This is a genomic window from Rhizobium sp. CB2179 (genome assembly GCF_057653455.1).
This window is the reverse complement of record NZ_CM172781.1, coordinates 4,637,672-4,693,686: the sequence shown is the minus strand read 5'-3', so window position 1 is coordinate 4,693,686 and position 56,015 is coordinate 4,637,672. Positions and strand designations below refer to the sequence as shown.

The 56,015-nt window shown below is 61.1% G+C and carries 55 protein-coding genes, 1 tRNA gene, 1 other RNA gene and 1 pseudogene (2 of these 58 running past the window's edge); 33 read left to right on the top strand and 25 right to left on the bottom strand.

The features are described from left to right. The 7 genes and pseudogenes from AC244Q_RS22950 to AC244Q_RS22920 form a co-directional block, all read left to right on the top strand. Positions 1 to 1,097: pseudogene (locus tag AC244Q_RS22950) on the top strand (M20/M25/M40 family metallo-hydrolase); it begins 284 nt to the left of the window's first position. Between the two features lie 388 nt (positions 1,098 to 1,485). Beyond that, positions 1,486 to 2,118, top strand: a complete 633-nt coding sequence (locus AC244Q_RS22945) for an SH3 domain-containing protein (RefSeq protein WP_113546602.1) — start codon at positions 1,486 to 1,488, stop codon at positions 2,116 to 2,118. A gap of 541 nt (positions 2,119 to 2,659) precedes the next feature. Beyond that, on the top strand, positions 2,660 to 2,881 hold the full coding sequence (locus tag AC244Q_RS22940; protein ID WP_113546603.1) for a hypothetical protein: 222 nt from the start codon (positions 2,660 to 2,662) through the stop codon (positions 2,879 to 2,881). A gap of 211 nt (positions 2,882 to 3,092) precedes the next feature. Beyond that, a complete protein-coding gene (locus AC244Q_RS22935) occupies positions 3,093 to 5,432 on the top strand; it encodes a transglycosylase domain-containing protein (protein ID WP_113546638.1) in 2,340 nt (779 codons plus the stop codon). A 384-nt stretch (positions 5,433 to 5,816) separates the two neighbouring features. Beyond that, positions 5,817 to 7,733 (top strand): molecular chaperone DnaK, encoded by a 1,917-nt coding sequence (dnaK, locus tag AC244Q_RS22930; protein ID WP_012759674.1) that lies wholly within the window; start codon positions 5,817 to 5,819, stop codon positions 7,731 to 7,733. 86 nt (positions 7,734 to 7,819) lie between these two features. Then, positions 7,820 to 8,947 (top strand): molecular chaperone DnaJ, encoded by a 1,128-nt coding sequence (dnaJ, locus tag AC244Q_RS22925; protein WP_012759673.1) that lies wholly within the window; start codon positions 7,820 to 7,822, stop codon positions 8,945 to 8,947. Between the two features lie 312 nt (positions 8,948 to 9,259). Continuing rightward, on the top strand, positions 9,260 to 9,460 hold the full coding sequence (locus tag AC244Q_RS22920; RefSeq protein ID WP_012759672.1) for a hypothetical protein: 201 nt from the start codon (positions 9,260 to 9,262) through the stop codon (positions 9,458 to 9,460). Positions 9,461 to 9,620: 160 nt separating this feature from the next. Here AC244Q_RS22920 and AC244Q_RS22915 read toward each other — a convergent pair whose 3' ends face one another. Further along, complete coding sequence (locus AC244Q_RS22915) at positions 9,621 to 9,986, bottom strand: helix-turn-helix domain-containing protein (protein ID WP_003544369.1); 366 nt, start codon at positions 9,984 to 9,986, stop codon at positions 9,621 to 9,623. A gap of 469 nt (positions 9,987 to 10,455) precedes the next feature. Here AC244Q_RS22915 and recF point away from each other — a divergent pair, with 469 nt between their 5' ends. From recF to AC244Q_RS22900, 3 genes are read left to right on the top strand one after another with little or no spacing between them, the layout of a single operon-like run. Then, positions 10,456 to 11,580, top strand: a complete 1,125-nt coding sequence (recF, locus tag AC244Q_RS22910) for a DNA replication/repair protein RecF (RefSeq protein ID WP_113546639.1) — start codon at positions 10,456 to 10,458, stop codon at positions 11,578 to 11,580. Continuing rightward, positions 11,577 to 12,401, top strand: a complete 825-nt coding sequence (locus tag AC244Q_RS22905; protein WP_012759670.1) for a molybdopterin-synthase adenylyltransferase MoeB — start codon at positions 11,577 to 11,579, stop codon at positions 12,399 to 12,401. The genes recF and AC244Q_RS22905 overlap by 4 nt, the downstream gene beginning before the upstream one ends. After that, positions 12,398 to 12,946: a GNAT family N-acetyltransferase gene (locus tag AC244Q_RS22900; protein ID WP_245460405.1), complete on the top strand. Its 549-nt coding sequence runs from the start codon at positions 12,398 to 12,400 to the stop codon at positions 12,944 to 12,946. Before AC244Q_RS22905 ends, AC244Q_RS22900 begins: the two co-directional genes overlap by 4 nt. On the opposite strand, the gene AC244Q_RS22895 is transcribed toward AC244Q_RS22900, so the two are convergent. Beyond that, on the bottom strand, positions 12,900 to 13,901 hold the full coding sequence (locus AC244Q_RS22895) for a 2-hydroxyacid dehydrogenase (protein WP_012759668.1): 1,002 nt from the start codon (positions 13,899 to 13,901) through the stop codon (positions 12,900 to 12,902). The two genes, AC244Q_RS22900 and AC244Q_RS22895, sit on opposite strands and share 47 nt — an antisense overlap. A gap of 184 nt (positions 13,902 to 14,085) precedes the next feature. On the opposite strand from AC244Q_RS22895, the gene AC244Q_RS22890 reads away from it, so the two are divergent. Continuing rightward, the gene (locus tag AC244Q_RS22890; RefSeq protein WP_113546604.1) at positions 14,086 to 14,625 is read left to right on the top strand and encodes an SH3 domain-containing protein; all 540 of its coding nucleotides are present in this window, start codon (positions 14,086 to 14,088) and stop codon (positions 14,623 to 14,625) included. Here AC244Q_RS22890 and AC244Q_RS22885 read toward each other — a convergent pair. Then, positions 14,618 to 15,610: an adenosine kinase gene (locus tag AC244Q_RS22885; protein WP_017995667.1), complete on the bottom strand. Its 993-nt coding sequence runs from the start codon at positions 15,608 to 15,610 to the stop codon at positions 14,618 to 14,620. The genes AC244Q_RS22890 and AC244Q_RS22885 overlap by 8 nt on opposite strands. A 519-nt stretch (positions 15,611 to 16,129) precedes the next feature. Here AC244Q_RS22885 and AC244Q_RS22880 point away from each other — a divergent pair. Then, positions 16,130 to 17,077 (top strand): AEC family transporter, encoded by a 948-nt coding sequence (locus tag AC244Q_RS22880; RefSeq protein WP_012759665.1) that lies wholly within the window; start codon positions 16,130 to 16,132, stop codon positions 17,075 to 17,077. A 120-nt stretch (positions 17,078 to 17,197) separates the two neighbouring features. Here AC244Q_RS22880 and AC244Q_RS22875 read toward each other — a convergent pair whose 3' ends face one another. Then, entirely contained in the window at positions 17,198 to 17,761 is a 564-nt protein-coding gene (locus AC244Q_RS22875; RefSeq protein ID WP_012759664.1) for a c-type cytochrome, read from the bottom strand. Between the two features lie 154 nt (positions 17,762 to 17,915). Between AC244Q_RS22875 and AC244Q_RS22870 the strand changes: the two genes are divergently transcribed. Further along, positions 17,916 to 18,671, top strand: a complete 756-nt coding sequence (locus AC244Q_RS22870) for a 3-deoxy-manno-octulosonate cytidylyltransferase (RefSeq protein WP_113546605.1) — start codon at positions 17,916 to 17,918, stop codon at positions 18,669 to 18,671. Positions 18,672 to 18,681: 10 nt separating this feature from the next. Beyond that, positions 18,682 to 19,536, top strand: coding sequence for a prephenate dehydratase (locus AC244Q_RS22865; RefSeq protein ID WP_003544355.1), 855 nt, complete (start codon positions 18,682 to 18,684; stop codon positions 19,534 to 19,536). 130 nt (positions 19,537 to 19,666) lie between these two features. Here AC244Q_RS22865 and AC244Q_RS22860 read toward each other — a convergent pair whose 3' ends face one another. The 5 genes from AC244Q_RS22860 to AC244Q_RS22840 all read right to left on the bottom strand — a co-directional run bounded on the left by AC244Q_RS22860 (position 19,667) and on the right by AC244Q_RS22840 (position 22,672). After that, a complete protein-coding gene (locus tag AC244Q_RS22860) occupies positions 19,667 to 20,035 on the bottom strand; it encodes a VOC family protein (protein ID WP_113546606.1) in 369 nt (122 codons plus the stop codon). 237 nt (positions 20,036 to 20,272) lie between these two features. Next, the gene (locus AC244Q_RS22855) at positions 20,273 to 20,533 is read right to left on the bottom strand and encodes a hypothetical protein (protein ID WP_113546607.1); all 261 of its coding nucleotides are present in this window, start codon (positions 20,531 to 20,533) and stop codon (positions 20,273 to 20,275) included. A gap of 72 nt (positions 20,534 to 20,605) precedes the next feature. After that, positions 20,606 to 21,301, bottom strand: coding sequence for a helix-turn-helix transcriptional regulator (locus AC244Q_RS22850; protein ID WP_012759661.1), 696 nt, complete (start codon positions 21,299 to 21,301; stop codon positions 20,606 to 20,608). A 4-nt stretch (positions 21,302 to 21,305) separates the two neighbouring features. Next, positions 21,306 to 22,265: an NAD(+) diphosphatase gene (gene nudC, locus AC244Q_RS22845; protein WP_113546608.1), complete on the bottom strand. Its 960-nt coding sequence runs from the start codon at positions 22,263 to 22,265 to the stop codon at positions 21,306 to 21,308. After that, positions 22,262 to 22,672 (bottom strand): HIT domain-containing protein, encoded by a 411-nt coding sequence (locus AC244Q_RS22840; protein WP_113546609.1) that lies wholly within the window; start codon positions 22,670 to 22,672, stop codon positions 22,262 to 22,264. The genes nudC and AC244Q_RS22840 overlap by 4 nt, the downstream gene beginning before the upstream one ends. 89 nt (positions 22,673 to 22,761) lie before the next feature. Here AC244Q_RS22840 and ffs point away from each other — a divergent pair. From ffs to AC244Q_RS22825, 3 genes are all read left to right on the top strand, one after another. Then, positions 22,762 to 22,858, top strand: an RNA gene (gene ffs, locus AC244Q_RS22835) — signal recognition particle sRNA small type. Between the two features lie 44 nt (positions 22,859 to 22,902). Continuing rightward, on the top strand, positions 22,903 to 24,780 hold the full coding sequence (locus tag AC244Q_RS22830) for a DNA polymerase III subunit gamma/tau (RefSeq protein WP_012759658.1): 1,878 nt from the start codon (positions 22,903 to 22,905) through the stop codon (positions 24,778 to 24,780). A gap of 20 nt (positions 24,781 to 24,800) precedes the next feature. Then, positions 24,801 to 25,124: a YbaB/EbfC family nucleoid-associated protein gene (locus AC244Q_RS22825; RefSeq protein WP_003555794.1), complete on the top strand. Its 324-nt coding sequence runs from the start codon at positions 24,801 to 24,803 to the stop codon at positions 25,122 to 25,124. A gap of 27 nt (positions 25,125 to 25,151) precedes the next feature. Here the strand turns inward: AC244Q_RS22825 and AC244Q_RS22820 are convergent, their stop codons facing one another. After that, positions 25,152 to 25,781: an MOSC domain-containing protein gene (locus AC244Q_RS22820; RefSeq protein WP_012759657.1), complete on the bottom strand. Its 630-nt coding sequence runs from the start codon at positions 25,779 to 25,781 to the stop codon at positions 25,152 to 25,154. Positions 25,782 to 25,838: 57 nt separating this feature from the next. Here AC244Q_RS22820 and recR point away from each other — a divergent pair, with 57 nt between their 5' ends. Both recR and AC244Q_RS22810 read left to right on the top strand, forming a co-directional pair. Then, the gene (gene recR, locus AC244Q_RS22815) at positions 25,839 to 26,444 is read left to right on the top strand and encodes a recombination mediator RecR (protein ID WP_003544338.1); all 606 of its coding nucleotides are present in this window, start codon (positions 25,839 to 25,841) and stop codon (positions 26,442 to 26,444) included. A gap of 174 nt (positions 26,445 to 26,618) precedes the next feature. Then, positions 26,619 to 27,890, top strand: a complete 1,272-nt coding sequence (locus tag AC244Q_RS22810) for a lytic murein transglycosylase (protein WP_113546610.1) — start codon at positions 26,619 to 26,621, stop codon at positions 27,888 to 27,890. A gap of 6 nt (positions 27,891 to 27,896) precedes the next feature. On the opposite strand, the gene AC244Q_RS22805 is transcribed toward AC244Q_RS22810, so the two are convergent. Next, complete coding sequence (locus AC244Q_RS22805) at positions 27,897 to 28,352, bottom strand: GNAT family N-acetyltransferase (protein WP_113546611.1); 456 nt, start codon at positions 28,350 to 28,352, stop codon at positions 27,897 to 27,899. Between the two features lie 22 nt (positions 28,353 to 28,374). After that, positions 28,375 to 30,054, bottom strand: a complete 1,680-nt coding sequence (locus AC244Q_RS22800) for an MFS transporter (RefSeq protein WP_206641030.1) — start codon at positions 30,052 to 30,054, stop codon at positions 28,375 to 28,377. Between the two features lie 198 nt (positions 30,055 to 30,252). On the opposite strand from AC244Q_RS22800, the gene rimP reads away from it, so the two are divergent. The 10 genes from rimP (at position 30,253) to AC244Q_RS22750 (ending at position 42,738) form a co-directional block, all read left to right on the top strand. Further along, on the top strand, positions 30,253 to 30,858 hold the full coding sequence (gene rimP, locus AC244Q_RS22795; RefSeq protein ID WP_003544329.1) for a ribosome maturation factor RimP: 606 nt from the start codon (positions 30,253 to 30,255) through the stop codon (positions 30,856 to 30,858). A 59-nt stretch (positions 30,859 to 30,917) separates the two neighbouring features. After that, positions 30,918 to 32,519 carry a transcription termination factor NusA gene (nusA, locus tag AC244Q_RS22790; RefSeq protein ID WP_003544328.1) on the top strand — a complete coding sequence of 534 codons (1,602 nt, stop codon included), beginning with the start codon at positions 30,918 to 30,920 and terminating at the stop codon, positions 32,517 to 32,519. Then, complete coding sequence (locus tag AC244Q_RS22785; RefSeq protein ID WP_003544325.1) at positions 32,516 to 33,208, top strand: RNA-binding protein; 693 nt, start codon at positions 32,516 to 32,518, stop codon at positions 33,206 to 33,208. The genes nusA and AC244Q_RS22785 overlap by 4 nt, the downstream gene beginning before the upstream one ends. A 101-nt stretch (positions 33,209 to 33,309) precedes the next feature. Then, positions 33,310 to 36,063: a translation initiation factor IF-2 gene (infB, locus tag AC244Q_RS22780; protein WP_012759652.1), complete on the top strand. Its 2,754-nt coding sequence runs from the start codon at positions 33,310 to 33,312 to the stop codon at positions 36,061 to 36,063. Between the two features lie 150 nt (positions 36,064 to 36,213). Continuing rightward, positions 36,214 to 36,618 carry a 30S ribosome-binding factor RbfA gene (rbfA, locus tag AC244Q_RS22775; protein WP_012759651.1) on the top strand — a complete coding sequence of 135 codons (405 nt, stop codon included), beginning with the start codon at positions 36,214 to 36,216 and terminating at the stop codon, positions 36,616 to 36,618. 13 nt (positions 36,619 to 36,631) lie between these two features. After that, on the top strand, positions 36,632 to 37,564 hold the full coding sequence (gene truB, locus AC244Q_RS22770; RefSeq protein ID WP_012759650.1) for a tRNA pseudouridine(55) synthase TruB: 933 nt from the start codon (positions 36,632 to 36,634) through the stop codon (positions 37,562 to 37,564). Between the two features lie 116 nt (positions 37,565 to 37,680). Next, positions 37,681 to 38,532 (top strand): alpha/beta fold hydrolase, encoded by an 852-nt coding sequence (locus tag AC244Q_RS22765; protein WP_012759649.1) that lies wholly within the window; start codon positions 37,681 to 37,683, stop codon positions 38,530 to 38,532. A 151-nt stretch (positions 38,533 to 38,683) separates the two neighbouring features. After that, positions 38,684 to 38,953, top strand: coding sequence for a 30S ribosomal protein S15 (gene rpsO / locus AC244Q_RS22760; protein ID WP_003544317.1), 270 nt, complete (start codon positions 38,684 to 38,686; stop codon positions 38,951 to 38,953). Positions 38,954 to 39,301: 348 nt separating this feature from the next. Further along, positions 39,302 to 41,440 (top strand): polyribonucleotide nucleotidyltransferase, encoded by a 2,139-nt coding sequence (gene pnp / locus AC244Q_RS22755; RefSeq protein ID WP_012759648.1) that lies wholly within the window; start codon positions 39,302 to 39,304, stop codon positions 41,438 to 41,440. A 281-nt stretch (positions 41,441 to 41,721) separates the two neighbouring features. Continuing rightward, complete coding sequence (locus tag AC244Q_RS22750; RefSeq protein WP_113546613.1) at positions 41,722 to 42,738, top strand: class I SAM-dependent methyltransferase; 1,017 nt, start codon at positions 41,722 to 41,724, stop codon at positions 42,736 to 42,738. A gap of 97 nt (positions 42,739 to 42,835) precedes the next feature. On the opposite strand, the gene fabI is transcribed toward AC244Q_RS22750, so the two are convergent. The 3 genes from fabI to fabA are packed head-to-tail and all read right to left on the bottom strand — an operon-like array spanning position 42,836 to position 45,440. Next, positions 42,836 to 43,642, bottom strand: a complete 807-nt coding sequence (gene fabI, locus AC244Q_RS22745; protein ID WP_113546614.1) for an enoyl-ACP reductase FabI — start codon at positions 43,640 to 43,642, stop codon at positions 42,836 to 42,838. Positions 43,643 to 43,646: 4 nt separating this feature from the next. Beyond that, positions 43,647 to 44,879: a beta-ketoacyl-ACP synthase I gene (fabB, locus tag AC244Q_RS22740; RefSeq protein ID WP_012759646.1), complete on the bottom strand. Its 1,233-nt coding sequence runs from the start codon at positions 44,877 to 44,879 to the stop codon at positions 43,647 to 43,649. 45 nt (positions 44,880 to 44,924) lie between these two features. Then, a complete protein-coding gene (gene fabA / locus AC244Q_RS22735; RefSeq protein WP_003555774.1) occupies positions 44,925 to 45,440 on the bottom strand; it encodes a 3-hydroxyacyl-[acyl-carrier-protein] dehydratase FabA in 516 nt (171 codons plus the stop codon). Between the two features lie 300 nt (positions 45,441 to 45,740). Between fabA and irrA the strand changes: the two genes are divergently transcribed. Next, positions 45,741 to 46,160 carry an iron response transcriptional regulator IrrA gene (gene irrA / locus AC244Q_RS22730; protein ID WP_012759643.1) on the top strand — a complete coding sequence of 140 codons (420 nt, stop codon included), beginning with the start codon at positions 45,741 to 45,743 and terminating at the stop codon, positions 46,158 to 46,160. Between the two features lie 54 nt (positions 46,161 to 46,214). On the opposite strand, the gene AC244Q_RS22725 is transcribed toward irrA, so the two are convergent. Beyond that, the gene (locus tag AC244Q_RS22725; protein ID WP_113546615.1) at positions 46,215 to 46,850 is read right to left on the bottom strand and encodes a trimeric intracellular cation channel family protein; all 636 of its coding nucleotides are present in this window, start codon (positions 46,848 to 46,850) and stop codon (positions 46,215 to 46,217) included. 179 nt (positions 46,851 to 47,029) lie between these two features. Between AC244Q_RS22725 and AC244Q_RS22720 the strand changes: the two genes are divergently transcribed. Further along, entirely contained in the window at positions 47,030 to 47,503 is a 474-nt protein-coding gene (locus tag AC244Q_RS22720; RefSeq protein ID WP_003544300.1) for a hypothetical protein, read from the top strand. Positions 47,504 to 47,506: 3 nt separating this feature from the next. Here the strand turns inward: AC244Q_RS22720 and AC244Q_RS22715 are convergent, their stop codons facing one another. Continuing rightward, on the bottom strand, positions 47,507 to 48,295 hold the full coding sequence (locus AC244Q_RS22715) for a YdcF family protein (protein WP_113546616.1): 789 nt from the start codon (positions 48,293 to 48,295) through the stop codon (positions 47,507 to 47,509). Between the two features lie 33 nt (positions 48,296 to 48,328). Beyond that, positions 48,329 to 49,084, bottom strand: coding sequence for a YoaK family protein (locus AC244Q_RS22710; RefSeq protein WP_113546640.1), 756 nt, complete (start codon positions 49,082 to 49,084; stop codon positions 48,329 to 48,331). Between the two features lie 238 nt (positions 49,085 to 49,322). Here AC244Q_RS22710 and AC244Q_RS22705 point away from each other — a divergent pair, with 238 nt between their 5' ends. After that, complete coding sequence (locus AC244Q_RS22705; RefSeq protein WP_012759639.1) at positions 49,323 to 49,559, top strand: DUF2798 domain-containing protein; 237 nt, start codon at positions 49,323 to 49,325, stop codon at positions 49,557 to 49,559. A gap of 113 nt (positions 49,560 to 49,672) precedes the next feature. On the opposite strand, the gene cysE is transcribed toward AC244Q_RS22705, so the two are convergent. The 7 genes from cysE to AC244Q_RS22670 form a co-directional block, all read right to left on the bottom strand. After that, positions 49,673 to 50,521, bottom strand: a complete 849-nt coding sequence (cysE, locus tag AC244Q_RS22700; protein ID WP_113546617.1) for a serine O-acetyltransferase — start codon at positions 50,519 to 50,521, stop codon at positions 49,673 to 49,675. Between the two features lie 66 nt (positions 50,522 to 50,587). Beyond that, the gene (locus AC244Q_RS22695) at positions 50,588 to 51,541 is read right to left on the bottom strand and encodes a sulfonate ABC transporter substrate-binding protein (protein WP_113546618.1); all 954 of its coding nucleotides are present in this window, start codon (positions 51,539 to 51,541) and stop codon (positions 50,588 to 50,590) included. A gap of 155 nt (positions 51,542 to 51,696) precedes the next feature. Continuing rightward, positions 51,697 to 52,731: an NADP-dependent oxidoreductase gene (locus AC244Q_RS22690; RefSeq protein WP_113546619.1), complete on the bottom strand. Its 1,035-nt coding sequence runs from the start codon at positions 52,729 to 52,731 to the stop codon at positions 51,697 to 51,699. A 245-nt stretch (positions 52,732 to 52,976) separates the two neighbouring features. Further along, a complete protein-coding gene (locus AC244Q_RS22685; protein ID WP_128405683.1) occupies positions 52,977 to 53,909 on the bottom strand; it encodes a TauD/TfdA dioxygenase family protein in 933 nt (310 codons plus the stop codon). Positions 53,910 to 54,224: 315 nt separating this feature from the next. Next, on the bottom strand, positions 54,225 to 54,509 hold the full coding sequence (locus AC244Q_RS22680) for a GIY-YIG nuclease family protein (RefSeq protein WP_113546621.1): 285 nt from the start codon (positions 54,507 to 54,509) through the stop codon (positions 54,225 to 54,227). 101 nt (positions 54,510 to 54,610) lie between these two features. After that, positions 54,611 to 54,686: transfer RNA gene (locus tag AC244Q_RS22675), tRNA-Ala, on the bottom strand. 149 nt (positions 54,687 to 54,835) lie between these two features. Beyond that, entirely contained in the window at positions 54,836 to 55,219 is a 384-nt protein-coding gene (locus AC244Q_RS22670; RefSeq protein ID WP_012759632.1) for a TIGR02300 family protein, read from the bottom strand. A gap of 276 nt (positions 55,220 to 55,495) precedes the next feature. Here AC244Q_RS22670 and aroA point away from each other — a divergent pair, with 276 nt between their 5' ends. After that, positions 55,496 to 56,015, top strand: the beginning of a protein-coding gene (aroA, locus tag AC244Q_RS22665; protein WP_128405682.1) for a 3-phosphoshikimate 1-carboxyvinyltransferase. Its footprint extends 839 nt past the window's final position; only the first 520 of its 1,359 coding nucleotides appear in the window; its start codon is at positions 55,496 to 55,498; the stop codon falls past the right edge of the window.

Genomic DNA, 56,015 nt, shown 5'->3' with positions numbered 1-56,015 from the left:
TCGAGCTCTGGGAAAACGACCCCTTCGAGCCATCGATCAAGGATGTCGGCGAGGGCCGCAAGATCCTGACCGGCCGCGGCACCTCCGACGACAAGGGCCAGTTGATGACCTTCGTCGAGGCTTGCCGGGCCTATAAGGAGATCAACGGCGCGCTTCCCTGCCGCGTCACCATCCTCTTCGAGGGCGAGGAGGAATCCGGCTCGCCGTCGCTGAAGCCCTTCCTCGAAGCCAATGCCGCCGAGCTCAAGGCCGATTATGCGCTGGTCTGCGATACCGGCATGTGGGACCGCGACACACCGGCCATCGCCGCAGCGCTGCGCGGCCTCGTCGGCGAGGAAGTGGTCGTGACGGCCGCCGACCGCGACCTGCATTCCGGTCTCTTCGGCGGCGCGGCCGCCAATCCGATCCATATTCTCGTCGAGGCTCTTGCCGGTCTGCATGACGAGACAGGCCGCATCACGCTTGACGGTTTCTATGACGGCGTCGAGGAAACGCCTGAAAACATCAAGGCGTCATGGGAGACGCTCGGTAAGACCGCGGAGAGCTTCCTCGGTGAAGTCGGCCTTTCCATTCCATCCGGCGAGAAGGGCCGTTCGGTGCTGGAACTCACCTGGGCCCGGCCGACCGCCGAAATCAACGGCATCTGGGGCGGATATACCGGCGAAGGCTTCAAGACGGTGATCGCCGCCAAGGCTTCGGCCAAGGTTTCGTTCCGACTTGTCGGCACGCAGGATCCGGCCGCCATCCGCGAAGCTTTCCGCAGCTATATCAGCTCGAAGATTCCCGCCGATTGCTCGGTGGAGTTCCATCCGCATGGCGGCTCGCCGGCAATTCATCTCTCCTATGATTCCCCTGTTCTGACAAAGGCGAAGAACGCGCTTTCCGACGAGTGGCCGAAACCCGCCATCGTCATCGGCATGGGTGGATCGATCCCGATCGTCGGAGATTTCCAGAAGATGCTCGGTATGGAATCGCTGCTCGTCGGCTTCGGCCTCAGCGACGATCGCATTCACTCGCCGAACGAGAAATACGAGCTCGTCTCCTACCACAAGGGCATCCGCTCCTGGGTGCGGATTCTTCAGTCGCTCGCCACCTGAAGGAATAGGCGCGGCTTCCATCAAGAAGCGCCAAGCAAAGTCGCAAGAAACAAAAAGGCCGGTTCGACCCGGCCTTTCGTCATCCGTTTACCTCAGTGCCAGTTCATCCGTGGTCAAAGAGCAAGCGGGTATTGCAATGAGATTGCCGCCGAAAGGTTAACGAACCGTTAACAAAGCCGGAAGCGGCACGCACGGCTCCAAGGCGCTGACAGACATTTCGCCGTTCAAGCTGCGTTCATCGCGAGCGACATATAAGTCATTGAAAGATAAGGTGAATGATAGCCCCTTGCACCTGCGGGCGATCGCTCTGTCTTTTGTTTCAATGGCATATGCCAAGGAAACGCGGCCAAGCGCTGCCTGAAAAACGTGCCAACAAGGACTGGGAAGCGTGAAAAATCTCTTTGTTAAAATCGCAGCCGCCGGCATGCTTATGCTGGCTCCCGCCATAGCGCAGGCTGCCGAGGGCTACTCGACTGCGAACGTCAACATGCGTGCCGGTCCGAGCACCCGTTATCCTGCCGTCGCGGTCATCCCGGCCGGTTCTTCCGTCGAGATCCGCGGATGCCTTTCCGACGTCAACTGGTGCGACGTCGAATTCTACGGCGGCCGCGGCTGGGTTTCCGGCCAGTACGTCCAGGCCCTCTACCAGCAGCGCCGCGTCTATGTCGGCCCGCAATATTACCGTCCGCTCGGCATTCCGATGATTCGCTTCAGCGTCGACAATTATTGGGACCGCTACTACCGCAACCGCGATTTCTATCGCGACCGTGACCGCTGGAGCCGCGGCCCGGACTATTATTATCGCGACCGCGACAATCGGGATCGCGATAGAGATAACCGGGATCGCGACCGGAACTGGCGCGAGCGGGATGGCGACCGAGATGGGCGCAACCGCGATCGTGACTGGCGCGACGACAATCAAAGGGACGATCGGCAAAGGGACGACCGGAGAGGCGATGATCGCAGGCCGGACCGCAGGGACTTTGATTGCCGCCCCGGCGATCCCTCCTGCGGCGAATGAAACAGAAAGGGGACGGCAGCGCCGTCCTCTTCCGAGGTTTGCCAAGGGCAAACACCCAAGAAAAAGCCCGGCGCTCCCTTGGGAGGGATGCACCGGGCCTGATGTCGATCGGCACGCGTTGAGGGGAGACGGCCGATCATTCGCGGGACGTGAGGGGTTGTCCCGCTTCTTCATAAACAATCGCGAAGCCTATTGGTTCCGCCTCTAGGATAATTCCTTGAAACGGAACCGATTTGAGGAAAAAATTATGCAGCAATTCAATTTGTTACAGCCTTCATGCGCCTCTTGAAAAGACGCGCGACGCTGTAAAATGCGTCGTATCGCGCGTGATTCACGTGACGCACTTCAGGTCTTTGTTTTCATCAGACGTGCCGCTTGGCCAGCGAGCGCAAGACAGGAGCCGTGGGGGAAATATCGATCCTCGGATGCGGTCACCGACAATTTCATGTGAAGCTATCGCGAGGCTCTTGTTTTGCGGAATTCTTTATTGCAGTTTTGTGAAGTTGCGGATTGATTTTAATCCGTTCGAGGCTGGACCCTGATGACGCAAGACTACCTGGCTTTCTTCGGGCTTTTCGCCCCTCGGGCAGCCGCCATAGATGTTACCGTTTGGCATAAACACAACCCACTCCTTCCTATACGCCTTTCCGATGGGGCGAACCTCAACCCTTCCGGCCAGATCTGGCGCCGCTTTCATCAGGGCGAGTGGGAATACAAGCAGGACCCGGAAACGCTCGACGAATACGAGGCCCGGCAGTTCTGAAGGCCAATGCTATCGCCCGGCGCGATCTGCTTTGCTTTCCATTATTAACACCCCGTTAAATCGCCGCATTTACAGTTCAGTCGGATGATCACGGCGGCACTCAAAGTGCTCCAGCGTCCTTTGCGCATCTGAAAAAATGCGCGGCGCTGCAGAAGAGCGCCGTTATGCGAAGTTGGCTTCGCGATCGAACATGGGGTGTGACCGGTCCGCGATGGCAGGCAGAGGCAGATCAGGCGACAGAATAGAACCGTCCTTCAGCGGCCGCCCGGCGCGCGACGATGACGAATTCTCGCTCGATGCCGATGATCGCATCGCCGGAGGCCGATCCCAGCGCCGCGGCGGCTCCAAACCTCCGCCGCAACGCGCCGCCCCCCGGCGGCGGCGCGAGCCGCGGGAGCGTGAAGGCGGGGGGCTTTTCGGCTTCCTGCGCCGCGTGATCTACTGGTGCGTCGTGCTTTTCATCTGGGCCGGCATCGGCGTTGCCGGGCTTGTGGTCTATTATGGCTCGCGTATGCCGAGCGCCAGTACATGGGCGATCCCGGAGCGGCCGCCGAACGTCAAGATTACCGCTGTCGACGGCAGCGTTATCGCCAATCGCGGCGCCACCGGCGGCGAGGCGCTGTCGCTCGAAAACATGTCGCCCTATATTCCGGAAGCCGTCATCGCCATCGAGGATCGGCGTTTCTATTCGCATTTCGGCGTCGACCCGCTCGGCCTCGGCCGGGCGATCGTGACCAATCTCACGGCTGGCCACATGGTCCAGGGTGGCTCGACGCTGACGCAGCAGCTTGCCAAGAACCTCTTCCTCTCCCCCGAGAGAACGCTGGAACGCAAGGTGCAGGAAGTGCTGCTCTCGCTCTGGCTGGAGCAGAAATACACCAAGGACCAGATCCTTGCCATGTATCTCAACCGGGTGTTCTTCGGATCGAACGCCTATGGCGTCGAGGCCGCCTCGCGCCGCTACTTCAACAAATCGGCGCGTGACGTAAACCTCGGCGAGGCCGCGGTGCTGGCCGGTCTGCTCAAGGCGCCGTCGCGGCTTTCACCGGCCCGCGATGCCGATGCGGCGAATGCCCGCGCCCAGCTCGTGCTCGCGGCGATGCGCGAGCAGGGTTTCATCACCGATTCCGAGGTCAAGACGGCGATGTCGCAGACCCCGGCTTCGGCCAAGAGCTACTGGTCGGGCGCCGGGCACTATGTCGCCGACATGGTGATGGACGAGCTGCCGGGTCTGATCGGCGACGTCAAGGAAGACGTCATCGTCGATACGACCATCGACAAGTCGCTGGAAAAGAAGGCCGAGCAATCGCTGGTCGACGTACTAGACAAGGAGGGCGGCAAGCTCGACGCCTCGCAGGCGGCCCTCGTCTCGATCGACGGCACCGGCGCGATCCGAGCGCTCGTCGGCGGCAGGGATTATGCGACGAGCCAGTTCAACCGCGCCGTCAAGGCCAAACGCCAGCCGGGTTCCTCGTTCAAGCCCTTCGTCTATGCCGCAGCACTCGAGAAGGGGCTGACGCCGTATTCGGTGTTCAACGACGCGCCGATCCGGATCGGCGACTGGACGCCCGAAAATTACGAAAAAAAATACAATGGCGAAGTGACGCTGGCGACCGCGCTTGCCAAATCGCTGAACACGGTGGCTGCGCAGCTGGTGATGTATGACGGGCCGGATCAGGTGATCAAGCTTGCCCACCGGCTCGGCATCGAAAGCGAGCTGCAGCCGAATGCCTCGATCGCGCTCGGCACGTCCGAAGTGTCGCTGATGGAACTCACCGCCTCCTATGCCGCCTTCATGAACGGCGGCTACAAGGCGACGCCGCACGTCATCCGCCGGGTGACGACGGCCGAGGGCAAGGTTCTCTACGAAAATACCTATGACAGCCCGCCGCGCGTGCTCTCCGAGCAGATCGTCGCCCAGATGGATACGATGATGATGGGCGTCATCGAGAGCGGCACCGGGAAAAGCGCCAAGATCCCCGGTTGGCAGGCGGCGGGAAAGACCGGCACGACGCAGAATTCGCGCGACGCGCTCTTCGTCGGTTTCACCAGCAACCTGACCACGGGCGTCTGGTTCGGCAATGACGACGGCAAGCCGATGAAGAAGGTGACCGGCGGCGGCTTGCCCGCCAAGGCCTGGAAGGAATTCATGATCGCCGCCCACAAGGGTCTTTCGCCGGCACCTCTCTTCGGCAACGGCCAGTTGATCGCCGATCCGAACAATGGTCAGCCAATGGCTGAGGCACCGGGCAATGGGCAGTTGGGCAGCGGGCAACCGATGACGGCCGAAGCGCCGCCTTCGACGATCGGCGGCATTATTTCCGGCGTCTTCGGCGGCGACGACAATGCAAACCGCTATCCGCAAGCGCCTGCCCGGCAGCAAGGGGCAAGCTTCGGCAATGGCGGCCCGGTTCCGCCCGCAGACATTGCCGAAGGCGGGGGTCCGAACTATGAGGGCATGGTTCCACCCGGCGATGTCGGGGGCGCGCAGACAACCTCTTCCGTCCAGCCGCGGCGCACGACGCTGCTCGATCTGATCATGGGCCAGTGAGATCTTTGCTGCATGTCCGGCACACGCCCGATGCTTTAAAGCGCGCCGCAATCTTTCAGATTCGCGCCTCGCGCTTAAGGTCTTTGTTTTACGCATGTCGTTGTCGCAAAACCGCCACACAGTTTTGCGCGACATGCCGTAAAAAACGACCGCTTTCCGGACATGGGGCGACCTCTTTCCCGGCTACTGTAAAAATTGAACGCAACACATTCGTTTTGCTGGATTCCGGGGCATTTCTCGCCTTGCAGTCCAGAAAACCGCTCCTTATATACGCCGCATCACCGCAATCACGATTGCGTAATCTCAAGTAGACCCATCCCGTAAGGGGCTGTCAGGGAAATGCCTTCTCGGGGTTCCGACAGCTTGCTTCAAGGAGAGAATGACATGGCAAAAGTAATTGGTATCGACCTTGGAACGACGAATTCCTGCGTCGCAGTCATGGACGGCAAGGACGCGAAGGTTATCGAGAATGCGGAAGGTGCACGCACGACCCCTTCCATGGTGGCATTTTCCGAAGATGGCGAACGCCTCGTCGGCCAGCCGGCCAAGCGCCAGGCAGTCACCAACCCGACGAACACGCTCTTTGCAGTCAAGCGCCTGATCGGCCGCCGATACGAAGATCCGACCGTCGAGAAGGACAAGCACCTCGTTCCCTTCACCATCGTCAAGGGCGACAATGGCGACGCCTGGGTCGAAGCCAATGGCAAGGGCTACTCGCCCGCACAGATTTCCGCGATGATCCTTCAGAAGATGAAGGAAACCGCCGAATCCTATCTCGGCGAAAAGGTCGAGAAGGCCGTCATCACCGTTCCCGCCTACTTCAACGACGCGCAGCGCCAGGCCACCAAGGATGCCGGCCGCATCGCTGGTCTTGAAGTCCTGCGCATCATCAACGAGCCGACCGCCGCAGCGCTGGCCTACGGCCTCGACAAGAAAGAAGGCAAGACGATTGCCGTCTACGACCTTGGCGGCGGCACCTTCGATATTTCGATCCTCGAGATCGGTGACGGCGTCTTCGAAGTGAAGTCCACCAACGGCGATACTTTCCTCGGCGGTGAAGACTTCGACATGCGTCTCGTCGAATATCTCGTCGGTGAGTTCAAGAGGGACAACGGCATCGACCTGAAGAACGACAAGCTTGCCCTGCAGCGCCTCAAGGAAGCTGCGGAAAAGGCAAAGATCGAGCTTTCGTCCTCGCAGCAGACCGAAATCAACCTGCCGTTCATCACCGCCGACGCCTCCGGCCCGAAGCATCTGACGCTGAAGCTGACCCGCGCCAAGCTCGAGAGCCTGGTCGACGATCTCGTCCAGCGCACGATCGCGCCGTGCAAGGCAGCGCTCAAGGATGCCGGTGTCACCGCTGCCGAAATCGACGAAGTGGTTCTCGTCGGCGGCATGAGCCGCATGCCGAAGGTGCAAGAAGTCGTCAAGCAGCTGTTCGGCAAAGAGCCGCACAAGGGCGTCAACCCGGATGAAGTCGTGGCGCTTGGCGCCGCCATCCAGGCCGGCGTTCTGCAGGGCGACGTCAAGGACGTCCTGCTCCTCGACGTGACGCCGCTGTCGCTCGGCATCGAGACGCTCGGCGGTGTCTTCACCCGCCTGATCGAACGCAACACGACGATCCCGACGAAGAAGAGCCAGACGTTTTCGACCGCCGAAGACAACCAGCAGGCTGTGACCATCCGCGTTTCGCAGGGCGAGCGTGAAATGGCTGCCGACAACAAGCTGCTCGGCCAGTTCGACCTCGTCGGCCTGCCGCCGTCGCCGCGCGGCATGCCGCAGATCGAAGTCACCTTCGACATCGACGCCAATGGCATCGTGCAGGTTTCAGCCAAGGACAAGGGCACCGGCAAGGAACAGCAGATCCGCATCCAGGCTTCCGGCGGTCTTTCCGACTCCGACATCGAGAAGATGGTGAAGGATGCCGAAGCCCATGCCAGCGAAGACAAGAAGCGCCGCGAGGCGGTCGAAGCCCGGAACCAGGCTGAAAGCCTGATCCATTCCTCGGAAAAGTCGCTGAAGGATTATGGCGACAAGGTTTCCGAGGCCGACCGCACCGCGATCTCGGATGCGATCGCCGCGCTGAAGACGGCGTCGGAAGCATCGGAGCCCGATGCCGACGACATCAAGGCCAAGACCCAGACGCTGATGGAAGTGTCGATGAAGCTCGGCCAGGCGATCTATGAAGCACAACAGGCCGAAGGCGGCGCTGCTGGCGATGCCTCCGCGGAAGGCGGCGACAATGTCGTCGATGCCGACTACGAGGAAATCAAGGACGACGACCGCAAGAAGTCCGCGTAATCCGCGACGGCGTGGTTATGCTTCAACACCTGATCCGGCTGCTCACCATGGCAGCCGGAAAATCCATTTCCGGGGTTTAATCCTTAATGGCAAAAGCGGACTTTTACGAAACTCTGGGTGTAGCCAAGACGGCGGACGAGAAAGAGCTGAAAAGCGCCTTTCGCAAATTGGCGATGAAATTCCATCCGGACAAGAACCCGGATGACAAGGACGCCGAGCGGAAGTTCAAGGAAATCAACGAAGCCTACGAGATGCTCAAGGACCCGCAGAAGCGGGCGGCCTATGATCGCTATGGCCATGCGGCCTTCGAGCATGGCGGAATGGGCGGCGGTGGCGGCGGATTTGCCGGCGGCGGTTTCTCCGACATTTTCGAGGATATCTTCGGCGAGATGATGGGTGGTGGGCGCGCGCGCCAGCGCTCGTCGGGCGGCCGCGAGCGTGGCGCCGATCTTCGCTACAACATGGAAATAACGCTGGAAGAATCTTTCTCCGGCAAGACGGCGCAGATCCGCGTTCCGACATCGATCACCTGCGACGTCTGTTCCGGTTCAGGCGCCAAGCCCGGCACGCAGCCGAAGAACTGCGGCACCTGCCAGGGAACGGGACGCGTGCGCGCGGCACAGGGCTTCTTCTCGATCGAGCGGACCTGCCCGACCTGCCACGGCCGCGGCCAGATCATTCCCGATCCCTGCCCAAAGTGCCACGGCCAGGGCCGGGTGACGGAAGAGCGTTCGCTCTCGGTCAATATTCCCGCCGGCATCGAGGACGGCACCCGCATCCGCTTGCAGGGCGAAGGCGAGGCCGGCGCCCGGGGCGGACCGGCGGGCGATCTCTATATCTTCCTGTCCGTCAAACCGCATGAATTCTATCAGCGCGACGGAGCCGATCTCTATTGCGCCGTTCCGATCTCGATGACGACGGCGGCGCTCGGCGGCACCTTCGACGTGGCGACGCTCGACGGCACCAAGTCGCGCGTGACGGTGCCCGAGGGCACGCAGGTCGGCAAACAGTTTCGACTCAAGAGCAAGGGCATGCCGGTGCTGCGTTCGGTGCAGACGGGCGACCTCTACATACAGATCCAGATCGAGACGCCGCAAAAGCTCACCAAGCGCCAACGCGAACTGCTTCAGGAATTCGAGCAGCTTTCCTCCAAGGAGAATAATCCCGAATCGACGGGCTTCTTTGCCCGCATGAAAGAATTCTTCGAAGGCTGAGCCGCGACCGACATGCCCATTAAGAAAAGCCGGGACGGAAACGTTTCCGGCTTTTTTGTTTTAAGAATCCTGATTTGCGACATTCGCCGTCCATGCCGGCGAATCTGTCCCGGATCGATACGGCGGCGGGCGGGACGACGACTTGCGTTAACGCAGCCAGATGATGCCGCTTGCAAGTTTTCCAAATGAATTCAGTCTCTGCCGTCAGTGCATGACCCCGAGAATCGGAATCGATTTCTGGGTCATGCACCAAATCAAAGTGATAGAGCGTCCTTAGCGCTAGCGGGAACAAACAAACCAAGGGTATCGACCATGGCGCCAGCCTATTCATCTCAGTCCGAAGACGTCGACGTTCTCGCCGGCGCCATCTACACATGGTGCGCCGAGCGCAACATCAAGCTTCGCAGCCAGCAAGGCCTTTCCATCGCCAGCATCGCGATCGACCTCTATCATGCCGGCCACCAGACGCAGGACGATCTGCTGATGGCGCTGCACGAATGCGAGATTCACTGAAGCGCGCGGCATCGAACCTCAATCAGGCGGTCTGCTACCGGTCTTTGTCCTGATGCACGTCATCCCTCCAAGACCACATGCACACCTGCACGTGTCCGGAAATCATCCAGATCTTGAATAGGTCGTGCTTTTCCGTGGGAATCCTGATTGCCCAGTGGAATCAGGCGGCGGTTTCGGCCGCTTCGCCCGTCATGAGGGTGACGATCGTCTTGACCGCTTCCTTGCCTGCCGGTGAGTTCAGCTTGTCGTAGCTCAGCGCGAGCGCATAGGCGTCGGGGCTGAGTTCGACGCGGCTGCCGAATGGCGACATGCCGGCACCCTCGAAGAGAGCAGAGATCTCGACGTCGAGAAAAACCGCGATCTGATGCAGCTTGCTGGCGGAAACGCGGTTCGCCCCCTTTTCGTATTTCTGGATCTGCTGGAAAGTCAGTCCGAGTGCTTCGCCAAGCTCGAGCTGGGAAACACGGCGAAGGGCGCGAAACTGTCTGACGTTGCGACCGACGATAATATCAACCGGATCTGGCACTTCATCACTCTCTTATACATAAACGGTTCGTTTACCATATCGTCTGCGCCAGATAACTCAACCCTGCAGTTGCAAAATTCAACCGACTTTTTTTGGGCATTACGTAACGTCAATAGCCTTAAGGGATGGCGGCAAACCTTGAATATCCGGCGCTGGAAGACATTGCCAATGACTGTCGACGGGATCGGTTTGGCGATGTCAAACCATCTCCGGTGGTTGTATTTTTAACCGAATTTCGAAAGTGCCATGGCTGTCGTTCCATCGGGGGGATGTCGGACACAAGGGCTTTGGTCACGGGATCATCTGGAATATATGTCCTGTGTGGCGCCAGCCGCTGCGTCCCTACATACCATCAAAGACTTAATTTCCCGCAGCGCCGATGGTGCGCGATCCACGGCCAAAGAGCTGCCAGCCTTGCCATCAGCGCCGCTTCGGCTTAGCTGTCACGCTTTACGATTCCGGACATTCGATGCCGCACAAGGTTTCTCTTTCCCGTCTGAAGCTGACAGACTTCCGCAACTATGCGGCGGCGGCCCTTACCCTTGATGGTCGGCATGCCGTACTGACGGGAGACAACGGCGCCGGCAAGACCAATCTCATGGAGGCAGTTTCTCTGCTTTCGCCTGGCCGCGGTCTGCGCCGCGCGGCCTATGGCGACATTACCCGTGTCGGCGCCGCCGGCGGTTTTTCGATCTTCGCCGCACTCGACGGCATGGAAGGCGACGTCGAGATCGGCACCGGCATCGAAACGAGCGAGGAGACCACCGCCCGCAGGCTGCGCATCAATGGCACGACGGCAAAGACTGCCGACGAACTCACCGACCATCTGCGCCTTCTCTGGCTGACACCGGCAATGGACGGCCTCTTTACCGGCGCCTCTTCCGACCGACGCCGCTTTCTCGACCGGCTGGTGCTGTCGCTCGATCCCGCCCATGGCCGCCGCGCCAGCGATTTCGAGCGCGCCATGCGCAGCCGCAACAAATTGCTGGACGAAGGGCGCTTTGATCCCTCCTGGCTTGCTGGCATCGAGGAGCAGATGGCAAGCCTCGGCATCGCCATGGCGCTCGCCCGGCAGGAGATGCTCGGCCTGCTGACCCGGCTGATCGAGGAAACCCGCGAAACGTCGCCCTTCCCTTCGGCATCGCTGCAGCTCTCGGGCTTCATGGACGGTCAGTTCTCGCGCCCCTCGGTCGACCTCGAAGATGACTACGCGGCGATGCTGGCGGAGAGCCGCTACCGCGATGCCGGCGCAGGGCGCACGCTCGAGGGGCCGCATCGGGCCGATCTCATCGTGCATCACCGCGAAAAGGCGATGGAGGCGGAGCGTTGCTCCACCGGCGAGCAGAAAGCGCTGCTAGTCGGCCTGGTGCTTGCGCATGCGCGGCTCGTCGGCAACCTCACCGGCCATGCGCCGATTCTGCTGCTCGACGAGATCGCGGCGCATCTCGATGAGGGCCGCCGCGCCGCGCTATTCGACCTTATCGACGGGCTCGGCGGCCAGTCCTTCATGACCGGAACGGATCGCGCGATGTTTGCGGCACTCGGCGACAGGGCGCAGTTTTTCACGGTTTCCGACGGAAGAGTGTTCGAATGACGGAGGCAGCTTTTCCCGGCGTCGGGCGTCATGATAACATCGGCGCCATGGAACCGCTCAGCCCGGAAGAAATCGCGCGCTATCACCGCCATATCCTGCTGCCCGAGATCGGCGGCGCCGGCCAGCAGAAACTGAAAGCCGCCCGGGTGCTGGTGATCGGCGCCGGCGGTCTCGGTGCGCCGGTCCTGCAATATCTGGCCGCAGCCGGCGTCGGCACGCTCGGTATCGTCGACGACGACCGGGTGTCGCTGTCGAACCTGCAGCGCCAGGTGATCCATGATTCCGGCACGATCGGCGAATTGAAGACGGAGAGTGCCGCCTTCGCCATCGCCAGGCTCAATCCGCATGTCCGGTTGATCCGCTTCGAGGAACGCTTCTCCCCGGAGGCGGGCCGCCGTCAGCTCTCCGGTTTCGATCTGCTGATCGACGGCTCCGACAATTTCGACACCCGTTATGCCGCCGCGGATGCCGCGGATGAAGGGCGCATCCCGCTCGTCACCGGCGCCGTCGGGCGCTTCGACGGTTCGCTGACTGTTCTCAAGCCCTATGAGACGGCTGAGGACGGAACGCCCAACCCCAGATATCGTGACCTGTTTCCGGAAGCGCCGCCGGCCGGGTTGATTCCCGCCTGCGCCGAGGCCGGGATCATCGGCGCGCTGACCGGCGTCATCGGCACGATGATGGCAATGGAGGCAATCAAGCTCGTCACCGGCACCGGTGAACCGCTGGTCGGACGGTTGCTGCTCTACGACGCGCTCTCGGCCCGGTTCGACACCATCCGCTACAAACGACGCCGTACGACACAGAGACAGGCCGGATGACGATTATTTCTCTTAATCAGACCTTCACGCGCTGGGACGAATTGCTGACACTCATCCTCGCCTCCTTCGCCTCGATGAACGGCAGGATCGACCCGCCATCTTCGGCGCTCAAGCTGACGACGGAATCACTGGCCGAAAAGGCCAGGACCGAGATCGGCCATGTCGCCATCGACGGCGAAAAACTGATCGGCTGCCTCTTCCTGCGGCCGGAGGCCGATTGTCTCTATGTCGGCAAGCTCGCCGTCCTGCCTGAGGTACAGGGCAAGGGCCTCGGCAAGCGGCTGCTGACGATTGCCGAGGAGACGGCTGCGGCGCTCGGCCTTCCCGCCTTGCGGCTGGAAACGCGCATCGAACTCACCGACAATCACGCCGTCTTTGCCGCCTGGGGATTTTCCAGAACCGCCGAAAAGGCGCATCCCGGTTTTGCCAGGACGACGTTCGTCGAAATGCGCAAGGTTCTTGCGCCTCCAATCTGCGTCGCCCGACTTACAGCATTCTTCAACGACCCGGCAGTACCCGATTCGGCGGCCTGTGACCGTCGATGAAGGTGCGGATATTGATGATGACCTTGTCGCCCATGTCGATGCGGCCTTCGATCGTCGCCGAACTCATATGCGGCAGCAGCACGACCTTGCCCTCATTGGCGAGCTTGATGAGCCTCGGGTTGACGGCGGGCTCGTTTTCGAAGACGTCGAGGCCGGCGCCGGCGATCCGGCCCTCCCTCAGGCACTTGATCAGTGCAGCTTCATCGACCACGTCGCCGCGCGCAGTGTTGACGAGATAGGCTGTCGGCTGCAGCAGCGCCAGACGGCGGGCCGAGATCAGGTGGAAGGTCGCCGGCGTCGACGGACAATTGATCGAAACGATGTCGACGCGGGCGAGCATCTGGTCGAGGCTTTCCCAATAGGTCGCCTCCAGTTCGTCCTCGACGGCCGGATTGACGCGCTTGCGGTTGTGATAGTGGATCGACAGGCCGAAAGCCTTGGCACGGCGGGCCACTGCCGTGCCGATGCGGCCCATGCCGACGATGCCGATGCGCTTGCCGTGAATGCGCCGGCCGAGCATCCAGGTGGGAGACCAGCCTGCCCACTCGCCCGGCTTGTCGGTCAGCACGCGCGCACCTTCGCCGAGCCTTCTCGGAACAGCGAGAATCAGCGCCATGGTCATATCGGCGGTGTCCTCTGTCAGGACGTTCGGCGTGTTGGTGACGGTGATGCCCTTGCGCGCCGCCGCCTCGACGTCGATGTGATCGGTGCCGTTGGAGAAGCTCGCAATCAGCTTCATCTGCGGTCCCGCCTCTTCGATCAGCGCCGCGTCGATGCGATCGGTGACGGTCGGCACCAGCACGTCGGCGGTCTTGACCGCGGCGATCAGCTCGGCAACGGAGCGCGGCGCGTCGTCGATGTTCAGCTCGGCGTCGAAGAGTTCGCGCATCCGGGTTTCGACGGCATCCGGCAGCTTGCGGGTGATGTAGACCTTCGGTTTTTTCTTCGCTGTCATGGCTGCCTGTGGTGCCTTGTTCAGAGGTCTTTAACCAAGAGGGGTGATAATTTTCCCATCCGGGCATTTTCTACCAGACCCGCACGCGAAGACAAACAAAACTCGTGGTGCAGCCGGGGAATGTCAGAGCCCGGACCGCGAACAGGCCGGGCCTGCCCGCGAATTCGAGCAAACGGAAACTTCCATGCGCAGCAAAGTCCTGACGTCCTGCCTCGCCCTTGCCATCGCTTTGGCTGCATCCATGGGAAGCGTCGAGTTCGCCCATGCGCAGGCGGCCAAGGGGCCAAGCGGACTGCCATTGCCGCGTTTCGTCACGCTGAAATCTAAGCGCGTCAACCTGCGCATCGGTCCGGGAACGGATTACGCCGTTTCGTGGATGTACCTGAAATCCGGCCTGCCGGTGGAGATCATCCAGGAATACGACAATTGGCGCCGTATCCGAGATGCCGACGGCACCGAAGGCTGGGTCAACCAGTCGCTGCTGTCAGGCCAGCGCGCGGCGATCGCCGCCCCGTGGATGAAGACCAAGGGCAAGGGCATCTATGTCAATCTGCGCCGCGAGGCGCAGCCCTCCGCCTCGATCGTCGCGAAGCTCGAACCCGGCGTGATGCTGACGATCGGCGAATGCAACGGCGACTGGTGCCGCGCCGAATCCGACGGCGCCTCTGGCTGGGTGGCGCAGTCGGAGATCTGGGGCGCCTATCCCGGCGAAGCCTTCAAATAAGCCCTGCCTGTTTGGCGGCCTCGGAAAGCGAGCTCATCGGACGCGGGCCGATCTGCTGGATGACGATGCCGGCAGCCAGGCAACCGAGCTTGCCGCAATCCTCAAGCGAACGGCCCTGCGTATAGCCATAGAGGAAGCCGGAGGCGAAGAGATCGCCGGCGCCTGTCGTATCGACCACTTCCCTGATCCTGATGGCGTCGACGTAATAACGCTCTTTGCCCTTGAGGATGACGGCACCGTCCTCGCTCATCGTGACGGCGGCGATCTTGCAATCGGCCGCGATCCTGTTCAGCGCCTCTTCGAAATCGTCGGTCTCGTAGAGTGACAGCGCCTCCTGGCGATTGGCGAAGACGATATCGACCTTGCCTGAGCGCATCAGATCGAGGAATTCGTCGCGATAGCGGCCGACGCAAAAGCTGTCCGACAGCGTCATCGACACTTCGCGGCCGTTTTCATGGGCGATGCGGGCACAATCGAGGATCGCTTCCTTGGCGCGTGGCGGATCCCAGAGATATCCTTCGAAATAGGTAACCTTGGCGTCGGCCACGACGTCGGTCTCGACATCCTCCGGACCGAGCTCGACGCAAGCGCCGAGATAGGTGTTCATCGAACGCTCGCCGTCCTCGGTGACGAAGATCATCGAACGCGCCGTCGGCGGGAAGGTGCCCTTCGGCCGGGTCTGGTAGTGGACGCCCTGGGCGCGGATGTCGTGCGCGAAGATGTCGCCGAGCTGGTCTTGGGCGACATTGCCGAAATAGGCAGCCTTGCCGCCGAGGCTGGCAACGCCCGCCGCCGTGTTGCCGGCGCTGCCGCCGGAAGCTTCGAGCGCCGGTCCCATGCGCGAATACAAGAGTTCGGCGCGTTCGGCATCGATGAGGTTCATCGCCGCCTTGGTGATCTGGTTGTCAATGAGGAACTGGTCGTCGCAACGGGCAATGATATCCACGATTGCGTTGCCGACTGTCAGAACATCGAATCTTGTCATGAAATGGGGGGTCCCGGAGTTTGTGATAGCCGGGGTTTGGTCTTAGCGAAATTTCCGCGGTTTGGAAGGATAAATGGTGGATGGCCTCTCTATTTCTTCGCAAAAGTGCCGCCTATTCGTCATGTCCCTGTCACTTTCGAAATCTAGAAATGCTCGCAAGAAGACCGGCATGAGCAGCTTTCAGTTGCAGCCGGGCGCACGAGGGATGATCCCTTCGATCTTACCGGCGCGTTGCTGACCACGGATGAACTGGCAGCTTCGTGATCCGGGTATCCGGCAAGGCCGGAGCGGAAAAGCGGGCTATGCCCGCTTTTTTTTGTTTTGCCGATGCGCCTGATTGGACGGCGGTTGCCTTTTCAATCCAAGCAGTTTGCTGCTACTGCATAATTCCTTAAATCGGAATCGATTTAAGGATAAAATTATGCAGCAATTCAAAGTGCTACAGCGTCCTTTGCGCGTCTGAAAAGACGCGCGGCGCTGTAGACGTCGAATACTCCCCCGCGCAGAGCAGCCTCCCCTATGTCAGCCATCATTCTTGACGTCCTTCCCATCTTCATCCTGATTCTTATCGGCTGGGTGATCGTCCGCAGCGGGTTGATGGCGTCGAATGTCGGCGAAGCGCTCAGCGAATTCGTCTTCAAGATCGCCGTGCCGCTTCTGCTTTTCCGCACCATCGCCGAGGCGGATTTTCATGGCGCCTCGCCTTTTCGCCTCTGGGTCGTCTATTTTTCCGGCGTCGCCATCACTTGGACAGCCGGCCATATCGCCGCCACACGGCTCTTCGGCCGCGACGAACGTATCGGCGTGCTGGCCGGCGTCTCCTCGGCCTTCGCCAATAATATCTTCATCGGCCTGCCGCTCGTCGAGCGGACCGTCGGCGACGAAGGGCTGGTGGCGCTGTCGATCCTGCTTGCCGTGCATCTGCCCGTGATGATGGTCGCCGGCACGGTGTTGATGGAGCATGCCGAGCGCAAGATCGCCGGCAAAAGCGATCGTAGCATGATGCTCGTGCTCCGCCAGATCGCGGTCAATCTCGTGCGCAACCCGCTGGTGATCGGCCTTGCGGCCGGCATGGCCATGCACCTTTCCGGTCTCACCATGCCGACGACGCTGGCAACGGTCGTCGGGCAGATCGCCGGCATTGCCGGCCCGGCGGCGCTGATATCGCTCGGCATGGCGCTGGAGAGATACGGTGTCTCCGGCAATCTCGGCATCGCCAGCGTCACCTCAAGCCTGAAGCTGCTGCTGCTGCCTGGCTGCGTGTGGGCGGCGAGCCGTCTCCTCGGTCTCAGCCCCGAATGGACGGCAGCGATCGTGCTGACCTCCTCCGTCCCGACAGGCGTCAACGCCTGGCTGATCGCCAATCGCTTCGGCGTCGGTCACAGCCTCGCCGCCTCGACGATCACCGTGACGACGGCGCTCGGCGCCATCACGGTCTCGCTCTGGGCCTATTTCCTCGGCGCCTGAAGCGCGTCGTAGTCTAAAAACGGCTGCACAGTTTTGCGCGACATGTTTTAATTGGTTCTCTGCACAGCAAAAAGCCCGGCTTGCGGGCCGGGCTTCGATGTCATCCGATTGTCTGCCGCGTCACTGGGTCGCGGCGTTCGGATCCGGCAGCGGCACCGGCGAATCGGCGAGCGTGTGCAGGTAGAGAATGACGTTGGCGCGGTCCTGATCCTTCGCCAAACCGGCAAAGCCCATGGCGGTGCCCGGGACGTCCTTCTTCGGTGCCAGCAGGAACTTGTTGAGATATTCGAAGGTCCACTTCTCGCTGCTGCCCTTGGAGAAATCCTTCATGGGAGCGGAATAGGCGAAGCCTGCATGCGAGGCGATCGGGCGATCTACGACACCAAAGAGGTTGGGACCGACCTTGTTCGGTCCCCCTTTGGTGCCGTCATGACAGGCCTGACACTTCTTGAAGACCGTTTCACCGGCCTTGGCATCTGCAGAAGCGAGCAATTGCGCGATCGGAACGGCAACGGCAGGCGCAGCCTCGCCGCCAGCGGCGGGCGCCTCTTCGGCAACGATCGCGAAACCTTCCTTTTCCGGTGCTTCGGAATGGAAGATCCCTTCGGACGCGATGGAGACCGACATCAGAACGAAAATCGTTCCGAGCAGCGCCCCGACGGCCGTATTGACGTATGAATTCATCTGCAATGCTCCCCTTGCAGCCGGCAGACCATAAACCGGACCATCTTGAAATCGCGCGGAACCTATGTCTTTTGGTTGATCGTTGCAACTGTCTAAATGGTCTTGTGCGTGAGACTTTTTGACACTTTTCAGCCCGGAATAGAAGGCCCGAACAATGAGTGATTCAAATTTAGACGGCGTGCTCGTATTGATCCCGGCGCGCATGGCCTCCACCCGGCTTCCGGGCAAGCCGTTGGCCGATATTTGCGGTCTGCCGATGATCGTTCAGGTGGCGCTGCGCGCCAGGGAGGCAGCCATCGGCCGTGTCGTCGTCGCCGTCGACGACGCCCGAGTGTTCGATGCGGTGGCCGCCGCCGGCTTCGAAGTCGTCATGACCAGCACGGATCACCAGTCGGGTTCTGATCGGATCTTTGAGGCGCTGACGAAAGTCGATCCGGAGGGCAAGGCGAAAATCATCGTCAACGTCCAGGGCGATCTGCCGACGATCGATCCGGAAACAGTGCGCGCGGCTTTGCGCCCGCTCGAGAACGAGGCGGTCGATATCGGAACGCTGACAACCGAAATCGACAACGACGAGGACAAGACCGCGCCGCACATCGTCAAGATTGTCGGCTCGCCGATTTCCGGCAACCGGCTGCACGCGCTCTACTTCACGCGCGCAACCGCGCCTTACGGCCAGGGGCCGCTCTACCATCATATCGGCCTTTATGCCTATCGGCGTGCGGCACTGGAACGGTTCGTCTCGCTCGGTCCCTCGACACTCGAAAAGCGCGAATCGCTGGAGCAGCTGCGGGCGCTGGAAGCCGGCATGCGCATCGACGCCGAGATCGTTGACACGGTTCCGCTCGGTGTCGATACTCCCGCCGACCTCGAAAAAGCGCGGCGCATCCTCTCCGCAAAGTCGAACTGACGGAACCATCATGAACATCAAGACCAACAGGATCGCCTTCCAGGGCGAATTCGGCGCCAATTCCGACATGGCCAGCCGCGACATGTTTCCGACCATGGAGCCGCTGCCCTGCCAGACCTTCGAGGATGCGTTCACGGCGGTCGACAACGGCGATGCCGATATCGGGATGATCCCGATCGAGAACACGATCGCCGGGCGCGTCGCCGATATCCACCATCTGCTGCCGGAGTCGCGGCTGCACATCATCGGCGAATATTTCATGCCGATTCGCTTCCAGCTGATGGTACTGCCCGGTGTTACCAAGGACGAGATCCGCACGGTCCACAGCCATATCCACGCGCTCGGCCAGTGCCGCAAGATTGTTCGCGCCAATGGCTGGAAACCGGTGATCGCCGGCGATACCGCAGGGGCGGCAAAGCTCGTGCAGGAAACCGGCGACCGCTCGATGGCCGCCTTGGCGCCCCGCCTTGCCGCCGATCTCTACGGGCTCGAGATCATCGCCGAAAATGTCGAGGATACGGAAAACAATGTGACCCGTTTCGTCGTTCTGTCCCGCGACGAGGAATGGGCGCAACGGAACTCGGCGGAAGAAAAGGTCGTCACCACCTTCGTCTTCAACGTCCGCAACATTCCGGCCGCGCTCTACAAGGCGCTCGGAGGTTTTGCCACCAACAACATCAACATGACGAAGCTCGAAAGCTACCAGCTCGGCGGAAAATTCGTGGCGACGCAGTTTTACGCCGATATCGAAGGCCATCCGAACGATCCGAACGTGCGCCGGGCATTGGAGGAACTGCGGTTCTTTTCCGAGAAAGTGCGCATCCTCGGCGTCTACAAGGGGCATGCGATGCGAGGCCTGCTTTAGACAGGATGATTTCAGGCCGGGTCGGCCTAAAATCATCCTGTCTAAATTAATAGTTAGAGCATGATGTTGTCCGAAAACCGCTCACACTTTTCGGCATCATGCTCTCGACAGGCCTCGCGTGTCCCTTAAATTATTTATCCGGCTCACAGACACGCAGCCGATGCCCATCCGGATCGAGCACGACGAAGGTCGGGCCGAAATCCAGTTCGGTCAGTTCCTGGGCGATCGGCAGGCCGCGCTGGCGCCAGTCTTCGTAGTGCCTGGCGACAGCATTTTCTCCCTTGACCATGAAGGCCACTTCGCCGCGATTGCCGATGGCGGAGGGCTGCGGTTCGACCTTGCTGCGCCGCCAGAGACCGAGCGTGAAGCCGCCCTCGAGCGGAAAAGCGACGAAATTCGGCGCCTCCACGGCCGGTTCGCGATTGAGCAGGTTCCGGTAGAAGCTGGCGCTTTCACCTGGGTCCTTGACGTAAAGAATAATGAGATTGGGGCTGGTCATTTCGGTTCTCCCGTTGTTTTAGAATGGCGCCGCGAGGGATCACCTGCTGACAATGGATGGCAGCAGAGTGCAGAGGGCGCAGCGATCGCAACGCCCCCGTTCTCGTCGGGTGGAATGTTGATAAGGCTAGGGTGGCCTAAAGCGTCGCGATCTTCAGATTCGCTCCTGGCGCTTTAGGTCTTTGTTTTTACGCATGTCGTTGTCGCAAAACCGCGGCGCACTTTTGCGCGATATGATTTAGAGCGGGAAACGGTCCTCGCAATGCGGGTCGCGTCCATCCATGAAGCCAAGGTCGCGCTTCAGGTAGTCCGGAGTCGCGTCAAGGTCGAGGCTGGTGCGCTCTCCCCTGCGAAATCGGAAAACGTTCATCAACAAGTCCAGCAGGCCGGAGCGCGCTGACTGGCGGACATCGGCAAAAGTCTCGGCCGAAATGACATCGGCAAAGGACTCGGCAGTAAAACGGTCGTTCGCGAAATGAATGGCTGGAGGCGTTACCATGATCAGTACTCCTTTCCTGTTGGATTGGTACTGATAATAACCCGTCCTGCTGACAGTTTATGGCAGCAGCGTTCAGCTCTCGATCGGCACGTCCTGCGTCTCGCGCCATTCCTTGAGGAGCACCGTGCGGCGGCGCGGATAGCGCCCCTCATGCAACGCCATGTCGATGATGCGGTCGGTGCGGAAATGGCGAAAGTCCTGGCGCAGTTCGCACCAGGCCATGAGGACGCGCACATGCTCATAATAGCCGAGCCCGAAAGGCCAGACGCGGCGGCGTGAGATACGGCCTTGCTCGTCGCCATAATGCAGTTCGAGGATACGCTCCAGGCGGATCGCCCTGCGGATGGCCGAAACGTCAGCCTTGTCCTCGTCCCTGCGTTTGGGACCGACAAAAAGCGCTGCCGAATCGATCATCTCGCGCATATCGGCCGGCAGCACGGCGGCAATCTTGGCCAGTGCATCGGCGCCGGCACCGGCAAGGCGCGGCTCGGCGGCGCGGGCCACCCAGCGCGAGCCGAGCACCAATGCCTCCAGCTCTTCTTCGGAAAACATCATCGGCGGCAGCATGAAGCCGGGCTTCAGCACGTAGCCGATGCCGGCTTCGCCTTCGATCATCGCGCCCTGGGCCTGCAGGCTGGCAATATCGCGATAGAGCGTGCGCAGGCTCACCCCGGTCTCTTGTGCCAGCACCGTTCCGGTCACCGGTCGCCGGTAACGCCGGAGCGTCTGGAGCAGCGTCAGCAGCCGTTCCGAGCGGGCGACCGGCATGGCGCTAGCGCTTCCACTCCACCCAGTCGCGCATCAGGCGGTGGGCGATCGCCCCTTTCGGCGGCGAGGCCTTGCCTGTCGCGCTCGGGCGTTCCAGCATCTCGATCGTTTCCTCGCGGGTGAACCAGCGGCAATCTTCCAGCTCGGTCTCGTCGCGGCTGATTTCGGTCGATTTCGCCTCGGCATAACAGCCGATCATCAGGGAATGCGGCATCGGCCAGGGCTGCGAGGCATGATAGCGGATGCGGCCGGTGCGGATGCCGGATTCCTCCAGCGTTTCCCGACGCACGGCGTTCTCGATGGTCTCGCCGGGTTCGAGGAAGCCGGCAAGACAGGAATACATACCGGGCGCAAAATGCGGGCTGCGGCCGAGCAGGCAGAGGTCGCGCTGCTCGTCAACCGTCAGCATGATGACGACGGGGTCGGTGCGGGGGAAGATCATGTGCTCGCAGGCGGCACAGACGCGCTTATAGCCGCCGATGTGGATCTCCATCGCCGAGCCGCAGCGGCCGCAGAAGCGGTTGTCACCGTTCCAGCGGATGAGGCTCGCGGCCTGGGCGAATTCGCCGAGCAACACCTCGTCGATCAGCATTTCGCGAAACAGCGTGCGGCCGTCGGCAGGCTTGTACTGGCTGGTGAGGTCGTCGACATCGATGCCGACGGGAACGGCAAGGCGCGGCTCGCCGGTCTTGCGGTAGCCGAGAAGCACCGTTGCATCCCAATCCGGCTGCAATCCCTGCAGCTCATAGCGGGCAAAGAGCGGGTCAAGCACCTGGCCGTCATGCTTCAGCACCAGCTTATCCCCCGCGAAGGCAAAGATATGGGTGCCTTCCTTGGCCAGCGCCTTCTCGACGGATTGTTCGTCGCGATGCTCGGAATCGCGGTTGAGGTCGTTGGCGGCAAAGGCCGTGAGATTGCTGGGTTCCGGATGCGGCACATCCGAATCGAAAAGCGAATGACTCATGATGAAAAGGCTTCCCGCAGCTTCGCTATAAATTCGTCTCTCTTTCCGTCTTCGTAGGGTTCCGCGCGCCCGAAGCCCCAGACGGGACCCGGCCAATTGGCATCGCCTTCGAAGCGGGCAATGACATGAACATGAAGCTGGCGGACGATATTGCCAAGAGCCCCGACATTGATTTTTGTCGCGCCGGTGATCTCCTTCAGCGCCTTGGTGACCAGCTCCGTCTCGAAGGCAAGCAGCACCTGGTCGAGCGGCGTCAGCTCGAAGATTTCGGTAATGTCAGCCCGGCGCGGCACGAGAATGAGCCAGGGCCAGCGGGCGTCCCTCGACAATCTCAGGTCACAGAGACCGGTGACCATGATGCTGACGCTGTCGTTTTCCAGCCGGGGATCGAGCGCGAAACCTTTCAAAGGGCATTCTCCTCATGTTTTCCAACGACTAGCAGTTTTTTCGCATGTTGGCTTGCTTTTGATGACGATATTGCCGATATGTGCATCCGGGAGGTTGGTGGTGGACGAGCCACTCGCCAACCGGGTCAGGTCCGGAAGGAAGCAGCCCTAACGAGCCCGGCACGGGTCATCGTGCCAGCCTCCCACCTTCTCTCCACGAAGTGCCCGATAGCCGGGCGACAAGCAGGGCGATGAGCGACACCGAGCGACAATCAAAAGATGCCGCCTCGACGGGCACCGGATACCGAGTGCTGGCTCGCAAATACCGCCCCAAGGATTTCACGGACCTGATGGTCGGCCAGGAGCCGATGGTCCGCACCCTCACCAACGCCTTCGAGACCGGTCGCATCGCCCAAGCCTACATGCTGACCGGCGTGCGCGGCGTCGGCAAGACGACGACGGCGCGCATCCTGGCGCGGGCGCTGAACTACAAGACATCAGAAATCGACAAGCCGACGATCGACCTTCGCACGCCGGGCGAGCACTGCCAGGCAATCATGGAAGGCCGGCATGTCGACGTGATCGAGATGGATGCCGCTTCCCATACCGGTATCGACGATATCCGCGAGATCATCGAGCAGGTGCGCTACCGGCCGGTTTCGGCGCGCTACAAGGTCTATATCATCGACGAAGTGCATATGCTGTCGACGCAGGCCTTCAACGGCCTGTTAAAGACGCTGGAAGAGCCGCCGGAGCATGTGAAGTTCATCTTCGCCACCACCGAGATCCGCAAGGTACCGATCACCGTGCTGTCGCGCTGCCAGCGTTTCGACCTGCGCCGCATAAGCGCCTCGGATCTCGTTGGGCTGTTCACGACGATCGCGGCCAAGGAAGGCATCGAGGCGGAAGCCGACGCGCTGGCGATGATCGCGCGTGCTGCCGAAGGCTCGGCGCGCGACGGCCTGTCGCTGCTCGACCAGGCGATCGCCCATGGCGCGGGCGTCGTGCAGGCGGAAGCCGTGCGCAGCATGCTCGGCCTTGCCGATCGCGCCCGGATCGTCGATCTCTTCCAGCATATCGTCAAGGGCGATGTGGCCGCCGCACTCGGCGAGTTCCAGAACCAATACGAAGCTGGCGCCAATCCGGTGGTAGTGCTGACCGATCTTGCCGATTTCACCCATCTGGTGACGCGGCTGAAATATGTGCCGGATGCGGCAAACGACCCTTCGCTCAGCGAGGTCGAGCGCACCAAAGCGGCGGAATTTGCCAAGGGCGTTGCGGTGACGACGCTGTCGCGGATCTGGCAGATGCTGCTCAAGGGCATTCCGGAAACGGAAGGCTCGTCACGGACGGCAGGGGCCGCCGAGATGGTGCTGATCCGGCTTGCACATGCCGCCCATCTGCCGGCGCCTGAGGATGCGGCGCGGCGACTTGCCGAATTTTCCGGCGACAATGCCGGCCCGCGGCCCGCGGCTCCGCCGTCCGGCAATGGCGGCGGCAACGGGACACGGGTTTCCTATCAGAACAGTGTCGCGGCGCGCGCCGCGGAAACCGCACCGAGCCCGCCGCAGCCTTCCGCGCCGGTGGCGATGCTGCGTGCCGTGCCGAGCAGCCAGCCCGAGACCATGTCTGTCGGGCGGATCGAGCCAAAGCCCGCGGAAGCCCTGAAGCCGCTCGTCCCGGTCAATTCGGTCAATGATATCGTCAACCTCGCCACCGAGAAACGCGATCCGAAGCTGAAGGCGATGGTGCGCACCTTCCTGCGCCCGGTCCGGATCGAAGCCGGCCGGCTCGACGTCAGCCTGGCTCCCGGTGCGCCGACGACGCTGCTCAACGAGCTTGCCGTCAAGCTGAAGGAATGGACCGGCATCCACTGGATCGTCAGCCTCAGCCGCGACGAGGGCCAGCCGACGCTTGTCGAAGCGGAGGCCAGGACGCGGGAACAGCATGTGATCGACGCGCGCCAGGACCCTGACGTGGCGGCGATCCTTGCGCATTTTCCGGGTGCCAAGATCATCGACGTGCGCGTGCGGGCGCCCGAACCGGAGGAGGAAGGCGAGGCGACGCCGCCGGCCGCCGCCGAATCCGAGGAAGGTGACATCCTGCCGGGCGACGATATAGAATTCTAGGTTTAAGAAGGAGCGAGACGATGCGCGACATCATGGGCATGATGGGCAAAGTCAAGGAAATGCAGGCCAAGATGGAGCAGATGCAGGCGGAGATCGCCGAGCTCACGGCCGAAGGCAAGGCGGGCGGCGGTCTCGTTGCCGTCGTCATATCGGGCAAGGGCGAGCTGAAGAGCCTGAAGATCGATCCGTCGCTGTTCAAGGAAGACGATGTCGAGATCCTCGAGGACCTGATCGTCGCCGCCCACAAGGACGCCAAGGACAAGGCCGAGGCACTCGCCGCCGAAAAGACCAAGGCACTGACCGCAGGCCTGCCGATCCCGCCCGGCTTCAAGCTGCCGTTCTGAGGCGGTCCACATATCAAGGTGTGTGAGCTAGTGTGCTTCGTCGGCTTGGGATTCCAGCATGGCCCGAAGCTTGTAGTGAATTGGGGCCGCGAGATATCGCGCCCGATCTGCGCCCTGAAGCCTTCGGCCGAAGGTCTCCATTAGCTCGGGCATCGTAATCTTGTCTCCCGAAAAAGACGTGTATTCCATCGGCATCCCGGGCTCGACCACGCCGCCTCGGATGACGCGGCAATAGATGCCGGGACGGGCGGCGGCGGTATAACGCTTGACGAATTTCGGATCGACCATCCTGGCGGCGAAGGTGGCGCAGGGCATACGGCATGCAGTGACCTCGAGGATGAGATCGCCAGCGGCGAAGCGGTCACCGACGGCGACGTCGCGATTGTCGAGATCTGATATCACCATGTTCTCGCCGAAAGTACCCGCCTCGTAGGGTCGGCCCAGTTCCTGCGCCCACCAGTCGAGCGTTAGCGATCCCTCGACATAGACCGCCTGGTCGACGCCGCCATGGTGTTTGCGGTTACAGATCGCATCGCCGACAAGACCTTCGGCGTCGATCATCACCGCGCCGTTGACGGCATGTTTGAAGATGCCGGTCTTGTAGCTCTTGCCCGGCAGTCTTTCCGGATTGCCGGTGCACAAGGCCAGGATTTTCATGGGACGGGCAATCCTTCCGCGATTCCGTTTTCGTCCCATATCAGTTAAGAACGGCGCATGGCAAAACGAGTCACCGGCCCCGAAATCGAAAAACTCATCCAGCTTCTGGCGAAGGTGCCGGGCCTCGGGCCGCGCTCGGCGCGCCGGGCGGCACTGCATCTGATCAAGAAGAAGGACCAACTGCTCGGCCCGCTGTCGAATGCAATGGGCGAGGCCTATGACAAGGTGAAGATCTGCTCGCGCTGCGGCAATGTCGATACGGTCGATCCCTGCATTGTCTGCACCGACGTCCAACGCGATCAATCCGTCATCATCGTCGTCGAGGACGTCTCGGATCTCTGGGCGCTGGAACGGGCAGGCGCGATGAACGCCGCCTATCACGTGCTCGGCGGCACGCTGTCACCACTCGACGGGGTCGGTCCTGACGATCTCAATATTCGCGGGCTGATCGACAGGGTCGGCGAAGGCGGCATCCGGGAACTGATCATCGCGGTCAATGCCACCGTCGAGGGACAGACGACAGCGCACTACATCACCGACCAGTTGCAGGGGCTCGATGTGAAGATCACCCGGCTGGCGCATGGCGTGCCTGTCGGCGGCGAACTCGACTATCTCGACGAGGGCACCCTTGCGGCGGCACTTCGGGCGCGGACGGTGATTTAGGGAGGCTTGCGTATGTTGCACCACACCCCCCTCTGCCCTGCCGGGCATCTCCCCCCCAAGGGGGGAGATCACAAGTGGCTTTGGTTTCCCGCTTCATTGTCAGCTTGCCGCGCAGAAACGTCGATTATCGGCGGAAACCTCCGCGCCCCGCCGATCTCCCCCCCTGTGGGGGAGATGCCCGGCAGGGCAGAGGGGGGTGTTCCACGGCGGCTGCGGATATTCGCACTCGCGTTGGCGGCAGCTCTCCTGCCCCTCTCCTGTTACGCGGCCCCTTCGAAAGCCGATGTCGAGGCGCAGTTCGAGAAATGGGTGCAGAGTGACCTCTGGCCGGAGGCGAAGGCGAACGGCATTTCGGAGAAGGTCTTTCAAGCCGCTTTCTCCGGCATCACGTTGAACTGGAACCTGCCCGATCTCGCCCCGCCCGGTTTCCCGCCGCCGAAGGAGCAGAAGCAGACGCAGGCCGAATTTTCCTCGCCCGCTCCCTATTTCAACGAAGACCAGCTGAAGAAACTTGCCGCAACGGGTCGCGGCTTTGCCGCCCAATACGGCTCGACGCTGAAGCGGATCGAAAAGACCTATGGCGTGCCGGGCTCGATCGTGCTGGCCATCTGGGGCCGTGAGACCGGCTTCGGTGCGGCGAAGATCCCGAATTCGGCGATCGAGGTGCTGGCGACCAAGGCCTTCATGTCGACGCGCAAGGAGATGTTCCGCACCGAGCTGGTGGCCGCACTCCATATTCTCGACGGCGGTGACGTCACACCTGCTAATTTCAAGGGTTCGTGGGCGGGCGCACTCGGCCAGCCGCAATTCATGCCGACCAGCTATCTGAAATATGCCGTGGATTTCGATGGCGACGGCCACCGCAATATCTGGACCTCGGTGCCCGATACGCTCGCCTCGATCGCCAATTACCTGGTCAAGAAAGGTTGGCAGCGCGGCCGCGACTGGGGCTTCGAGGTGTCGATACCGGAGGCGGTTTCTTGCGCGCAGGAAGGACCCGATCTGGCAAAGCCGCTGTCGCACTGGGCCTCGCTCGGAATCGACCGCATCTCCGGCAAGGGCTTTCCCTCCGGCGAGATGAAGGCTGAGGGCATGATGCTGGTTCCGGCCGGCCGCGACGGACCGGAATTCATCGTCACGCCGAATTTCTACATCATCAAGGAATACAATAATTCCGATCTCTACGCGCTCTATATCGGCAACCTCGCCGACCGGATCGCCTATAATGACGGCGCCTTCCAGGGCAGATGGGGTGATGTCGGCAAGATGCTGCGCTCGGATGTCGCCGCCATACAGAAGGCGCTGGAACGGCAGGGCTATGATGTCGGCGGTTCCGACGGTCTGCCGGGCTACAAGACCCGGCGTTCAATCGGCCAGTGGCAGGCAAAGAACGATATGAAGCCGACATGCTTTCCGGAGGCGACGATGAAGGGCAAGCTGAAGTAACCGGCTTCAGAGATTGCGTTTCAAACCTTCATGGCTGGCGACGAAACCGAGCCTCTCGTAGAAGTGGATCGCATCCCCTCGCGTCTTGTCCGATGTCAGCTGCACCAATCCGCAGCCGCGCTCGGCGCATTGGGCGATCGCCCATTCGATGAATTGCGCGCCGAGGCCAGAACCGCGAAGATCGCTTGCCACACGCACGCTTTCAACCTGGCCGCGCCACATACCCGTCCTCGAAAGACCGGGAACAAAACTCAGCTGCAGGCAGCCGACGACCCGATCGGTCGCATCGCTTGCGACGGCCAGAAGCTGATTGGCGTCCGCCTCGATTGCGGCAAAGGCCGAGAGATAACGCGCGTCGACAGGATCCGAAACGATCTCCCTGCTGCCGCCAAGATCGTCATCGGCCAGAAGCCGGATGATGGCGGCCAGATCGGATTGGCGGGCGAGCCCGAATCTATACATTTTTGATCTCTGCTAGCTAGTCTCAATGATGCAGATCGATCGGCGCCTTGTGGAAGACGTCGTCGCCGGGCGGAATGGCCTGGCGTTCGATCATGCGGTGGACATGCAGCGGACCTTCGCCGCGGTGAAGCGCACGCAGCCTGTCGGTATTTTCGGCATCGGCCTGCGTGCGCCGCTGGTTGTGTCTAATATATTCGACCCAGGTCGGCGTGTGGTAGGTTTCCGTCCAAAGGCTGGGATTTTCGAGATCACGCATTAGCGCCCAGTTGCGGGCGCCGTCGCGGATGCGGATGCGTCGGCGTTCCCCCATCAATTCCATGAACTCGGCAAGGTCCTCATCGGCGATCTCGTAATCGACCTGGATGACGATCGGGCCGCTGCGCGGTGTAATGTCGAGACTGAGGGCCGGCTCGGTGAAGCGATTCAGTGGATCGAGATTGAGCGAGGCGAAGGCCGGCATCGAAAAACGCAGGCCGATGGCGATGCCGAGCAGCATGACGACGGATGACATCAGCAGCGCATCGGCAACGCCGTAACGATCGGCGGCGACGCCCCACAGCCAGCTGCCGCCGGCAATGCCGCCGAAGGTGACGGTCTGGTAGAGCGACAGCGCCCGGCCGACCACCCAGCGCGGCGTCGAAAGCTGGACGATGGTGTTGAAGAGCGAAAGTGCGGAGACCCAGCAGGCGCCGGAAACGAGCAGCCCGGCAGAGGTCAGGACGGCGCTCGGACTCACGGCTGCGATGACCGCGCTCAATGCGAAGCCGGCAAAGGAGAGGCGGATAATCATCTCGCTGGAAAGCACCTGGCGAAGCCTGGCATTCAGCACCGCACCGCCAATCGCGCCGATGCCGAAGGCGCCGAGCATGAAACCATAGGTCAGCGGCCCGCCGGCAACGAGATCGAGGGCGACGACCGGCAGCAGCGCCAGGATCGAGCTGGCGCCGATGCCGAAGAGCAGTCCCCTGACAAGGACCTTTTCGAGATTAGGCGACATCGAGACATAACGCAGGCCGGCGAAGATGGCGCTGCCGAGCGCCTCGCGCGGCAGGGTCGAGACGGGCGCGACTGGACGCCAGCGCAGCAGGGCATAGATCAAGGCGAGGTAACTCAGCGTGTTCACCGCGAAGGCCGCGGCCGCGCCGGCAGCCGCGACGATGACGCCGCCGATCGCCGGGCCGACGCTGCGGGTGATGTTGAATCCCATGCTGTTCAGCGTGACCGCGGCCGGCAGATCGGCGCGCGGCACCATGTCGCCGACCGAGGCCTGCCAGGAGGGATTGTTGAGCGCGGTGCCGCAGCCGATCAGGAAGGTGAAGAAGAGCAGCAGCCAGGGCGTGATCCAGCCGAGAAGGGCTAAGGCCGTCAGCAGCGCCGAAACCGTGAGCATCATGCACTGCGCCGTCAGCATCACCCGGCGGCGGTCATAATTGTCGGCCAGCGCACCCGATATTAGCGAAAACAGCATGATCGGCAGCGCCGTCGAGGTCTGCACCAGCGCCACCATGTCCTCCGAGGCGGTGATCGTCGTCATCATCCAGGCGGCGCCGACCGCCTGGATCAGGCCGCCAAAATTCGAAGAAAGGCTCGCGAACCAGATGGTGCGGTAGGTATCGTGCCGCAAAGGCGCCAATGTCGACGAAGTGTAGGCCACGATTTCTCCCGCTTTTGTTATTGCGCGCCAACGGCAATATATGCGCAAGACCGGCGCTGGCCATAGGCCTCATCACGTTGCCGGAAGCGAATTGGCCGAATCGGTCGCAGACCTTGCAATTTCGGAAAAACCCGACTATATGCCTCTCAAATTCTTGATCGCTTGATGAAGAGTGGGCCGCAAGGACCCGCTCTTTTTTATTAGCGTGATCGCCAAAAAAGCATGAAATTGCGAGGAGCGCACCGCTTGTCGGATCTGACAAACGCAGACAACGAACGTGAGCCGCGGCTGATTACCGAAACCGGGCTCGACCAGCGTCTTGCCGATATCATCGAACCCGTTCTCGTCGACCTGGGCTTCCGGCTCATCCGCGTCCGCATGATGAACCAGAACGGCGCGACGATGCAGGTCATGGCCGAACGCAACGACGGCACGATGACGGTCCAGGATTGCGAAGAAGTCTCGATGGCGATTTCTCCCGTCCTCGATGTGGAAGATCCGGTCGATAAAGAGTATCATCTGGAAGTGTCTTCGCCCGGCATCGACCGTCCGATGGTGCGGAAATCCGATTTCGTCCGCTGGCAGGGCCACCTTGTGAAATGCGAGACGTCGATCTTGATCGACAATCGCAAGCGCTTCCGCGGCAAGATCGTCGAAGCAGGCACTGATGGTTTCACGCTCGAGCGTGACCAGATCGCCTATGGGGAAGAGCAGAAGGTCACCATTCCCTTCACGGCGCTTAGCGATGCGAAGCTCATTCTGACCGACGACCTGATCCGCGACGCGTTGCGCGCCGACAAGCTGGCGAAAGCCCAGGCCGCCAACCAGAACGAAGCGGACGACGAAGAATAACCGATCAACAGACCGCTCCAGGGACGGGAACCCTGGAGTAAAGACGGAGAAACAAGACAATGGCAGTCAGTGCGAACCGGCTCGAACTTCTGCAGATCGCAGATGCAGTGGCGCGCGAAAAAGTCATCGACCGCGAGATCGTGCTGGCCGCCATGGCCGATGCCATCCAGAAGGCGGCACGCTCCCGTTACGGCACCGAGTCCAACATCCGGGCCGACATCAATCCGAAGACCGGCGAAATCCGCCTGCAGCGCTTGCTCGAAGTCGTCGAGAAGGCCGAGGATTATTCGACGCAGATCCCGCTGGAACTAGCCCGCGACCGCAACCCGGACGCCGCACTCGGCGATTTCATCGCCGATCCGCTGCCCCCGATGGATTTCGGCCGCATCGCCGCACAGTCGGCCAAGCAGGTGATCGTGCAGAAGGTGCGTGAAGCCGAGCGCGACCGCCAGTTCGACGAATTCAAGGATCGCGTCGGCGAAATCGTCAACGGTACCGTCAAGCGCGTCGAATATGGCAACGTCATCGTCGATCTCGGCCGTGGCGAAGGCATTATCCGCCGCGACGAAATGATCCCGCGCGAAAACGTCCGTTATGGCGATCGCGTCCGTGCCTATGTCTATGATGTCCGTCGCGAGCAGCGCGGCCCGCAGATCTTCCTGTCGCGCACGCATCCGCAATTCATGGTGAAGCTCTTCACCATGGAAGTGCCGGAGATCTACGACGGCATCATCCAGGTGAAGTCGGTCGCCCGCGACCCGGGTTCTCGCGCCAAGATAGCGGTGATCTCGAACGACAGTTCGATCGATCCGGTCGGCGCCTGCGTCGGTATGCGCGGCTCGCGCGTTCAGGCCGTCGTCGGCGAACTCCAGGGCGAAAAGATCGACATCATTCCGTGGAGCCAAGACCCGGCGACCTTCGTCGTCAACGCCCTGCAGCCGGCCGAAGTCGCCAAGGTCGTTCTCGACGAGGATGCCGAGCGCATCGAAGTCGTCGTTCCCGACGAGCAGCTGTCGCTTGCGATCGGCCGCCGCGGCCAGAACGTCCGCCTCGCTTCGCAGCTGACCGGCTGGGATATCGACATCATGACGGAGGCCGAGGAATCGGAACGCCGCCAGAAGGAATTCAACGAGCGCACCAACCTGTTCATGGATTCGCTCGATGTCGACGAGATGGTCGGCCAGGTTCTGGCTTCGGAGGGTTTTGCCGCAGTTGAAGAACTGGCTTATGTCGATCTCGACGAAATCTCCTCGATCGACGGTTTCGACGAGGAGACGGCGCAGGAAATCCAGCAGCGCGCCCGCGAATTCCTCGAGCGTCTCGAAGCCGAGATGGACGAGAAGCGCAAGGCGCTCGGTGTCCAGGACGAACTGCGTGAAATCAACGGCATGACCGCCCAGATGATGGTGGCGCTCGGCGAAGACGGCATCAAGTCGATCGAGGACTTTGCCGGCTGCGCTGCCGACGATCTCGTCGGCTGGTCGGAACGCAAGAACGGCGAAACGAAGAAGTTCGAGGGCCTGTTCTCGAAGTTCGACGTCTCACGCGTCGAAGCAGAACAGATGATCGTCCAGGCCCGCCTTTCGGCTGGCTGGATCACGCAAGAGGACCTGGATAAGGGGACCGAAGAAGAGGTCACCGAAGCCGAACAAGAAGCATGATGACCGCGCATGAACCGGACGCTCCTCTCGAGGACGACGATCTTGCAGGTTATGACGTGAACGGACGCATGTGCATCGTGACGCGCGAAAGCGGATCGCCGGAAGAGCTGATCCGCTTCGTCGCCGCTCCCGATGGAACAGTTGTCGCCGATCTGAAGCGCGAGCTTCCGGGACGCGGATGCTGGGTGAAGATCGACCGATCGCTGGTCGACAGGGCGGTGGCGAAGAAGCTCTTCGCCCGCGCGCTGAAGACGGATGTAAAGGCGGCGGACGATCTCGGCGCGAGTGTCGATCGGCTGCTCGCGGCGCAATTGATGCAGATGATGAACATGGCGCGGAAAGCCGGCCAGTTCGTCAGCGGGTCCTCGAAAGTGGATGCCGCGGTCAGAAGCGGAGCAGCCCTTGCGGTGTTCCATGCGACTGGTGCAGCGGACGACGGCGTCCGGAAAATCGACCAGGCCCGCAAGGCCTGGCACCTCGGAATGGAGACCGAGGAGGAGATACCTTCCTTCCGTCTCTTCTCGGAGAGCGAAATGGAAGGCCTGATGGGCCAGAATGCTTTTATCCATGCCGCAGTGCTTGCAGGGCAGGCGGGTGAAGGTGTAGTGAAGCGCGCAAAGATGCTCGAACAGTACCGTATTGGCGGTCAGTCCCGGGCAGCGGGCGGCGCTGGCCGGCTAAAACAATGAGGCGGTCACCGGCATCGGCCGGTCCCATCCTCATTGATCGACAGTATTGAACGACAGGGTCTGATCTAGTCATCGCTCCCTGTCCGAAGGAACGGGAACGAATGACCGATAGTAACGACGACAAGACAATCAGCGTAGCGGGCAAAAAGACACTCACCCTGAAACCATCGGGGATGAGCCAGGGTACCGTTCGCCAGGATATGGGTCGAGGTCGCACCAAGGCGGTCGTCGTCGAGACCCGTAAGCGGCGCCCGATGCGCCCGGAAGACGAAAAGCCGGTCACGCCCGTCGCTCCGGCGGCCCCCGTGCGCGCAGCCGAACCGGCGCCCGCGCCCGTGCAGGCGCGTCCGCAGCAGCCGACGCCGGCACCGCGGGTTCAGCAGGGCAACAACAACCAGACGAACCAGCGTCCGCCGCAGCAGTCTCACCAGCCGCCGCGCCAGAACGATCGTCCGCGCCCGGTGGTGCTGAACCATCTGTCGCCGGAAGAGATGGACGCCCGCCGCCGCGCGCTTGCCGACTCCCAGGCGCGTGACGCGCAGGATGCGATCCGCCGCGCCGAGGAAGAAAAGCTCCGTGCCGCCGAAGAGGTTATCCGCAAGGCAGCCGAAGCGGAAGAAGCTGTCCGCCGGGCCGCTGAAGAGGCTATCCGGCAGGCTGAGGCACCCGCTGTTGCTGAACCTGCAGCCGCAGAACCGGCTCCGGCCGAAGCACGCACCGACGTGGCACGGCCGCAGCAGCCCGCATCGTCGGCACCGGCCGCGCGCCGGCCCGATGCGGCTGGAGCACCTGCTGCCCGTCCGGCAGCCGGCGCTGCCGTCCCTGGGGCCGTTCGCGGCCGCCGCGACGAAAAGGAAGAAGACGATCGTGGCGCAGCGCGTGGCGGCCCAGTCCGTGGCCGCGTCGTTCGCCCGGAACCCGCAAAGCCGGTCACGACTCGTCCGAAGACGGATGAAGAGCGCCGTCGCGGCAAGTTGACGATCACCACTGCCAACGTCGACGGCGAGGACAATGCCCGCGGTCGTTCGCTCTCGGCGATGCGTCGCCGGCAGGAGAAGTTCCGCCGCGGTCAGATGCAGGAAACCCGCGAGAAAATCTCCCGCGAGGTGGTTCTGCCCGAGACCATCACCATTCAGGAGCTGTCGCAGCGCATGTCCGAACGCGCCGTCGACGTCATCAAGTACCTGATGAAGGAAGGCCAGATGATGAAGCCGGGCGACGTCATCGACGCCGACCTTGCCGAAATCATCGCCGGCGAATTCGGCCATACGGTCAGGCGCGTGTCGGAATCCGACGTCGAACTCGGCATCTTCAACGTGTCCGACGACGATGGCGAACTGGTTTCGCGCCCGCCCGTCGTTACCATCATGGGCCATGTCGACCACGGCAAGACCTCGCTGCTCGACGCCATCCGTCATGCCAACGTAGTCTCCGGCGAAGCCGGTGGCATCACCCAGCATATCGGCGCCTATCAGGTGGAGCAGAACGGTCAGAAGATCACCTTCATCGATACGCCCGGCCACGCCGCCTTCACGGCAATGCGTGCCCGTGGTGCGCAGGCGACCGACATCGCGATCCTGGTCGTCGCAGCCGACGACAGCGTGATGCCGCAGACGATCGAATCGATCAACCACGCCAAGGCGGCCGGTGTCCCGATCATCGTGGCGATCAACAAGGTCGACAAGCACGAGGCTGATCCGCAGAAGGTCCGCAACCAGCTGCTGCAGCACGAAGTTTTCGTGGAATCCATGGGCGGCGAAGTGCTTGACGTCGAGGTTTCGGCCAAGACCGGCAAGAACCTCGACAAACTGCTCGAGGCGATCCTGCTGCAAGCGGAAATTCTCGATCTCAAGGCCAATGCGAACCGGACGGCGGAAGGCACTGTCATCGAAGCCCAGCTCGATCGTGGCCGTGGTTCGGTCGCGACCGTGCTCGTGCAGAAGGGCACGCTGCGTCCCGGCCAGATCATCGTCGCCGGCGACGTCTGGGGCCGCGTGCGCGCTCTCGTCACCGACAAGGGCGACCATGTGAAGGAAGCCGGTCCGGCAACGCCGGTCGAGGTTCTCGGTCTTTCCGGCACGCCGCAGGCGGGCGACAAGTTCGCCGTCGTCGAAAGCGAAAGCCGCGCCCGCGAAATCTCGGAATATCGTCAGCGTCTGGCCCGCGACAAGGCGGCTGCCCGCCAGTCGGGACAGCGCGGTTCGCTGGAACAGATGATGATGCAACGCCAGAGCGTCGGCATCAAGGAGTTCCCGCTGGTCATCAAGGGTGACGTGCAGGGCTCGATCGAAGCGATTGCCGGTGCGCTGGAGAAGCTTGGCACCGACGAAGTGCGCGCCCGCATCGTCCATTCGGGCGCCGGCGGCATCACCGAGTCGGATATCTCGCTCGCCGAAGCCTCGAACGCGGCCATCATCGGCTTCAACGTCCGTGCAAATACGCAGGCACGCCAGTTCGCCGAACGCGAAGGCATCGAAATCCGCTACTACAACATCATCTACGACCTCGTGGATGATGTGAAGGCAGCGATGTCGGGCCTCTTGTCTCCGGAGCGGCGCGAAACCTTCATCGGCAATGCCGAGATCCTCGAGGTGTTCAACATCACCAAGGTCGGCAAGGTCGCAGGCTGCCGTGTCGTCGAAGGCAAGGTCGAACGTGGTGCGGGCGTCCGCCTCATCCGCAACGACGTCGTCGTTCACGAAGGCAAGCTCAAGACGCTCAAGCGCTTCAAGGACGAAGTGTCCGAAGTGCCGATGGGTCAGGAATGCGGCATGGCCTTCGAAAACTACGAGGACATGCGCGCCGGCGACGTCATCGAGTGCTTCCGCGTCGAGCATATCACGCGCACGCTCTAAGCTGCTGCGCCTGAACTTTTCCGAAAGCCATCCGCCAGCCGGCGGATGGCTTTCGGGCATCTGCTGACTTGACCTTTTGGACCAAAAGAGTCATGGACGCTCTCCTTTGACGGGTTCGATTCCCAGCCGCATCGGCAAATAGAGATAACAATGACCAGACCAACTTCTTCCGCGCCTTCGCAGCGCATGCTGCGCATTGGCGAACAGGTTCGCGCCGCTCTCACCCAGGTGCTGCAGCGCGGCGAAGTGCGTGACGAAATCATCGAGGCGACCGTGATCTCGATCTCGGAAGTGCGCATGTCGACGGACCTCAAGATCGCTACCGCCTATGTGACGCCGCTCGGCGTTTCAGACCACAGCATCGTCATCAAGGCGTTGAACCGCCATGCAAGGTTCATCCGTGGCCGGCTCGGGCCGCAGCTTCGGCAGATGAAATACATGCCGGAGGTACGCTTCCGCGACGATACCAGCTTCGACAACTACAAGAAGATCGACGAGCTGCTGCGTTCGCCCGAGGTGAGCCGCGACCTCGACGGCGATAATGACGAACAATAAACAGAAGAGACGCATGTCCAAACCACGCAAACCCAAAGGCCGGCCGATTTCCGGCTGGCTGATCCTCGACAAGCCGGTGGATTTCGGCTCGACGGAAGCCGTCTCCAAGATCAAGTGGCTCTATAAGGCTGAGAAGGCCGGTCATGCCGGCACGCTCGATCCGCTCGCCTCCGGCATGCTGCCGATCGCGCTTGGCGACGCGACGAAGACCGTCCCCTACGTGATGGACGGCCGCAAGATCTATGAATTCACGGTGAGCTGGGGCGAGGAGCGGGCGACCGACGATCTCGAGGGCGAAGTGACGGAGAGTTCGGACAAACGCCCGAGCGAACAGCAGATCCGCGACATCCTGCCTGGATATATCGGTACCATCAGCCAGGTGCCGCCGCAGTTTTCCGCTATCAAGATCGCAGGTGAACGCGCCTATGATCTGGCGCGCGAAGGCGAAACCGTCGAAATCCCCTCGCGTGAGGTCGATATCTTCCGGCTGACCTTGATTGCCTGCCCGGACGCCGATAGCGCGCATTTCGAAGTGGAATGCGGCAAGGGTACCTATGTCAGGGCGCTGGCGCGCGATTTCGGGCGCGAGCTCGGCTGCTACGGCCATGTGTCCGGGCTGCGGCGCACCTTCGTCGCGCCTTTCGCGGAAGAGGCCATGGTGCCGCTCGCGGATCTCGTGGCGCTGGAGGCGATCGAGGATATGGACGAGCGCCTGGCGGCCCTCGACGCGCTGCTGATCAACACCTGCGAAGCGCTATCCTCCCTGCCCCATCTGGTCATCAATGACGACCAGGCGCACCGGCTGAAGATGGGCAACCCGATCCTGGTGCGTGGCCGCGATGCGCCGGTTGCCGAAAGCGAAGCCTATGCGACGGCCCGCGGCAAGCTGATCGCGATCGGCGAGATCGGCCAGGGCGAGTTTCGCCCGAAGCGGGTTTTCGCCTGAGCCTATCTGGCTTTCCGACAAGACAGCGATTGTCAGCCGGTCGCGATGCGATATCTTCCCTGTCGGGCAGCCATAGCGGCCCGAGGGGCCATGGGGGCCTGACAGAGGGAAAGATTATGCGCGTAACTGCTATCGGAATCCTGACGTTCTTTTCGATGTTTCTCGCCGTCACCGGCGCTCAATCCGCCGAGCGCTGGGCCGAGCTTCCGGCCTTTCCTTCGATGCCGGTGGCAAAGACGAGCGGCATGGCCGAGGTGAACGACATCAAGATGTATTACGCCGAATACGGCGAAGGCGACCCCATCCTGTTCATTCATGGCGGTCTTGGAAATGCCGAGGTCTGGGGTCACCAGGTCGCCGATTTTGCCAAGGATCATCGGGTCATCGTTGCCGACAGCCGCGGCCATGGACGTTCGACGCGCAGCCAGCAGCCCTTCGGCTATGACCTGATGACATCGGATTATGTGGCACTTCTCGACTATCTGAAGATCGACAAGGTGACGCTTGTCGGATGGTCGGACGGCGGCATCATCGGCATCGACATGGCGATGAAACACCCGGAAAAATTGACCCGCGTCATTGCCCAGGCAGCCAACGTCACAACAGACGGCGTCAAGGCTGACGTCATGGACAACAAGACCTTCAACGACTACATCAACGTCGCCGGCGAGCAGTACCGGAAGCTTTCGCCGACGCCGAACGAATACGACGCCTTCGTCAAGCAGATCTCCGAAATGTGGGCAACCCAGCCGGCCTGGACGGCCGCCGATCTTGGCAAGATCTCGGTGCCGGTCACACTTGCCATCGGCGATCATGATGAAGCCGTAAAGCTCGACCATACGGAAATGATGGCAAAACAGATTCCGGGCGCCAAACTCGTTATCCTGAAAGATGTGAGCCATTTCGCCATGCTGCAGGATCCTGCAGCCTATGACGGGATGGTCCGGGGCGCCATGGCGGGCCGTTGAAGCCGCCAAGGACGACCCCTCTTTCCATCGATCCATATTTGGTTTATAGGCAGCGCCAGCATCGGGTACGCCCGTTTGCATTCACGGCCAAAGCTGGACGACATCCCGGCTTTTGGCGACTTTATCTCCTCCTCTTAGAAAGGATAACCCGATGTCGATCACTGCTGAGCGCAAGTCTGCGCTGATCAAGGAATATGCGACCGTTGAAGGCGATACCGGTTCTCCGGAAGTCCAGGTCGCTATCCTGACCGAACGCATCAATAACCTGACCGAACACTTCAAGGACCACAAGAAGGATAACCATTCCCGCCGTGGCCTGTTGACGATGGTTTCGAGCCGCCGCTCGCTTCTTGATTATCTCAAGAAGAAGGATGAAGGCCGCTATTCCAAGCTGATCACCAGCCTGGGTATCCGCCGCTAAGATTGTCCGGCGGGCGCTTTCCGAGCGCCCGCCGGATCTGTTTCGGGACACGTCTCCCGATGAAATGTTCCAGCCGCGCCCTATCTTTTAGCGGTGGAAAGACCGGCAGACCCGGATGGGCCGGTTCTGCCAAACCAACCGTTGACCTGTCATGGGGCAGGATTGCCGGATGCTTTCGGCCAAGGCTTGTCAATGAGCTTTGGCCCGGTTTCTCAGGAATGCCTGAGGAAACCGAGGATGAAAAGCCTCCCGTTGTCTTGCCCGTGATACGTCACATTGATTGCGGTCGACTGTGCGCTGCGCCTTGATATCGGCGATGGCGCGTGCTCCCGCATTGAAGGACAAGACATGTTTGATACACACACAGTGGAAATCGAGTGGGCTGGCCGCCCGCTGAAACTCGAAACCGGCAAGATCGCCCGTCAGGCCGACGGCGCCGTTCTCGCCACCTACGGCGAAACCGTCGTTCTCGCCACCGTCGTTTCGGCCAAGGCGCCGAAGGCCGGCCAGGACTTCTTTCCGCTCACCGTCAACTACCAGGAAAAGACCTATGCCGCCGGCAAGATCCCCGGCGGCTATTTCAAGCGCGAAGGCCGTCCGAGCGAAAAGGAAACCCTGGTTTCCCGCCTGATCGACCGCCCGATCCGCCCGCTCTTCCCTGAGGGCTACAAGAACGACACGCAGGTTGTCGTTACCGTTATCCAGCATGACCTCGAAAACGATCCCGACGTGCTGTCGATGGTTGCCACCTCGGCTGCGCTGACGCTGTCCGGCGTTCCCTTCATGGGCCCCGTCGGCGGTGCGCGCGTCGGCTACATCAACGGCGAATACGTTCTCAACCCGCATCTCGACGAGATGGACGAATCGAGCCTCGACCTCGTCGTCGCCGGCACCTATGACGCCGTGCTGATGGTGGAATCCGAAGCCAAGGAACTTAACGAAGACATCATGCTCGGCGCCGTCATGTTCGGCCACAAGGGCTTCCAGCCGGTTCTCGACGCGATCATCAAGCTCGCCGAAGTGGCCGCCAAGGAGCCGCGCGACTTCCAGCCGGCAGACTACTCCGCTCTCGAAACCGAAATGCTCGGCCTTGCCGAAGGTGAACTTCGCGAAGCCTACAAGATCACCCAGAAGGCTGATCGCTACGCCGCCGTCGACGCCGTCAAGGCGAAGGTGAAGGCGCATTTCCTCCCCGAGGAAGGCGAAGCCAAGTACACGGCCGAGGAAGTCGGCGCGATCTTCAAGCATCTGCAGGCGAAGATCGTCCGCTGGAACATCCTCGACACCAAGAGCCGCATCGACGGCCGCAACCTCGAAACCGTTCGTCCGATCGTTTCGGAAGTCGGCCTTCTGCCGCGCACCCACGGTTCGGCACTCTTCACCCGCGGCGAAACCCAGGCGATCGTGGTTGCCACGCTCGGCACCGGCGAAGACGAGCAGTATGTCGACAGTCTGACGGGCATGTACAAGGAGCGCTTCCTGCTCCATTACAACTTCCCTCCCTACTCGGTTGGCGAGACCGGCCGCATGGGCTCCCCGGGTCGCCGCGAAATCGGCCACGGCAAGCTCGCATGGCGCGCGATCCGTCCGATGCTGCCGACGCCTGAGCAATTCCCCTACACGCTGCGCGTCGTCTCCGAGATCACCGAGTCGAATGGTTCGTCCTCGATGGCGACCGTCTGCGGTACCTCGCTCGCTTTGATGGACGCCGGCGTTCCGCTGGCAAAGCCGGTTGCCGGTATCGCCATGGGTCTGATCCTGGAAGGCGATCGCTTCGCTGTCCTGTCCGACATTCTCGGTGACGAAGACCACCTCGGCGATATGGACTTCAAGGTCGCCGGTACCGCCGACGGCATCACCTCGCTGCAGATGGACATCAAGATCACCGGTATCACCGAAGAGATCATGAAGGTCGCCCTTGGCCAAGCCCAGGGCGGTCGTGTCCACATCCTCGGCGAAATGTCCAAGGCCATCACCGAAAGCCGCGGCCAGCTCGGCGAATTCGCTCCGCGCATCGAAGTCATGAACATCCCGGTCGACAAGATCCGTGAAGTCATCGGCTCCGGCGGCAAGGTCATTCGCGAAATCGTCGAAAAGACCGGCGCGAAGATCAACATCGAGGATGACGGCACCGTCAAGATCGCCTCGTCTTCGGGCAAGGAAATCGAAGCGGCCCGCAAGTGGATCCACTCGATCGTCGCCGAGCCTGAGATCGGCCAGGTCTACGAAGGCACGGTCGTCAAGACCGCCGACTTCGGCGCCTTCGTCAACTTCTTCGGTGCCCGTGACGGCCTCGTCCACATCTCGCAGCTCGCTTCCGAGCGTGTTGCTAAGACGCAGGACGTCGTCAAGGAAGGCGACAAGGTCTGGGTCAAGCTGCTCGGCTTCGACGAACGCGGCAAGGTTCGCCTGTCGATGAAGGTCGTCGACCAGGCCACCGGCCAGGAAATCCCGAACGAGAAGAAGAAGGAAGAAGCGGCCGAATAAGCCGCCTTCCAGATTCAATACCGGGCGCGGGAATGCTTCCGCGCCCTTTTTTGTATCCTAAAGCGCGGCGCGATCTTTCAGATCGCTAGCGCATAACCCCGAAAGTCGGAATCGATTTTCGGAAAGGGTTATGCGCAGATTCAAAGTGATAGAGCGTCCTTAGCGCGTCTGAAAAGACGCGCGGCGCTCTAGCCGCACTTCAGGTCTTTGGTTTTGCGCATGTCGTGCTCGCAAAACCGCTGAACACTTTTGCGCGACATGCTTTAGGACGAGACGAGACCATGAGCAGCGAGACGCTGAAGACCCTGTTCCATCCCTTTGCCAGCGGCACAGTCGCGGCGCCCGGCGAGGGCGAGCGCGTGCTCTTCCTCGGCGCCGAGGCAGGCTTTGCGCTGCCGGAAGGCTTTGCCGCCTCGCTCAGCGCCGTCCAGGGCTTCCGGCCGCTCTATCGGCAGCTGCTGGCCCAGCGGATCGAAGCGAAGCCGGAGATCGACGGCGAAGACTACGATGCGGCTCTGGTGCTCTGCACCAAGCACAAGGGCGAGAACGAGGCCAATCTCGCCGCTGCGATCGCCCGCACCCGGCTCGGCGGCCTGATCGTCGTTGCCGGCGCCAAGGAAGACGGCATCCAGCCGCTACGCAAGCGGATGGAAGGTTTCAATATTGCCGTCGACTATATGCCGAAATATCACGGCGTCGCCTTCTGGTTCGGCCGGCCGGCGGATGCAGACGAGATTATCTCCAAGCTGGCAAAGGCGCCGGTCCGCGTCGATGGTCGTTTCCAAGCGACTCCAGGCATGTTCTCGCATGACCGCATCGATGCAGGATCGGAGCTGCTGGCGTCGCGCCTGCCTGAGGATTTCACCGGCGACGTTGCGGATTTCGGCGCCGGATGGGGCTATCTCTCCGTCGAGCAGGCGCGGAAGTCGCGTGGACTGACGCGTCTCGACCTCTACGAGGCCGATCACGCGGCTTTGGAGGCTGCCAGGGATAATCTGGCTAAGAACTGCCCGAACGCGCCTGCACGCTTCTTCTGGCACGATCTGGCGGGTGAGCCGGTCAAAGACAAATACGATCTCGTCATCATGAACCCACCCTTCCATGAGGGACACGCGGCCGATCCGGCGCTCGGCCAGGCAATGATCAAGACGGCCGCATCCGCCCTTCGCGGCGGCGGCCGCCTGCTGCTCGTCGCCAATCGCGGCCTGCCTTACGAGCCGGTTCTGGCGGCGAATTTCAAGGAAAGCGGCGAAACCTGCCGCAACGCCCGGTTCAAGGTTCTCTGGGCGAAGAAATAGGGCTCAGGCGGCTTCGACACTGATCCTATCATCGAACAACAAAAAGGCCGTGCGCATCATCTGCGCACGGCCTTTGAGTTTCAAATGGGGTAGCCGTTTACTCGACGTCCGCTTTGCTCAGCGTTTCCAGCGTCGGCATGGAGGTGACGTTGAAGCCGGCGTCGACGAAGTGGATTTCGCCGGTGACGCCTGAGGAAAGGTCGGAGAGCAGGTAGAGAGCCGAGCTGCCGACCTGATCGATGGTCACGGTCTTGCGCAGCGGCGCATTGCGCTGGTTCCAGGAGAGGATCGCGCGCGCATCGGAGATGCCGGCGCCGGCAAGCGTGCGGATCGGGCCGGCGGAAATGGCATTGACGCGGATGCCGCGCGGGCCGTAGTCGGCGGCGAGATAACGCACCGAAGCCTCGAGCGCTGCCTTGGCAACCCCCATGACGTTGTAGTTCGGGATGACGCGCGTCGAGCCGTTATAGGTCAGCGTCAGCATCGCACCACCATCTTCCATCAACGGAGCGCAGCGCTTGGCGATCTCGGTGAAGGAGAAACAGGAAATGACCATGGTGCGGCTGAAATTCTCACGCGTCGTATCGGCGTAGAGACCCTTCAGCTCGTTCTTGTCGGAAAAGCCGATGGCATGAACGATGAAATCGAGCTTGCCCCAGCGCTCCTTGATCGCGTCGACCACGGCATCGACCGAGGCGACGTCCTCGACGTCGCAGGGCAGCACGAAATCCGAGCTGACCTCGGCAGCAAGCGGCCTGACGCGCTTGCCGAGCGCATCGCCCTGATAGGTGAAGGCGAGTTCCGCACCCTGTGCGGCGAGAGCTTTTGAAATCCCCCAGGCGATCGAGTGGTTATTGGCGACGCCCATAACGAGCCCGCGCTTACCCTGCATAATTCCCGTCATATTATTATCCGTTATAACGCTGGAAGACGAGCGTGGCGTTGGTGCCACCGAAGCCGAAGGAATTGGAGAGGGCAATGTCGATCTTGGCGTCGTCGATGCGCTTGCGCACGATCGGGACACCTTCGAATTCGGGATCGAGCTCGGTGATATGAGCGCTTTCGCCGATGAAGCCTTGCTGCATCATCAGCAGGGAATAGATCGATTCCTGCACCCCGGCAGCGCCAAGCGAATGGCCGGTCAGCGACTTGGTCGACTGGATATGCGGGATCTTCGAGCCGAACACTTCGCGGATGGCGCCGATTTCCTTGCTGTCGCCGACCGGCGTCGATGTGCCGTGGGTGTTGACGTAGTCGACGTCGCCTTTGACGGTGGCGAGCGCCTGGCGCATGCAGCGGATAGCGCCTTCGCCCGAGGGGGCGACCATGTCGTAGCCGTCCGAGGTTGCGCCGTAACCGACGATTTCTGCGTAGATCTTGGCACCGCGGGCCTTAGCGCGCTCCAGCTCCTCAAGCACCAGCACGCCGGCGCCGCCGGCGATGACGAAGCCGTCGCGGTTGACGTCATAGGCGCGCGAGGCGCTGTCCGGCGTGTCGTTGTACTTGGAGGACATGGCGCCCATGGCGTCGAAGAGGTTGGACATCGTCCAGTCGAGATCCTCGTGGCCGCCGGCGAACATCACGTCCTGCTTGCCCCACTGGATCATCTCGGCGGCGTTGCCGATGCAATGCGCCGACGTCGAGCAAGCCGACGAGATGGAATAATTGACGCCGTGGATCTTGAACCAGGTGGCGAGCGTGGCCGACGCGGTCGAGGACATCGCCTTCGGCACGGCGAAGGGGCCGATGCGCTTCGGGCTGTTATTTTTTATGGTGATCTCGGCAGCTTCGATCAGGGTGCGGGTGGACGGACCGCCGGAGCCCATGATGATGCCGGTACGCTCGTTCTGAGCGTAGTCTTTCTCTTCCAGGCCGGAATCGGCAAGTGCCTGTTTCATGGCGACATGGTTCCAGGCGCCGCCCTGCGACAGGAAGCGCATGGCGCGGCGGTCGACCAGTTCGGCAAGTTCCGCCGAACCGAGCTTCGGACTGCCCCAGACCTGGCACTTGAACCCATGTTCGGCGAAATCGCTCGAAAAGGAGATACCCGACTTTGCCTGCCGCAAGGATTCGGTGACTTCGGCCGCGTCGTTTCCGATCGAGGACACGACACCCAGACCCGTGACAACTACCCGTCTCATCTGATCAAACCTTTGTTGTTTTCGTCAGCCGCTCGAAACGCGGTTTCAGGCCGTCTTGTCTTTCGATAGACCGACGCGAAGGTCGGCCGCCTGATATATGGTCTCGCCGTCCGCCTTTAGCCAGCCGTCGGCGGTGCCGAGGACCAGACGGCCGCGCATGACACGCTTGAAGTCGATGCCATATTCGATCAGCTTCGTCTGTGGCCGGACCATGCCCTTGAATTTCACTTCGCCGGTCGAAAGCGCCATGCCGCGGCCTTGCTCGCCGAGCCAGCCCAGAAAGAAACCGGTCAGCTGCCACATGCCGTCGAGACCGAGGCAGCCCGGCATGATCGGATTGCCTTCGAAATGGCAGGGGAAATACCAGTCGTCGGGGCGTACGTCGTATTCGGCCCGGAGGTAGCCCTTATCGAAGGTGCCGCCCGTTTCGGAAATGTCCGTGATGCGGTGAACCATCAGCATGGGCGGCAGGGGCAGTTGCGCATTGCCGGGCCCGAACAGCTCGCCATGTGCGCAAGCGATGAGTTCTTCATACGAGAAGCTGGACTGTCTGGTCGTCATAAAGTTTCTTTTCCTCCCGCATCAAGCCGATGGATGTGAACGTGTAGTCCAAGTTCTTCAGAAAATGAAGCACGAGCAAGACAGCTTCATTCATCGCCCCGGACCAGGCTTGCGCCATTATTTGGTGGTCGCATACAGGAAGGCTAGGGCCGGGACCAGACCTATTTGCGTCAAAAGCCCGTTTTTGCCGCGTTTATCAGGCTCCTGTCCCCATTGAACTATTGAAAGGCTCCGATGCAAAAGTTATACCCCTTAAAGAAACATGATTGCTTTATGCCAGAATAACCGGAGTTGGTTTTGATGACGGGTGCACTCCCGATCGCAATAGAGGTAAGGCTGCGCGGTGCAGGCCTGCGCCCCACCCGCCAGCGTGTCGCGCTCGGCGACCTCCTGTTTGCCAAGGGCGATCGGCATTTGACCGTCGAGGAACTGCATGAGGAGGCGGTTGCCGCCGGCGTGCCGGTGTCCTTGGCAACCGTCTACAACACGCTGCACCAATTCACCGAAGCCGGTCTCATCCGGGTTCTCGCCGTCGAGAGCGCCAAGACCTATTTCGACACCAATATATCCGACCATCACCATTTCTTCGTCGAAGGCGAGAACGAGGTGCTCGACATTCCCGTCAGCAACCTGACGATCGCCAATCTGCCGGAACCGCCTGAAGGCATGGAGATAGCCCATGTCGACGTGGTGATCCGCCTGCGAGCGAAGCAGGGCTGACGACGCTTCTAAAGCGCGTCGCGCTGCGCACTTTTGGGCGACATGCATTAGGCTTCACATGACATCGTCGGGATGCCGGCCGGGCTTGTGCCGGTAAGTCGGGAAGGTCCAGCCGAACCACAGGGCTCCACCGCGCACCGCAAAGGCCGCCACGACGCCGCAGGCAGACGCCAGATAGAGCTGCATTCCGAGCCCATTCGCGGCCGTGAACACGCCGGCGCCGATGAGGGCTGCGGTCACGTAGATTTCCGGCCTCAACAACACCGAAGGCTCGTTTGCCATCAGATCGCGCAATATACCGCCGAAGGTCGCCGTCAGCGTGCCGGTGACGATCGCGATGGTCGGCGAACCGGTGGCGGCGAGGCCCTTGGCGGCGCCGATCACGCAATAGGCGGCAAGGCCGATCGCATCCAGCCAGATCAGCAGCCGATAGCGCGATTCCAGCAGGTGGGCGGTGAAGAAAACGATGACGCCCATGATGCAGCAGACGAGGATATAGGCGGGGTTCAGCACCCAGAAGACCGGCACGCGGCCGAGCACGATATCGCGTACGGTGCCGCCGCCCGTTCCCGTCACCATGGCAAAAAACAAAAAACCGATCAGGTCCAGCTGCTTACGCGAGGCGGCGAGCGCGCCTGTCGCGGCAAATAGCGCAATGCCGGCATAATCGAGATAGACGAGTAGAGACATGCGAACCCCGGAACCGGCAGAAGTTTTGCGGAATCAATCACGGCGGCAAGGGCGGCGCAAGGCGGCGCGGCCATAAAGCTGAAGTCTTTGATTTAATGCATGTCGTCGCCCAAAAACCGCTGCGCAGTTTAGGGCGACGTGCATTAGGCTGCAGAGCCTTTATCCAAAAGAGGAAAGCCGTGAAAACGCTGGTGCTCGCCGTTCTGAATATCGTCCTGCTGCTTGCCATGCCGGCTGTCGCCCTCAGTCAGCAATCGTTGATTTCCGATCCTGAGATCTACGAGAAGAAACATTTCCAGGAGCAGTGCAAGACGGCTGAATTTGCCGACGGCTTCATCATCCGGCAGGACATCAACAATGACGGCCTGATCGACGCCGTGGTCAACGAGGGCCAACTGACCTGCGACGGCCAGAAGGGGCCGCAATGCAATGACGACGGCTGTACCTATAATTTCTACCTGCAGGTTGCCGAAGGCGGTTATTTCATGATCGCGACCGCACAGATCTACGGCTACGATTTCGTCCAGCGCTTCGGCAACATGGTGCTGGCGATGAAGATGCATCCGCGTTTCTGCGACCGCACCGAAGGTGATCCCTGCATCGTGACGGCGCGTGTCCGCGGCACGAAATTCGTCACCATCTCGAAGAAGTAAATCTCAGCTCGGATAAAGCTCCGACGTGCGGCCGGCGAGATAATAGCCGACCAGGCCGTACCATTCGCGGATCGCCGTCGCTATGTTCTGCGCATTGAGGTTCGGCTGAGTGAAATCGAGCCCGAGCCTCACCTGGCCGTCGGTGCGATAATCGGTCGGCCAGGGCACGATATCGATGCCGAGCTTGCGGAAGATGCCGACGGAGCGCGGCATGTGAAAACCCGATGTGATCAGCAGGCAATTGGAAAGCCCCTGGCTTGCCAGGAATTCCTTGGTGTTGACGGCGTTTTCGAAGGTCGTGCGCGATTGCCTCTCCTCGATCAGTCGATCCCTGCCAACGCCGAAGAGCGGGAAGAAACGCTCGGATGCCGCCGCATCGCCTTCATAGACGCCCGAAATGGAGCCGTCGCCGCCCGACACCAGAATGCGCGACTGCGGAAATTTCTGCGCGAGCCGCAAGGCTTCGACGAAGCGATCAGCTCCACCATTGAATTCTATGCCGTGGCGTGCCGTGTTGACCTCGTTTTCGAAGGCGCCGCCGAGCACGATCATGCATTGCAGGTTTTCTGGATCGGCGGCGGGCTTTGCGAAGCGCTGCTCGAGACCCTGCATCAGCAGGTTGCCGGCCGTGGTGTAGAGCGTGACGAAGAGGATAAGGGCTGAACCCATTGCGCCGAGGATACTTAAGATACGCCAGCGCAGAAGGCCGGCAAGCAGGGCAAAGAAGACGAGGAAGAATGCCAGCGACAGCGGCTGAGCGAAAATCCAGACAAGCTTCGAAATCAGGAACAAAACCCACTCCTTGAGGATTGGCGGCGATCCTTCCTATCCGATTCGACGGTAACAGGAATGCGACGGTTTTATTTCGCGCGTGATGGCCGATCCGCTCGGTGCAACCTTCTGATTGAAGCGGCGCTGAAGCGGCCGCGGGATGAGCATGGCGGCAAGTGCAAGCAGCATGGCGAAGAGGGAGACCAGCCACAGCGCGTGCGCACCGGTCAGCCGCGTCAGGACGGCGCCGGCGATCGCGCCGAGCACCATGCCGCCCCAGGGCACGATCTGGATCGTCCATTCGACACGACGATCGCCGATGATCCAGCGGCCGATGCCGCGGCCGAAGCGCGACAGGGCGCCGGTCACATAGGTCAGGCCGATCGGCAGGCCTTCGATATGCTCGACGGCAGCGTTCACCATGCCCATGGAAAAGACGATCATGTAGAACCGCGCGAACAGCATGTTCTGCACCGTCATCATCGAGGCGAGCGCCAGAACCAGCCCGACGCAGCCGAGCACCACAAAGATCCGGCGCTCGGAGACATGGGAGATGACGACGCCAGCCGCATTGCCGAGCACGAAAACGACGATGGCGGAGATCAGGACAGCCGCGTGATAAAGATTGCCCTCACTCAAGGCCAGTGCGGCCCGCGTCGTGTTCCCCGTCATGAAGGAGACAAAGTCGCCGGTCAGCAGAAGACCAGTCGCATCGGTCATGCCAGCCAGAAACGAGATCGAGCCGACCAGGGCGAGCCCGGTCAGGGTTCGTCGGGTCCGGATGATGCGGCGGCGTCTTGATCTGGTCATTGGCTGAGGGTCCTGGAGCCGAATCGCTGAGATTCCAGCAACGAACATACATCCTCTCATTGAGGAATTGGCAAAGGCGATCGGAAGCGGATGGGGGCGGACTTGAACGGCAACACATTTTCGGCCATAGAAACAGCGTTGCTTCAGATCGAAGCTCCGTAAGCGTTTACGTCAATCAACGCGCAACCCGCCGATCGGCGCTGCGCAATTGTCTGATCGGCACCTTACGGAGATCAAAATGCCCAAAGGCAAACTCCCCAAACGTTACAATACGATCGTCATGCCGCTCATCCTCTCGCTGCTGATGACATCAGTCGTCTCGGCGATCAGCATCGTCAGAGCACAGGGCCTGACCGCCCCTGCCCTTGCCATGTGGCCCTCCGCTTGGGCGCTCTCCTGGGCGATCGCCTTTCCCGTCCTGCTATTGATGCTGCCGGTGGTAAAGCGGGTGACGGCTGTTATCGTCGAGATGTGAGGTGAGAGGCGCGCCGGCGGGCTTTGAGAGCGGCCTGCCGGAGGTGATGTAGGGCGGCGCGATTTCAAGTCACTCGTCACGCCAACCTTGCCCAGACAAGCCTACCCCAGGCCTTAGATCGTATACTCAGGTTCAGACAAGGTCTGGTCCATCGTGATGCCCGGAAGGTTGAAGTGGCGCTTGCCCACCTGCCTCGCCGGAATGCCGGCGACCGATGTGTAGGCTGCAACACTATTGATGACCACGCTGCCTGCACCCACCTTGGCGCCGACGCCAATTTCGATATTGCCGAGAATCTTTGCCCCTGCTCCGATTAGAGCGCCGCGCCGTACCTTGGGGTGCCGGTCGCCGGTTTCCTTGCCCGTCCCTCCCAATGTAACATTCTGGAGGATGGAGACGTCGTCTTCGACGACCGCAGTCTCGCCGATGACCAGGCCGCTTCCATGATCAAGCATGATGCTCCTGCCCATCTTTGCGGCGGGATGAATGTCGACGCCGAAAACTTCAGAAATTCGGCTCTGGATGTGGCGCGCCAAATGGAGGCGATCATGATGCCAAAGCCAGTGGGCGACCCGTTGTCCCTGCAACGCCACAAAGCCTTTGAAATACAGGAATGGCGTCAGGATTTCCGTGTTCGATGGATCGCGTTCCTTGATCGCGGTCAGGTCGGCGGCGGCATCGGCGACAATATTGCGATTACCGACGAACGCCTGGGCAATCACCGCCAGCAGCTCTTCATGGTCGAGATCGTGATTGGCCAGTTTGATCGCGACCCGCTGAGCGAGCGCCTGGGCGAAACTCGCATGATAAAGCACCGCGGAATTCATGGCGCGCGTGAGTGCTGCATCCTTGGCCGAAGCATTGACGGCCTCCGCGCAAAGAGCCTCCCATATCGCGGCAACCTGAGGCGAAGGGGATGGCTCCGTCGACAGATTGCTCAAGCTGACCAGTGGAACCGTCATGCTAGCTACCTTCTGCAGGCGGACGTCGCGACGTCCGGCATGCAGACGTCGGTGGGAAGAGGAGCACTACGCTTTGCCCTTGCGGACAACGTCGGCAATCGTCACCTCCTTGGGAATGAGCTTCAGTTTGAAAAAGGTGTCGGCGATGCTCTGCTGCTGCGCGACGACGGTGTCGTCCAGGCTCTTGACCCCGTAGGACTGGCGCTCGAGCGCCTTGACGAGGACAGGTTCGGGGATGCCGACCGATGGTGAGAGCTCCGCAGCCGCAGCCGCGGTGTCGGACTTGGTCCATTCGTCGATCTCGGAAATGGCGTCGATCAAGACATTGATCGCCTCGGCGTGACCGTCGACCAGCGACTTGGTGCCGAGATAGAACTGGTGATTGGGGACGATGCCTTCGCCGTTTCTGAGTTCTCGCGCTTCGACCGCGACTTCCGCCGCGGCCTGGAAGGGATCCCAGATGACCCAAGCATCGACCGCGCCCTTTTCGAAGGCTGCGCGGCCGTCGGCCGGAGCGAGGAAGGATGATTCGACGTCCTCATAGGTCAAGCCGGCTTCTTCGAGCGCCTTGACGAGCAGGTAATGCACGTTCGAGCCCTTGTTGAAGGCGACCTTCTTGCCTTTCAGTTCCGCGACGGACTTTATGGGGCTGTCCTTCGGGACCAGTATGGCTTCTCCGCGCGGGGCGGGCGGCTCGTGTGCGATATAGACAAGCGGAGCGTTTGCGGCCTGGGCGAAGATCGGCGGCGTTTCGCCGGTCGATCCGAAATCGACAGCACCAGCGTTCAGGGCCTCGAGCAGTTGAGGACCGCCCGGAAACTCGGTCCATTCAACGGTGTAGCCGATGGGTTCCAGTTTCTTCTCCAGCGTGCCTTTGCCCTTGAGAAGCACCAACGTTCCATATTTCTGGTAGCCGATACGCACGACCTTGTCAGCGGCGCCGGCCAGCCGAACGTGGGTCAAAGGTGTCGCGATGGCACCTGCCACCACTGCAGTGAAAGCTCGCCTTGTGATCTTCATCATACCCTCCGGAATAAGACGAGACCAAATTAAAGTGTCTCTATATTTTTGATAGAATATATGTGCTCCGGTGTCGGCTTCTTCGGGATTCGCTTTTTTGTTCTGTTCCGACCGTGAGCAAAAAGAACTGCGCCGCGAAATAGAGAACGCCGAGGCTATGTTCGGGGCGCGACGCGCACGATCAGCTTTCCGAAATTTTTCCCTTCCAGAAGGCCAAGGAAAGCCTCGGGAGCGTTTTCAAGGCCGTCAACGAGATCTTCCTTGTACTTGAGCCGCCCTTCCGAGATCCACGCTCCGGCCTGATGGGAGAAGTCGGGACGCTGGTCGGCAAATTCGCGCTGTATGAAGCCTCGTATGGTGAGGCTTTTCCGCAGGATGGCACGCATCACCGCAGGAAGCTGATCACCTCCGTTCGAGACAGAGGATCCTTCGTTGTAATGCGCGATGAGGCCACAGACCGGTATCCGCGCGAAGTCGTTCAGCAATGGAAACACCGCGCTCCAGACGTGGCCACCAACATTCTCGAAATAGACATCGATTCCGTTCGGACAGGCGGCTGCGAGTTGTGCCGGAAAATCGCTCGAATGATGGTCTATCGCGACATCGAAGCCGAGCTCTTGGCGTAAGTGGTCACATTTCTTGGCCCCGCCTGCGATTCCGATAACACGCGCACCGTAAATCTTTGCCATCTGCCCAACTGCCGAGCCAACCGCACCGCTCGCTGCCGCGACCACAAGTGTTTCGCCGGCTTTGGGTTTGCCAATATTGCGAAGCCCGGCATAGGCCGTAAAGCCCGGCATTCCAAGAATGCCGAGTGCTGTCGTGATCGGTGCGGTTTCCGGATCGAGCTTCTGCAAGCCCGCACCATCGGAAATCGCATAGCTCTGCCAGCCGGAATGCGAGAGGACGATATCCCCCGCCTTGAACGCCGTGTTGCGGCTGTGCGCGACCTGCGCAACCGTGCCCCCTTCCATCACACCGCCAATTTCGACCGGCTTGGCATAGGACTTGGCATCGTCCATGCGGCCCCGCATGTAGGGGTCAAGGGAAAGATAAAGCGTCTTGAGAAGAACCTCGCCCTCGGCGAGATCCCGAACCGTCTCCCGCTCGAGCCGGAAATTCGCAGCCACCGGCTTTCCGGATGGGCGCGATGCAAGGACGATGCGGGTGGTAACGGGTTGACTAACCATGGGTGTTCTCCTCTTCGAATTTCTCCTTGGTGTATCAGGAAATTGCTTGAAGCGAACTGAGCGCTCGCCATCTGGGCCGTACCGGCGCACCCCTGGTCGTCGTGTCGCGGGCGCGTTCACAACCAGCATGCCTGGAAATGTGACCGTGCTCAGTTCGCCCTTTATGACGCGCGTTCGCCGATCGAGTAGCGCGGAAAGCGCCGCGCTATATCAAGCTTCATGGTTGCTCCCTAGTCCAGCCGCGCTCACGCGGCCTTTGCTTTCGGCTTGGCGACCTTGACGTGGGTTGTTACGCTGCGGCGGCCGTCGACGCTGACGGGGACGTCGCCGTCAACGGTGGCGCGGCGCACGACCCGGTGCTGGTCGCCGTAGTCGTTGACAGCGTAGTGCTGGGTCGCGCGATTATCCCAGATTGCGACGTCACCGGCTCTCCAGTGCCAGCGCACGGTATTTTCCGGCGCGGTAACATAGGACTGGAACACCTCGTAGAGTTTTGCGGAGTCGCTCTTCGACAAGCCGACGAGACGCTGAACGAAATTGCCGAGCAGCAGCGATCTTTCGCCGGTTTCGGGATGGACACGCACGACTGGATGCTCGGTCTCGTAGATGGTCGACGTGAAAACTTCCTCGAAATGCTTCTTCTCGTCAGCGGTGGCGCGAGGGCGCACGGCTGCGTAGTCATAGGCATTGCTGTGAATGGCCCACAAATTGTCCGCCAGCAATTTGAGCGATGCTGGCAGACTTTCGTATGCGGCATGGGTGTTGGACCAGATCGTATCACCTCCAGCCGCCGGAATGACGACGCCGCGAAGGACCGAGAATTTGGGATAGGCATCCACGAAGGTGACGTCGGTGTGCCACTGGTCCGCCCTGCCGCCTCCGCGGCTGGAATCGAGATTGAGGATGGAAGCCGTGCCGGCCACCGGACCCTGAGTTGGATGAGGCACAAGGTCGCCCAGGCGGCGCGCGAACGATTCCTGTTCGGAATCGCCAAGATGGTCCTGATCGCGGAAAAAGATGACTTTGTGTTTCAGGAGAAGCTGGTTGATGGCTGCGACCGTCGCGTCGGAAAGGTCTCCGCCGAGGCGAATACCCCTGATTTCGGCTCCGACGCGGCCGGTCAGCGGCACGACATCGGACTCGGGAATGATCTGATTGACGAGAACTGGATTGCTCATGGATATCTCCTGGCTGATCTTGGAAGAAGACGGCAAGTCACATGCGCCCAACGACGCATTCGCCGGACGTTCGAAAATCTTATTGTTAAAATCGACAGGGCTATGGAACGCTATAATCCATCAAATCAATAGACAAAATATTCTAATTTTGACTGTTTGCCCGAAACAGCCGCCTTCGATATTTTCTTATTGCCGGTGAATTCTCACTTGGGGCCTGCAGCGATGCATCTTTCGATCGCCAAGCGGCTTGCGCGTGGACCCAGTGGTCGGCGTTGCGCAACAGTTTGCACGGCGGTAGGCGGCACTTAATGGGAATCAGTCTTCCAATTGGCGAGGGCCACCCGGGTCCGGATTCGGCTGGACCAATCTCTTGCTGGCAAAAGCCCTGCCGGAATGCGATTTCAGATATGTTTCGAATTCAAGGGCTTTGAGTTTGTCGGGAAAGGCGCAATACCAGAGCAAATTCCATGGTGCGAATTTGGCAGTGTGGGCGGATTTTCCGGCATTGTGTGCCGCAAATCGTTGTTTCAGATCTGCGGTAGACCCGGTGTATTCCTGATCGGGAAAATCGACGCTGCGGAGAATATAGACGTACCACATCAGCGTTTCAGCCCGTCGTCGCCCTTCGGGCTATGCCGGGCACTGCTTCGGCCTAACGGTTTCTCGCGGCTGCGCCACGCGAAGCCCGTAAGGGCGAAGCGTGGTGGAGCTAAGCGGGATCGAACCGCTGACCTCTTGCATGCCATGCAAGCGCTCTCCCAGCTGAGCTATAGCCCCATTAAGGTGGTCCGGCTCGGGGCCGGTCCTGGGATACTCCTCAAGGCGTGCCCTTCGGAGTGGCGGCTTATTACTTCCGGATTCCGGAGATAGCAAGCCTAAAAAATCTGGCCCGGAGAATTTTTTCCTCGCCGGGCCGAAATGCGGTCTCAGACTTCGTCGTCGTCGCCGGTCACGCCGATGATGTCGCTCATGTCGTCATCATCGTCATCTTCGTCGGGTGTGAGGAAGGTATCGTCGTCGTCGTCGCCTTCGATTTCGACATCGTCATCGCCGATATCGGGGATGTCGTCACCGCTGGCGGCGTCATCGGCATCTTCCAGCGAAACCAGTTCGACTTCGGTGTTTTCAGTATCGACTTCCGCGACCTCCTCTTCCTCGGCAACTTCGGCGATCGCCGAGGTTTCTTCGAAGAAGGACAGAGGATAGGACTTGCCGGTATAAGGAGAGACGATCGGATCCCGGTTCAGATCATAAAACTTCTTGCCGGTTTCCGGATCGGTACGCTTGGTTCCAAGTTCCGCTTTCGCCACTATAAGCCTCGTGTGAATGACCGAATGCAAGATTCGGCAAATGCCGATCAAGCCGGCGTTCCATCGGAATTTATAAGCCGGTCCCCTTAATCGCTGTGGCTTCCCATGTCAAAGCCAAACTTTGCGAGCCGGGCGCCGGGTTTTTGGCAAGCCGACGGATGACCGCCCGGCGCGTTTATGTTAACGAGCCGCAACAGCTGCAGAAGCGGACGGGAATTGCGACCGGCCAAGCCTGTCTCGCGGCAAAAATAGACTGCATTTGCAAAGGATTGCGCCATGCTGAACGGCTCCGCGCCAAAGCCCGCCACCGCCCGCAAATCCGCCGGCCTTACGGGCAGCGTCCGTATTCCGGGCGACAAGTCGATCTCGCATCGTTCCTTCATGTTCGGCGGACTCGCCTCCGGCGAAACCCGGATCACCGGCCTGCTCGAAGGCGAGGACGTGATCAATACCGGCCGGGCGATGCAGGCGATGGGCGCCCGAATTCGCAAGGATGGCGCGCAATGGGTGATCGAGGGCACCGGCAACGGTGCACTGCTTGCGCCTGACGCGCCGCTCGACTTCGGCAATGCCGGCACCGGCGTACGTCTGACCATGGGCCTCGTCGGCACCTACGATTTTCGCTCCACCTTCACAGGCGACGCCTCGCTTTCGAAACGGCCGATGGGCCGCGTGCTCAATCCACTGCGCGAAATGGGCGTGCAGGTCAGCGCCTCCGAGGGCGACAGGCTGCCGGTGACGCTCAGAGGCCCGGGAACGCCGAGCCCGATCCGCTATCGGGTGCCGATGGCATCCG

Coding starts and splice junctions, on each gene's coding strand:
- AC244Q_RS22825 (WP_003555794.1), top strand. CDS start 24,801: ATGCGCGACATCATGGGCATGATGGGCAAAGTCAAGGAAATGCAGGCC.
- AC244Q_RS22860 (WP_113546606.1), bottom strand. CDS start 20,035: ATGACCAGCCCCAATCTCATTATTCTTTACGTCAAGGACCCAGGTGAA.
- AC244Q_RS22810 (WP_113546610.1), top strand. CDS start 26,619: ATGCCCGGCAGGGCAGAGGGGGGTGTTCCACGGCGGCTGCGGATATTC.
- fabA (WP_003555774.1), bottom strand. CDS start 45,440: ATGACGACCAGACAGTCCAGCTTCTCGTATGAAGAACTCATCGCTTGC.
- AC244Q_RS22690 (WP_113546619.1), bottom strand. CDS start 52,731: ATGGTTAGTCAACCCGTTACCACCCGCATCGTCCTTGCATCGCGCCCA.
- AC244Q_RS22695 (WP_113546618.1), bottom strand. CDS start 51,541: ATGAAGATCACAAGGCGAGCTTTCACTGCAGTGGTGGCAGGTGCCATC.
- AC244Q_RS22705 (WP_012759639.1), top strand. CDS start 49,323: ATGCCCAAAGGCAAACTCCCCAAACGTTACAATACGATCGTCATGCCG.
- AC244Q_RS22805 (WP_113546611.1), bottom strand. CDS start 28,352: ATGTATAGATTCGGGCTCGCCCGCCAATCCGATCTGGCCGCCATCATC.
- AC244Q_RS22875 (WP_012759664.1), bottom strand. CDS start 17,761: ATGAATTCATACGTCAATACGGCCGTCGGGGCGCTGCTCGGAACGATT.
- AC244Q_RS22870 (WP_113546605.1), top strand. CDS start 17,916: ATGAGTGATTCAAATTTAGACGGCGTGCTCGTATTGATCCCGGCGCGC.
- AC244Q_RS22685 (WP_128405683.1), bottom strand. CDS start 53,909: ATGAGCAATCCAGTTCTCGTCAATCAGATCATTCCCGAGTCCGATGTC.
- AC244Q_RS22855 (WP_113546607.1), bottom strand. CDS start 20,533: ATGGTAACGCCTCCAGCCATTCATTTCGCGAACGACCGTTTTACTGCC.
- irrA (WP_012759643.1), top strand. CDS start 45,741: ATGACGGGTGCACTCCCGATCGCAATAGAGGTAAGGCTGCGCGGTGCA.
- infB (WP_012759652.1), top strand. CDS start 33,310: ATGACCGATAGTAACGACGACAAGACAATCAGCGTAGCGGGCAAAAAG.
- AC244Q_RS22725 (WP_113546615.1), bottom strand. CDS start 46,850: ATGTCTCTACTCGTCTATCTCGATTATGCCGGCATTGCGCTATTTGCC.
- nusA (WP_003544328.1), top strand. CDS start 30,918: ATGGCAGTCAGTGCGAACCGGCTCGAACTTCTGCAGATCGCAGATGCA.
- dnaJ (WP_012759673.1), top strand. CDS start 7,820: ATGGCAAAAGCGGACTTTTACGAAACTCTGGGTGTAGCCAAGACGGCG.
- recF (WP_113546639.1), top strand. CDS start 10,456: ATGCCGCACAAGGTTTCTCTTTCCCGTCTGAAGCTGACAGACTTCCGC.
- recR (WP_003544338.1), top strand. CDS start 25,839: ATGGCAAAACGAGTCACCGGCCCCGAAATCGAAAAACTCATCCAGCTT.
- AC244Q_RS22940 (WP_113546603.1), top strand. CDS start 2,660: ATGACGCAAGACTACCTGGCTTTCTTCGGGCTTTTCGCCCCTCGGGCA.
- nudC (WP_113546608.1), bottom strand. CDS start 22,265: ATGAGTCATTCGCTTTTCGATTCGGATGTGCCGCATCCGGAACCCAGC.
- AC244Q_RS22885 (WP_017995667.1), bottom strand. CDS start 15,610: ATGACAAGATTCGATGTTCTGACAGTCGGCAACGCAATCGTGGATATC.
- truB (WP_012759650.1), top strand. CDS start 36,632: ATGTCCAAACCACGCAAACCCAAAGGCCGGCCGATTTCCGGCTGGCTG.
- AC244Q_RS22830 (WP_012759658.1), top strand. CDS start 22,903: ATGAGCGACACCGAGCGACAATCAAAAGATGCCGCCTCGACGGGCACC.
- AC244Q_RS22750 (WP_113546613.1), top strand. CDS start 41,722: ATGAGCAGCGAGACGCTGAAGACCCTGTTCCATCCCTTTGCCAGCGGC.
- AC244Q_RS22935 (WP_113546638.1), top strand. CDS start 3,093: ATGGCAGGCAGAGGCAGATCAGGCGACAGAATAGAACCGTCCTTCAGC.
- AC244Q_RS22710 (WP_113546640.1), bottom strand. CDS start 49,084: ATGACCAGATCAAGACGCCGCCGCATCATCCGGACCCGACGAACCCTG.
- AC244Q_RS22765 (WP_012759649.1), top strand. CDS start 37,681: ATGCGCGTAACTGCTATCGGAATCCTGACGTTCTTTTCGATGTTTCTC.
- AC244Q_RS22820 (WP_012759657.1), bottom strand. CDS start 25,781: ATGAAAATCCTGGCCTTGTGCACCGGCAATCCGGAAAGACTGCCGGGC.
- AC244Q_RS22895 (WP_012759668.1), bottom strand. CDS start 13,901: ATGACAGCGAAGAAAAAACCGAAGGTCTACATCACCCGCAAGCTGCCG.
- dnaK (WP_012759674.1), top strand. CDS start 5,817: ATGGCAAAAGTAATTGGTATCGACCTTGGAACGACGAATTCCTGCGTC.
- fabI (WP_113546614.1), bottom strand. CDS start 43,642: ATGACGGGAATTATGCAGGGTAAGCGCGGGCTCGTTATGGGCGTCGCC.
- cysE (WP_113546617.1), bottom strand. CDS start 50,521: ATGACGGTTCCACTGGTCAGCTTGAGCAATCTGTCGACGGAGCCATCC.
- AC244Q_RS22850 (WP_012759661.1), bottom strand. CDS start 21,301: ATGCCGGTCGCCCGCTCGGAACGGCTGCTGACGCTGCTCCAGACGCTC.
- AC244Q_RS22880 (WP_012759665.1), top strand. CDS start 16,130: ATGTCAGCCATCATTCTTGACGTCCTTCCCATCTTCATCCTGATTCTT.
- AC244Q_RS22785 (WP_003544325.1), top strand. CDS start 32,516: ATGATGACCGCGCATGAACCGGACGCTCCTCTCGAGGACGACGATCTT.
- rbfA (WP_012759651.1), top strand. CDS start 36,214: ATGACCAGACCAACTTCTTCCGCGCCTTCGCAGCGCATGCTGCGCATT.
- rpsO (WP_003544317.1), top strand. CDS start 38,684: ATGTCGATCACTGCTGAGCGCAAGTCTGCGCTGATCAAGGAATATGCG.
- AC244Q_RS22905 (WP_012759670.1), top strand. CDS start 11,577: ATGACGGAGGCAGCTTTTCCCGGCGTCGGGCGTCATGATAACATCGGC.
- pnp (WP_012759648.1), top strand. CDS start 39,302: ATGTTTGATACACACACAGTGGAAATCGAGTGGGCTGGCCGCCCGCTG.
- AC244Q_RS22900 (WP_245460405.1), top strand. CDS start 12,398: ATGACGATTATTTCTCTTAATCAGACCTTCACGCGCTGGGACGAATTG.
- AC244Q_RS22680 (WP_113546621.1), bottom strand. CDS start 54,509: ATGTGGTACGTCTATATTCTCCGCAGCGTCGATTTTCCCGATCAGGAA.
- AC244Q_RS22920 (WP_012759672.1), top strand. CDS start 9,260: ATGGCGCCAGCCTATTCATCTCAGTCCGAAGACGTCGACGTTCTCGCC.
- AC244Q_RS22890 (WP_113546604.1), top strand. CDS start 14,086: ATGCGCAGCAAAGTCCTGACGTCCTGCCTCGCCCTTGCCATCGCTTTG.
- fabB (WP_012759646.1), bottom strand. CDS start 44,879: ATGAGACGGGTAGTTGTCACGGGTCTGGGTGTCGTGTCCTCGATCGGA.
- AC244Q_RS22865 (WP_003544355.1), top strand. CDS start 18,682: ATGAACATCAAGACCAACAGGATCGCCTTCCAGGGCGAATTCGGCGCC.